The organism is Phytohabitans houttuyneae (assembly GCF_011764425.1).
GTDB lineage: Bacteria > Actinomycetota > Actinomycetes > Mycobacteriales > Micromonosporaceae > Phytohabitans > Phytohabitans houttuyneae.
This window is the reverse complement of sequence record NZ_BLPF01000003.1, coordinates 340,573-396,951: the sequence shown is the minus strand read 5'-3', so window position 1 is coordinate 396,951 and position 56,379 is coordinate 340,573. Positions and strand designations below refer to the sequence as shown.

The window sequence follows — 56,379 nt, the reverse complement described above, 5'->3', positions numbered from 1 at the left end:
ACGCCCGCCTGGTGGCCGGGAAGTTCCTCGTTGTGGGCGTTGGCGTCGGCCTGGGCCTTTTCCCAAGCGTCGCTGCCGGTGCGGCGCGGGCCAAACCATTGGTGCCCGGTCTCGCAGACGGCATTGAAACCGGAGGTGTCGGCGCTGGTTTCGCTGTCCGGCGTCTCGGAATCGGATGTCTGCACATCGTCGGAAAAGGTTGAGTCGGTCATCGCTTTCTCCATTCATTTACGGGACGCAATTGATGGTCAGTGATTGGGTCCGGTCGCCACCCACCAGAAGCAGCAGAGAACGATCAGCAGGAGGAACACGCCACCGACGACGAAGGGCCACTTCGGGATGCGTCGGGGCGGGGGTGGCGGTGGCAGGCGAGGCGGGGGCGGCAGGCGAGGCGGCGGTGGCGGTGGAGGCGGTGGGCGGTGCGGTACGTCGAAGACGATCCGCCCGCTGGACCGCGAGTGTTCCTCCGGGGCCACGTCCGCCGAATAGGCGCGGGCCCACAGCGCGTAGCCCCCGGGCGGCACGCCAAAGGGCACCTGCACGCGCACCAGGAAGGTCGCCGACGTGCCGGCCGGCAGAAGGCGCTGCGGCTCCTGCACGGCGAACCAGGCCCGGTCCGCCCGCTGCCCCGCGACGATCTCCAGGACCACCCGGTCGGCGTTGGGGCCTGGATTGGTCACCGTGAACATCAGTTCCGCCCGGTTGGCGGCGTCGAGCTGGAAGCGTTCCGTGGCGGCCGTCACGACCCAGTCGGTGCTCATCTGCGCACACCCCTCACGCGCTCTCGTAGCGGATGGCGTCGATCCCCGCGTTGCGGCTGTGCGCATCCGGTGACTCGCCGACCGCGGTCATGGTCAGCTCGTGTGGGCCCTCGTCGAGCTCGACCGTTCCCACGCGCACCCAGTCGGTGAAGCCGAGCTGGACGTTCTGGTATCCGTCGAACTCCTCGCCGACCTGCTTTCCGTCGATCGTGAGCAGGACGATGCCGTTGTTCCACGACGTCGACCTGATCGCGGAGATGTTGAACCGGCCGCCGTCCGGCAGGACGAACTCCGCCGTGCCCGAGTGACCCACCTGCCAGGCCTCCAGGTACAGGAAGGTGCCGCCTGTCGCGCTCGGCTCGCCACAGCACGGCTGCCGGTGTTGCAGCCCGATGCCTCCGGGCAGCAGCCGCATGTCCGTGGACTCGATGACGCCCTCGTGCTTGGCGAACATCGGCCAGATCACCGTCCACCCGAGCACGATGACGGCCACCAGCCCCACCGCGGCGACGGCCACGATCGGCAACAGGTGCTGGCGGCGGGGCTGTGGTGGCCTCGGGGGCGCGGCGGGCGGCGGGCCGGGCTGTGGGGCGGGCCGAGCCGCGCCGGCCGGTGCGACGTCGAACAGGATCCAGCCGCTGGTGCGCGAGGTCTCCTCCGGCGGCTGGTTCGCCGAGTAGACCCGCCCCGCGACCGCGTACCGGCCCGGCGGCACCTGGGCGGGCACGCCGATGTTCAGCAGGTACTGCACCGTGCCGCCGGGAGGCACCGGACGCTGCGGGTCGGCGACGCTGAACCACGACGGATCGGCGCCGTCGCCCGCCACCGCGCCGAAGACGGCGACATCGGCGTTCTGGCCGGCGTTTGTGACGTTCACGGTGACCCCGCCGCGGCGGTGCGCGTCGAGCGCGACCCGGCTGGCCGGGGTGACGACCGTCCACTGTGTTGTCATGAGCCCTCCTCCACGGACGGCCGCTCCACGATGAGCTCGCTGGTCGACGCGGCGGGCTTCTCCGCGGCGACGATCCTCATGATCAGCGGTAGCTGGCCGGCGGCGGCCGCGGGTACCCGCACCACGAAGTGGAATGGCCGGTCCGGCGGTTCCTCGATGACGAAGGTCGTGACACCGGTGGCCACCGACAGTGCCATCCGCATGCCTTCGGGCGTGCCGCGCCACCGGGCCAGCATCGCGCCCTCGGCGACGAGGTTGCGCAGCCTGCCGATCGGCATCGGTTCGGCGTCGCCGGGCGCGGACCGCAGGTGGTCGACCGCGACCCAGCGGGCGAGGAAGTCCACGAACCCGTCCCGCGTGCGGTACGGCAGGTACAGCGCGTCGGCCGCGTCGAGCGCCCGCTCGGCCGGCTCGTGCAGCGCCTCCATCACGCCCAGCAACGCGGCGAGCGGGGAGCCCGGGGTGGCCGCGTCCTGGAAGGCGGCCGGCAGCAGCCGTTCAATCGCCTCCCGATGCATCGCGCGTCGTCACCTCGATCCGGTGCTCGCCCGAACACAGCAGCCAGGTGTCCGGGACCGTGACCACGTCGCTGGTCTCCTGTCCGGCCGACGGCGTCCACCGCGCCCCGTCGCCGCTGCGGTACACGCCGCCCGCGCCGCCGACCAGCAACAGCCGGATAGGGCGGCCGGCGCCGCTGCGGTAGAGGCCGGGTGCCGCGCCGCCGGCCTGGGAAGCGGTCCGGGCGGAGGAGGGGGTACCGGAGTCCGGCTCGCCGGGCATGACAGCGATGCTCTCGATCGGCTCGAACCGCGCGCGGTCACGCAGCGGCAGCCCGCAGTTGACCTGTACCGGCTGCCAGACCGACGCCACCTCGGTGGTGTCCATGATCAGCACGCCCCCGCTGTGCGACGCGGCGATCGCGGTCCGGTCGTGGAAGGCGAGCGCGCGGCAGGTACCGCCGATCCACCCGGCCTGCAGCGGCTGCCAGGAGACGTCCGCCTCGAAGAGCCGGGCCCGGAAGCAGCCCGGTCCGGCCTTGCTGGGGTCCGCCTCGCCGACGCCGACCCAGAGCACCGTCGCGGGACCGTCGTACTGCACGGCCAGGGTGCGGGTGTCCAGGTTGGACAGGCCGACGTGCTGGTAGGTACCCGAGCGGCCCTCGCCGACCGACAGGTACGCGCCGCGCTGCGCCTGTGCCGCCAGCGCGACGGCGGGCACGCCGTGTTCGGAGACGAACGACTCCACGGCGTAGAACCCCAGATCGGCGTCGGCCTGGTCGACGAGAATCTGCAGCGGGGTCGCGTCCGATACCAGCGCGACCTCGAAGAGCCCGGCATCGGTGGCCAGCAGCAGGGAGCCGGTGCCGTCCCGGTCGATCCACGCGACGTCGTTGACCCGGGCCTCGAGCTGTGCCTGCAGCTCCCACGCGTCGCCGAGGTCGTCGGAGAGCCACACCCGCGAGCCGCTGGCGGCCTCCGCGCTGGGTCGGGTCACCGCGGCCAGCGCGCCCGGCCGGTGCACGGTGCCGGGTCGCAGCGCGGCGGGCGCGGGCACGATCTGGTGCACCACCTCGCCCGGAAACAGGCGGATCTCCTCCCACCCGCGGGCGGCGTTCGTGGAGCGGAAGAGCCCCTCGCCCGACCCGGCGTAGCAGGTCAGCGGCTGGTAGTTGTCCACCGCCACCGCCCGTACCCGCCCGCCGGGGGCGCTGTCGACGTGGAGCCGCACATCACTGACGTAGCGGACACCGGGCTCGGCGTGCTCAAGCAGGCGGTACACATTGGACACCCGCAGCGGCTCGCCGAAGTTCCATCCGCTGTGGTCGTCGGTCGGCAGCGGGTTCAGGGTCTGGTAGAGGCGCCGGTGGATCCGCTCGCGTACCGCGTCGACGTCCTCCTCCGGGCGGACCACCACGGTCGCGCTGATCGAGACCGCCTTGTACTTGGCCCAGCTGACCCGCACGCTTGTGCCCAGCGCGCGGCGTGACTGCAGGTCGCGCTCGGCGCGCTGCCGCAGGTCCTCCTCCTCGTGCTCGTGCAGCTTCTGCGGCGACAGCCGGTACCCCTCCTCTTTCAGCGCCGGCACGTCCGGGACCAGCACGACCTCGACCTGGCCGGGCTGCGCGAACTCGTACACCTCCGCGCGGGTGAAGGCCCGGGCCCGCCCGACGGCCGTGGTGCCGGCCGTGGCCAGCACCTCGAAGTCGCGTGCGGTCACCGCCCGCTGGCGGGAGAAGAACTCGTACGGCCCGCGCAGCAGCGCGGACTCGATGTCCTCCAGCGGCCGGCCGCCGATGGCAGCCTCCTTGTTGCCCGTGACCTGCACGCCCGGTATCGGCGTGCGCAGCTCCTTCAGGACGTCCGCGGCGACGTTGCCCGCGGGGCCGCCGCCCGTGGGGTACCAGACGCGCACCTCCCGGCCGGCGTCCGGAACCTTGGCGAGCACCACGGGCTTGGAGTCCTCACGCAACGCCGGCGGCCGGTCGGGCCTGGCGTCCACGCCGGGCGGTGGGTCCGGCGCCCCGGCGACCGGGTGCCGTACGTCCAGCGCCGGCGCGAAGGTGATCACCCCGGAGGAGCGGTCGATCAGGTAGTGCTTGGCGTTCGCCGAGGTGGTGGTGAAGGCGCCGACCGGTTGCCAGATCTCGTAGACCTTGCCCCCGTACTCGCGCGCCGCGATGCCGATCTCCACCGAGCCGGCCGTCACCTCCACACCGAGCACCAGGTCCCGCGCGTCGGCGTTGTGCACGATGGGCGGCCGTTCCACGCGCATCACCTGGCCGGGCTGGCCGGTGCCCTTGCCGATCAGCTCCCCTCGACGAGCTCGTAGTGGTGCGCCCGTACCGTCACCTCGGCCGCCCCGGCGGGTATCTGCCCGGCCTCGGTGGTGAACACGACCGGCTCCGGATCGGCGCCGCCCGCCGCGGCGACCCGGGTCCCGGCGGGGATGGCGATCGCGTCGCCGGTCTCTGATCCGGTCCGGCGGAACGTGATCAGCGTCGAAGCCGCCGAGGGCGGGTGCCGGCTCACGCCGAGCATGTTCAGGAACGAGACGTACGCCTTTTCCGGCAGCCGGTTCAGCCGGTAGATCATGACCTCGGTCAGGTAGGCGAACGCCTCCAGCAGCACGATGCCGGGGTCGTGCACCGACAGGTCGGTCCAGCTGCCACCGGACGCCTTGATCTTGTCGCGGGCCGCGGTGAGCAGCGCGGCGAAGTCGCGGTCGTCCAGGTTGGGTACCGGAAGGCTCATGGCACCCGGCCTCCCGCCAGCCGCGGCGCGGCCATCGGGTGCAGGTCGAGGGAGACGGCGATGGTGTCGTTGGCCTGGGTGGCGACGACGCGGTAGTCGAGGCGGATGTGCAGCAGCGACGGGATGTCCGGATCGGCGCCGGCGTCGACGTCGAGGACCTGCACGCGCGGCTCCCACCGGCGAAGCGCCTGGCGTACATAGTGGATGGCCAGGCCGGCGGTGGTCTCGTCGTTCGGCGCGAAGACCAGGCGGTGCAGGTGGGTGCCGTAGTCGGGCCGGTTGATCCGCTCGCCCGGCGACGTGGACAGCAGCAGCAGGATGGCCTGGCGCACCGCGGCGTCCCCCTCGACCAGCGCCAGGCCGCCGCGGGAGGTGACCACCAGCCCGCCCCGCGACGTCACCGACACCACGCGGGTTTCGTCGTCGACGGCGAAGCCGGCGCCGTCGAAGCGGAAGGCCCGGTCCGGCTGGCTCACCGGTCCACCCGCACAAGGCTCTGCACCGGCTGCAGGACCCGGTAGGTGCCGGGCGGCACACCGTCGGTGAGACCGGACAGCGACGACGTGAGCACGCGGCGGCCGCCCACCCGGACGAACAGGCTCGGCCCGGCCAGCGGCGGCATCGTCGACGTGCACGGCTTCGTGTTCGTGCTCACGTTCGGGCAGGCGACGACCGGGCGACCCAGCACGTCGGTCTCCACCAGCACGGGCGCGCCGCTCACCGAGATCCACCGCTCCGCCGCCTGGCTGACGATCCGTCCCATGTGGATGCAGGTGAGCACGGAGCTCTCGCACAGCCACCACATCACAGTCCCCCGTCCTCGGGCACCGGGGCATGGACGAAGTCCACGGTTGCGGCCCGGATCGTGATACCGCGGCCGGGCGCCTGTATGACCAGGTCCCCGGCGGCGTGCAGCCGTACCTCGCCGTCCCCCAGCTCCACCCGGCTGCCCGCCTTGTTGCGCAGGATCAGGCTCTGCTCGGCGTCGTCGACCAGCAGCGACTGGCCGCCCGCGGTACGCATCGACCACCGCCGCACCCGGCCCCCGTCGATGCCCGGGTCGGGTGGCTCGACGGCGCCGTAGAGCCCGCCGAGCACGATGCCGGCGGCCGGCTCGCCGTGCGGCAGCGCCACGAGCACCGTGTCGTCCACATCGGGCAGTGCCACCAGCCCTCGGTCCGGCCCCGCGCCCGGACACAGCACACCGAGCCAGCCGGCGTCGAGGTCGCCCAGCGCGGGCAACCGCACCTTCACCCGCCCGTACCCGTCCGGGTCGTCCACCGCCGTCACCGTGCCGAGGGTCAGCGCCGCGGTCCGCCGCGGGACCGCGGGGCGCGGCGGCCGGGTGCCGAACCGGGTCAGGTAGCCGGTCGCGTCCACGGTGTGCGTCACCTCGGTCAGCACGTACGTGCCGGCCAGCGCCGGCGCGATGCCGGACAGCCGCACCCGCGCCCCCGGCCGCAGCAGCGCGCTCCCGCCGGCCACTCCGGACACGCTGACCGCGGCGGCGGTGCCGGTGTCGAGCTCCACCTGCGCCGCGGCCTGCACCTCGGCGTCGCCCCGCCCGGCACGGTCGACCAGGAGCCGCTCGGCCTCGGTGCCGACGGCGGAAGGATCGGGCCGCAGCTCGATCCGCCGCCCGGTGTGCGCCGTGGTGGCCCGCTGGTCGATCAGCTGGGCCCGCTGCGGATGCCAGCCCAGCGCGCGGACCCGCTCGACCGCACCGTCGAGGTTGGCCTCCACGGCCACCTCCAGCAGCGACACACCCAGCCGCAGCGGTACCGGCTCGCCGTACCCGTCCAGGCCCACCAGGCGCACCCCGTCGCCGTCGGTCACCGGGTGCAGGCCCGCCCGGTTCGCCACGTCGACGAGCAGCTCCAGGTCGTGGCGGTGGTGGTGGACGATGCGCTCCAGCAGCGGCCCGTCCCGCTCGGCCGACACGGCCTTGCCGGTCAGCGCCCGCGCCAGCTTCGCCGCGGTCATCGACTCGAAGACCTGGGTGCGGCGGCGCCTGCGCAGGCGGTACAGCAGGTCGTAGGCGCGCACCCGCAGCGTCGCGGTGCCGTCGGCGGCGTACAGCACCTCGAACGCCGTCACGTCGCCGGCGAACATCGGGTCGGTGTCGGTGTACGCCTGTACCGACAGCGCCGCGCCGAGCTTGAACAGCGCGGTCTCCGCGTCGGCGCCGGACCAGGTGACGTACGACAGCTCGCACTGCGCCGGCTGGGACAGGCGCGCGGTCACCCGCACCTCGGCCAGCCGGCGGGCCGCCTCGGCGGGCAGCGCCCGGCCGTCGACGCGCACCTCCACGCTCGGTACGGCGGCGGTCAGGGCGGTGCCCTCGGTTTGCACGCTCATGACAGCCCCCGCGGCACGACGGGTACCACCGGCGCGCCACCTGGCACGGGCGCGACCGGCGGCGCGGACAGCACGGTGCCGGGCGCCACGTCCAGCGGGTTGGCGATGTTGTTGTGCTCGGCCAGTGCGCGCCACGGCAGCGGGCTGCCGAGCACCTCGTTCGAGATCAGGTCGAAGCGCACGCCCGAGTGGCCCTTGCTCTGCCCCGCACCCGGTGGCGCGGCACCGGGCTTCGCGGCCGCGGCCTTTCCGGTCGCGGACTTTGCGACGCCGCCGCTGTCACCGACGGCGGTCACCGCGCCGCCCGGCGGTACCGACGGCGCCGAGTTCGACGACTGCAGCTCCTCCTCGAAGTCCTGCTTGAGCTGCGCGGCGCTGTCGGCCGTGCGGACCAGCCGCATGCGCAGCCACGAGCGGCGCGGGCTGCCGCCGGGCGTGAAGTCGTCAAACCGCTCGGCCACCGCGACGATCACCCCCGGGACGTTCCACGCCTTGCCCCACACCAGGCGTACCAGCGGCGGCCGCACCGCGCCGTGCTCCTCGGCGGAGTTTTCCGCCAGCATCCACAGCCGGCGGGTCAGGGCGCGCACGTCCTGCGGGCGGGACTGGCCGTCGACAAGCTCGACGTCGAAGAGCAGGTCCAGGCGCAGCTCGGTACGGCCACCGCCGGTGAACAGCAGCGGGTCGTCGGCGAGCCCGACGCCGGTGAGCTGGCCGGCGTGCGAGCCGCGGGCGCGCACCCCGGCCAGCCGCGAGACCTGTACTGTCTCCGGGTTCAGGAGGCAGTCCACGCGTTCGCCGGTCGCGTCGACGAGAAACGACACCCGCTCCACGGTCAGTCACCCCGTTGCTCGGCGGCCAACTCGCGCAGGTGCCGCGCGTCCTCGACCGGCCGTACCGGTGTCCACAGTGGGCTGTCGTCGGGCAGCTCCGGCCACGGGTCGTACCGGCCGGTCGCCTGGTAGGCCGCGTCGGCGGGCACGTAGGACGGGGTCGGCGGTTCCGTGGTCGGGTGCCGGGTCGGCGCGGGCGGGGGTGGTTGCGCTTCGGCCCGCTGCGGCGCCGGTGGGTGCTCCGGGCCCGCCCGGTGCGGGGTCAGGGCCGGCAGGACGCGCGGCTCCGGTTCGCCGGCGGCGCGGTGGTCGAGGTGGCCGGCCGTGCGGTGGTCGGGCTGGCCGGCAGCACGGTGGTCCGGGTCGGGGCGGAGCAGGCGGGGACCCGGGAGGAGCGGGCGTGCGCCCGGCGGCTCGGGCGCATGTTCGAGCGGGCTGGTCATGATCCGAGGCCGCGTGAGCGGATCCGGCGGTGTGAGCAGATCCGGCCGTGCGAGCTGATCCAGCGATGCGGACGGTTCCGGCGACTGAGTGGGCGGCGACTGCGGCCGGGTGGGCCGTCCCCGGTCCGGCTGGGATGCGCTCGCCGCCTCGACGGAGTCGCTTCGCGGCGGGTTGCGGAGGCGGTCGGTCGGCGCGTGATCGGCCCTCCGCGACGTCGCTGTCGACACCGGCGGCGGTGTCACCCGCAGCCTGGGGACGGTCTTCGCCGGATCGGGCGGCAGGGGCATCGCCGGTGCGGGCGGTCCCGGGTCGGCGGCGTGCGGGACCGGCCGGGACCCCGTCGCGTCACCCGGCGCCTCCTCGCCCACACGGCCCGTCCCGGCCGCAGCCGGCACCTCATCGCCCACCGGTCCTGTCCCCGTCGCGACACCTGACGCCTTCTCGCCCACCGGCCCCATCTCGCTCGCGGCGCCCGGCGGCTCATCGCTGACCCGCCACCTCCCGGCCGCGGCAACCGTCGGCTCGTCGCCCACTCGCCCCATCCCGGGGGCGACACCCGGCGTCCCATCCGGCACCGGCGCCGTCCCGGACCGCGACGCCTTCGACGCATCGGCGCGGCCATGCGACTCGGTGGAGACAGGCGACTCGGTGGAGACAGGCGACTCGGTGGGGACAGCCCACTCAGTTGGGACACGCCCATCGGCGGGCACGACGCGCTTCTCCGCGGGAAAGTGCGGCTCGGCGGAGGCATGCGGATCTGTCGGGACGGGCGCCTCCTTAGGGACGCGCGCCTCCGCCGGGACCGCCGCCTCCGAGGAGACGCGAGCATTCGTGGAGACGTGAGGATTCGTGGAGACCTGGGCCGCCGCGGGGACATGTGCGTGGGTTCCCGCGGGAGCGTGCGGCTCCCCCAGGCTCCGGCCCGCCGCGGCTCCCCGGACCGTGGGCGCGGCCCGGCCCGCCGTGTCCTCCGCGCCGGAGTCCCACGGCGGCCGGGCGGCGTAGGGCGGAGGCGGCAGCGAAGCGCCCCGCGCGCGGCTGCGCACCAACCGGAGCCATGCCTCGGGTGGCGCGTCCGGATCGGACGGTGCGGCCACGGCCGGTTCCGGGGCGGCTTGCGGCCCGGCCACCCGCTGCGACAGCCGGGCGAGCCACCGCAGGACCAGCAGCCGCCACGCCGGGTAAGGCCTACGCCCCGCCACCGCTGCCCGGCTCCAGCTCGAGGCCCTCGTAGGCGATGACCAGAGAATGAAGCAGGATCTCGCGGCTCATCGCATCCAGCGACTCGCTGGTCCACCCGCTGGGCCAGGCGTTCATCAGGTTCCAGCGGGTGACCTCGGTCGAGCCGGCCGCGTCCAGCAGCACGATGGACACGTTGCGCCGCGACACCTTGCCGGTCAGTGCGGTCTGCAGCCAGTCCCACGCCTCGGTCGACGAGGTCGCCCCGTACCAGAGGGTCGCCGGCAGGTACGTGGTACGCCCGGGGATCGCCCGCACGATGGAGTTGTCGCCCGCCTCCCGGTACGCGATCGCGTCCACCTTGACCCCCAGCCCGGTGACCCGGGTGAAGTGGCCGTTGGTGATGTTGTTGATCAGCAGCTTGAAGTTGAAGTCCCGGTACGGGTCGACCCACCCGCCGGGTTGCGCCGCGGTATCCGTCATCGCCATCACCCACCCATGACGTCGGTCTGGGCCCCGCCGGCCCACTGGCTGAGCCGGAAGATCACGAACTCCGCCGGCTTGACCACGGCCAGGCCGATCAGCGCTATGACCCGACCCTGGTCCCGCTGGTCCGCGGGGTTGGTCTCCTCATCGCACTTGACGAAGAACGCCTCCTGCGGCGTCCGGCCCATCAGCGCGCCGTCACGCCACACGCTCGTCAGGAACGCGGTGATGTCGCGGCGGATGGACTTCCACAGGGTCAGGTCGTTGGGTTCGAACACCATCCAGCCGGTGCCGAGCTCGATGGACCGGCCGACGGCGTTGAAGAGCCGGCGCACGTTGATGTACCGCCACTCGCTGGCCTCCGCGGCGAGCGTCCTCGCGCCCCAGACCCGGATGCCTTCCGCGGCGAAGTACCGGATGCAGTTGACCCCTGCGGGTTGAGCTTCTCCTGCTCCTGACGGGTGACCCGGTAGGTCACGTCGAGCGCGCCGCGCAGCGGCTCGTTCGCCGGCGCCTTGTGCACGCCCCGCGTCGCGTCGGTGCGGGCCCACGTGCCGGCCATGTGGCCGCTGGGCGGCGCCGTGACGATCTGCCCGCCGAGCGGGTCACGTACCTTGATCCAGGGGAAGTAGAACGTACCCTGGTCGGATTGTCGTGGCCGCAACCCGCCACTCGCCGGCGCCGCCGGTTTGGCCGGTGCCGCGGGCGCCGACGGTGCGGCCTCCCCGGGCGCACCCGCCGCGGCCCCTTCGTCGCCGTCCGCGGGCTTCTCCTTGGCAGCGGCCGCCTTCGCCGGCTTGTCGCCGGGTGCCGGGGTCTCCCCCGCGGTGGCCACCTCGACCAGGCGGTCGATGTTGTCCACATCGGACGGCGGGTCGAGGATCGCCACCGGGAAGGCCAGCCGCTCGCAGTGGCTGAGCAGCGCCTCGTGCGCGGCCGGATCGGTGAACCCGGGCGCGGCCACGATGGCGATCTCGTCGATCGTCTCCAGCACCTGCAGTCCGGTCCGCTTGCGGCCGGTCCCGGTGATCGCGTCGGACTTGCCGATGTTGACCACGTAGCAGCGGCTGCCCCCGTTGTCGAAGAAGCCGTAGACCGCGTTGGCCAGGTGGGTGGTCTCCGGCGGCTTCGGGTTGTTCGCCGGGCCGCAGAAGATGGTCAGGAACTCCGTCCAGCTGTTCACGGCGACCGCCTCGTCGACCCGCGCCGCCCGGTCCGGGGCGTGGCCGATGAAGCCCGCCGTGCTGGTGCCGACCGCGCCGATCGGCCGTGCGCCGCCGGGTACCTCCTCGACGAATACGCCGGGAGCTGCGTAGTTGGGCATCACGACTCCTCGAGATCGCAGTGAATGGTCAACGGCTCGGTGAAGTCAGGCTCGAGCCGCGCGGTCAGTGCGCGGCCGCGCCCCTCCAGCCGCAGCTGGATCCGGCCGTGCCGGGGCACGGCGGCAAGGTGGAACCAACCGTCCGCGTCCGTGTACGCCGCCGCCCGGCCCGCCTCGACGCGCATTCCGGGTATCGGCCGCTCCCCGGGCCGAGCACCCGGCCGTCCAGGGGGCGCATCTCCAGCGACCCGAGGCGCAGCGGGTGCAGCACCAGCGGTGCCCGGACTGGCTGCCGGACCACCTGCGCGGGAACGTCGATGAACAGCGCGGGGCGGGGTTCGACACCCAGTGCCAGCCACATGCGCGGGTCGGGCGGCTCCAGCGCGATCGCCGGCTCGCCCGCGCGCACGGCCGCGACGAGCACGGCGTCGAGCAGGCGCGACGACGCTGTCCCGGACGGGGGTTCGGCGGGGGCGAGCAGGTGGCGGACGCGCAGGGTGTACGGCGCTTCGCCGTCCGCACCGCGGGTGTGCCGCTCCGGCCGCAGCTCCAGCGGCCACAGGCGCAACGCGTCGCCATCCCCGCCGTCCGCGCGGCGGCTCCGGGTGGTGGTGGCTCCGATGAGGACGGCGCCGCCGGTTACGCTCTCGATCCAGGCTGCCAGTTCCGTGGTGGCGGCCTCGGTCGGTCCGGAACGCGGTTCGTCCGTCATGGCCGCGATGGCCCGTTCACCGGCGCGGACCCGGGCGGTATCGCTGTCTGGTAGGTATGCCGGTCCACCATGGCGGCCACCCCCGACTCCCTCGGCAGCAGGCGCGGCGCTCAGTCCGCCTCATTCCGACGGTAGATCAGTCGTTCCCGGCTTTTCCGCCTTTCGCCCGATTTAGCCCTCTGGAGGCTCCGCAGGCGGCATCATGCGGGCCTCGGCCCGGGTTGGAGACGGGGCTAGGGTCCAAGGTGGACGTAGCCGGCCCAGAGCGTGGGGTCGTGCGGGTACCGGCGGCGCAGGGCGCGGGTCGCGGCGTGCAGGGCCAGGGCCGCCGTGTCCGGCGCGAGCGTGTGGCCGTCTCCAGTGCGCATCGCCCGGTACACCTGGGTGGTCATGCGGGCGGCGATGGTGTCACTGACCGCCCACAGCGTCGCGATCACGTGCTGGTAGCCGGCCAGTTGCAGCGCGCCGCCGACGTGGATGGCCTCGTCGGGCAGGCGCAGGCCGCCGCGGGCGGTGTCGCAGGCGGACAGGTAGGCGAACTGTGCCTGCGAAAGGCGCAGCCGGGAGATCTCGACAACGGTGAACGGGTCCTGCGCGTGGTCGTGCAGCAGCAGCCGGCTGCGGCTGGGGTCGGTCAGGTCGTGACTGGCGTGGCAGGCGAAGTGTGCCCACGCGTGCTCGCGCATGGCGGCGCTGACGGCGGCGCGGTCGGCGTCCGGTCCGGTGAGCACCGCGGTCGGGAGCCCGAGGCCGGCCAGGCTGGCCGCCTCCCGGTGGGCGCCGGGAATCGGCGGGAGGCCGGGAGCCTCCGGAAGGGCGACGAGCAGCAGCGAACGCCGCTCGGGCGCGGGCTGCGGGCGCGTGCCGAGGTCGCGCAGCGTGTTCAGGCTCGGCGTGTACGAGGACACGACCCGGTCCAGGACGGACTGTCCCGGTGCGCTGGGCCGGCGGGCGGCGGCGGCGTGGATCGGCAGAAACGTGAGCATCCACGTCGGACACCAGTGGATCCTCGGCCACTCCGCCTTTTCCGGCGGGGTCTCGTGGTGGCCGAGCGCGGCCAGCACCGGCTCGGCGGTGGTGTGCCACAGCCAGTCGAGCGTCTCGGTGACCGTCTCGACGGCGCCGGGCCGGCCGCCGGGCCGGGTCAGGTCGGCGAGGGCCTGGTTGAACGCGGTCACCCGCTCGCGTACCGCGGCGGTGGTCAGCGCCGGCAGCGGTACCACGCGGATGCCGCCGGCGGAGACCAGCAGGGCGTGTGAGCCGACGTCAGCGGGGTTGACGAGAACGGCGGTGCGACCCTCGGCGGGGAGCAGCGCGGCCGCGTCGGGCGGGCGTAGGAACCCCTCGAACCCGGGCTGGGACCGGATCTCGGCGAGCAGGCCGCGCCACTCCACGGCGAGGTCCCGGCGCCGTCGCGGATCGGTCGTGCGTTCGGTCTCCTCCTCGACGCGGTCGAGCCGGCCGGCGAGGTCGGGCCGTTCGGCCCGCAGCCGCAGCCCGTTGCCGCGCGCGTCGAGCTCCTGGTGAAACAGGATGGCGCGGCCGTGCTCCAGCATCGTGACGGCGCGGCGCGGGTCGCCGGCGAGGATCGCGGTCGCGGCCGCCTCGTTGGCCAGGCCGGACCAGAAGGTGAGCTGCCGCTCCCGGTCCGGTCGCCGCAGGGCCCGCCAGGCACCGCGGGCGGCGAGGCCGACACCGGAGGCGTACACGTCCGCGGCGTCGCGCCACCGGCCGGTCCGGACCGCGAGGTCGCCGGCCGCGTACGCCTCCACCACGCGGGACACGGCGGTCTGCTCGGTGTCGGCGATGCCCGCGCGCAGCAGCGTCATCGCCTCGTCGTAGGTGTTGTGGGTACCCGTCACCAGGTGCTGTTCGCGCATCGCGTGCGCAAGCTCGGACCGGGCGGTGCCCACTTCGGACGGGTTGGCCCGCCGCCCGGTCAGCTCGCGCCACCGGTCCCGCGCCAGCGTCGTGGCCCGCTCCAGGTCGTCGCGGTCGCCGGTGGCGCGGTAGCGGCGCAGCAGCGTGGCGCCGAGCTGGGCGCGCAGGTCCCGGTGTACGGCGGACCGCTTGGGCACGGTGGCCAGGCCGTCGTTCAGCAGGGTGACGCACTCGTCGAGAAGCCGCGGGTCGCTGGCCGGCGGGCCGTGGATCGCCGGGTCGGCGTCCGCCATCAGGTAGGTGCAGAGGACCTCGAGGTTGGTCGCCCGTTCCAGCGGGTCGAGGGCGGTGACGCTGTCGAAGACCTCGCGGTACCGGGCCAGCTCCGGTCCCGGCACGAGCATCTCGCCCATCGTGCCGAGCGAGACGGCGATCGTGGCGGACGCCAGGCGGAAGCGGTCGTGGCTCTCCGTTCCCGGTGCGAGGCGTGCGACAGCGCGGTCGAGGGCGGCCCGGGCCGAGGCGGCTCCGCTGAGGTCGCCGAGGTAGATCAGGTGGTGGGCCTCGGTGGCCAGCACCACCGGCTCCAGGTCTTCGCGGTCCGGGTGGTCGTCGGGGAGCAGGTCCATCAGGTCGCGCAGGTCGCGGGAGGTCTCGGCGAACCCGGTGACGCCGCTGCTGCGACTCAGGCGCAGGGTCAGCGCGCGCACGAGGGCGGCGGCCGCCGGCTTCAGGCCCGGGTGGTCGCGGCCGGCGGCGAACACGGCCGGCCGGAGAAGCGCGAGGGCCTCGTGGAGGGCATCGTCGTCGTCGCGGGCGTCGGCGATCTCGGCCAGCGTCCCGCCGAGCACGCCGGTGCGGGCGAGGCGCTCCTCGTGGTCGGGTGGTGTCGCGGCGAGCGCCGCCCGGGCGTGCCGCCGGGTGGGTTCGAGCAACGCGGTGTCGTGTCCGTTGTAGAACGTGTTGAGCAGCACGCGGGCCAGCTCGGCACGCGTGTCCGGCTCGATCGTGTCCAGCTCCGCCGCCAGCGCGAGCGCGTCGCGGGCGAGCACGCCCGCCTGGCCGATCGCCTCGCGCCGCTGGTCCTCGTCCTCCTCGGCGTAGCTGTACAGGTCGGAGGCGCAGGTCACCAGCGTGTGCAGGTCACCCTCGGACCGCTCGCCGGGTTCGGGGAGGCTCGCGTCGGGGTCGAAGACCCGCGCCAGGTTCGGCGGCACCTGGTCCGGGTCGCGCGCGTACACCTGCGCGTATAGCGACAGCGTGTACGGCAGCACGTCGAGGTCGACGCCGCCGTCGAGGTAGAGGTAGCGCTGCCACAGAGCGGTGGCGAGGTCGGCGACGGTGTCCTCCCGCCCCGGGGTGCCCTCCGGGACCATGGCGAGCAGCGTGCCCAGGCGGGACGGGCCGTCGACCGGGAGGTCGCCGCCCTCCAGCCAGCCCAGGCGCACGGTGATCGCGTCCAGCAGCGACAGCACCACGAACGGCCGGTGCGGGTCCCCTTCCGCGGCGCGGCGCACCGCCGGCCGCAGGAGTCGCAGCGCCTCCCGCAGCACCCGCTCGTCGCGGCGGCTCGCGGCCACGCCGGACAGCGCCATGCCGAGTACGCCGACCCGGCGCAGCACCTCCGGATCGTCCCGCGGCGTGCGGTCCAGCGCGCGCCGGGCGTTGGCCACGGCCTGGTCCCAGGCGTCGTCGTCACTGGTGTGCCAGGCCAGCGTCTGGAGGGCTCGGGCCAGCTCCGCCCGGGTGTCCCTGTCGATCTCGTGGCCGGAGCGGGCCAGCGCCATCGCGTACCGGGCCAGGGTCACCGCCGACTCCAGCGCGACCCAGTCCCGCTCGTCCGCCGCGGCGAGGTCGAACAGGTCGTGCACGCAGGTCACCAGCAGGCCCGCGTCCTCCGGGAACGGGCCGGGGCCTATCTCGAACAGGGGCGCGAGCACCGGTGGCACGCCGACGGCGGCGGCGCGGCGCCACAGCCACACCGCCTCGCGCAGGTCGTCCGCGGTGCCCGGTGGGTCCGCGTACAGGTAGCGGGACCAGTAGAAGGAGGCGAGCGTCTCGGCGACGGCCGGGTCCAGCTCCGGCGCGCGGCGGCGGCGTGTGCGGGTCAGGAACGTCCGCAGGTTCTCGACGTCCTCCAGGGTCTCGGCATCGGTCAGCTCGGACGGGTGACGGCGGGCCCGCCGGGCCGTGACGGCCACGAGCCACAGCAGCAGCTTGCGCCACAACCTCCGCCGCATCCCGCGCTCCCGTCAGGGTGTGGCCAGCGCCGCCACGAGCAGCGCGGCGACGATGGCCGCGACGGCGCCGAGGGACAGCTGCCACACCCGCCGCTCGACCCACCGGGCGAGCCGCCGGGCGCGACCGGGCCGCACCGGGCGGGCCGAGCCGACGTACGCCGCGGCGATCGTGCTGATCTCGGCGCCGGTGAGCACCATGACCTGCCAGGACCCGTCCAGCTCGACGGCGGCGTCGGCGCCGGGTGGCCGGATCCGCAGCGGGGCACGCAGGACCAGGTCGCGGCGGCTCGGGTCCGGGTCGGTGGAGTACGCCGCCGAGTACCCCGTGATGGTCGACCCGTCCTTGAGCTGCACGCTCAGGAAGACCCGGACGCCCGGCGCGGCGAGCCGGCTCAACGCGGTGTGCCATCCGGACTCCTGGCCGATCCGCCGTGCCGCGGGCGCGTCCAGCAGGTCGTGCGCGGCGGTCGCGTAGAGCAGGGCGATCACCAGTGCCACCGCGAGCGTGGCGACGCTGAGCAGTGGATGCGCCTCGACGTAGCCGCCGCCCCCGGCGACCAGGCCGCCGATGTCCACAATGGTGCCTGGTGCCACCGCCTCGACCGCCACCAGCGTCGCCGCCGACGCGGCGCTGAAGAGCACGCCGGTCAGCAGCACCCGGTTGATCTCCAGGAAAGTGCTCTCGTCGCGGCGCGGCCTGGTGCGCTGCCACATCAGCTCGAAGGCGGTCCCCGGCGTCACCATCAACAGGAACGTGACGACCGCGGCCGCGGTGGCGGGCACCACGACCGGTCAGGACCCGGCCGGAGGCTGGGCCGGCCCGGGCGGTGGCTGGGACACGGTCCGCACCGGACCGGTGTCGTTGAGGACCACCCCGCGGAACGTCCCCAGGTCGGCGTCGGCGTCGGCGTCCGTCCACTCGTCATCGCCGTCGGCGGCGGCGTCATCGCTCCCGTGCGGGTCCGAAGCCATCTGACCCTTGTACCACAACCGCGCATCGACGGTCATCCGCCGGACTATGGGCGGCCGCGCTGCCGCTCAGCCGCAGCAGCGGCGGTGTGAGGAGGGCAAGTCCGGCGCCGAGCGCGGCGACGGCGAGCATGGCGCCGCGCAGCCCGACCGCGTCGGACCACAGTCCAACGTAGACCGGCCCGGCGAGGAAGCCCAGGTACGAGACGGTGGTGACGATCGAGGTGGCGCGGCCGCGGTGGGACTCCTCGACGCCGCGCGAGACGATGCCGACGAGCGTGGGAAAGAGCACGGCGGTGCCGGCCGCGGCCACCGCGAGGCCCAGGGCCGCGATGAGCAGGGTGGGCGCGGCCGCGATCACGAGCGCGCCCGCCGCCGCGGCCAGGGCACCGGCCAGCAGCACGGTACGGGCACGCGCGGCGCCCAGGCCGCCGACGGCGAACCTGGTGACCGCGACGGTACCCGCGAACACCGCGGGCGCGACGGCGCTGAGCCCGGTGCCGGCGTGCAGTACCTGGTGCGCGAAGACGGCGCTCCAGCTCTGGTGCGCGTTTTCGCTGGCGAACGCGAGCGCGCCCAGCACGCCGACGAGCAGCAGCGGGACGATCCAGCGCCCAGCCGGTGGCGCGTCGCCCTCGCGCCGCTCGGCGGTCCCGCCGGCTGGCAGGGTCTCGCGCACGGCGACGCCGGCGGGCAGGGTCTCGCGCAGCGCGGCACCGGCGGGCAGGGTCTTGCGCAGGGCTCCGGCGGCCAGCAGCGAGACGGCGGCCACGGCGGCGAACGGGAGGGCCAGGGGCAGCGCGGCGGCCGACGCCAGGCCGGTGGCGAGGCTGGCGACGACCACGAGGCTGGAGAAGACGCCGTGGGCGCGGGTGATGACCGGCCGGCCGGCGGCGGCCTCGGCGCGTCCGGCGACCGCGTTCATGGCCACGTCGGCCGCGCCGCTGGTGGCGCCGACGAGCGCGAGCCCGGCGCAGAGGCTGGCCAGGCCGACCGCGGTGAACGCGAGTGCCGCGCCGGCCACGCCGAGGGCGCCGATGGCCGCGGCCGCGACCGTGAGGCCCCAGCGGTCCAGGGCCCGCCCGGCAAGCAGCATCGCGGGCAGGGCGCCGGCGCCGATGAACAGCAGCGCGAATCCGAGCTGGCCGTCGCCGATGCCGGCCTGCTGCTGGACCCGGGGCACGGAGGCGCCCCACACGCCCCAGAAGGAGCCGAAGGCGGCGAACGCCACGTACGCCGAGACGACCATGCGCGTCATGCTGTGTAACGATACACAGACTATGGTGGCATCGTGAAGCGGGTGACCCTGGCGCAGGTGGCCGAGCTGGCCGGGGTGTCGGTGATGACCGCGTCGTACACGTACAACCGGCCCGGCCGGGTCTCCGACCAGGCCCGCTCCAAGGTGCTCGCGGCGGCGGCCCAGCTCGGGTACGCCGGACCCGACGCCAGCGCCCGGTCCCTGCGCCGCGGCAGCACCCGCACGGTCGGCGTCGTGCTCGGCGAGCACCTCAGCTACGCCTTCGACGACCCCGAGGCGGTGTCGTTCATGGCCGGGATCGCCGACGTCTGCGCGGACCGGGGCTTCGGCATGACCATCCTGCCGATCACCGGCGCCGCCGACGACATCCAGCGGATCACCGATGCCGCGGTGGACGGGTTCATCGTCTGGACCACATCGGACGACGACCCGATCCTCCCGGCCATCCAGGCGCTGAAGCGGCCCGCGGTGATCCACGGTGGACCGTCGGTCCGCGGGATGGGCCTGGTGACCATCGACAACCGCGCGGCGGCCGCCGCGGTGGGCGCGGCCGCGTTCAAGGACGCGCGGCGCCCGGCCGTGGTGAGCTTTCCGCTGTCGCGCGACAGGTTCAGCGGCGTGCTGCCCGGCGCCGACCTGCCCGAGCCCCTGTTTCCGGTGACCCGCGAGCGCCTGGCCGGCTACCGGCAGGCGGCCGAGGCCGCGGGCATCGCCTGGCGCGACGTGCCGGTCGCGGTGTGCGCGCACAACGACGCCGCCGAGGCCGAGCGGATGGCCGCGACCCTGCTGACCTCGGCCGACCCGCCCGACGCGATCGCCGCGATGGGCGACCAGCAGGCGGCCGGCGTCATCCGGGCCGCCCGCACGGCCGGCCGCGCCATCCCCGGCGACCTGGCCGTGACCGGCTGGGACGACGCGGCGGTCGCGGCGCAGCTCGGGCTGACCACCGTCGCGCAGTCGCTGCGCGAGCAGGGCGCGGCGTGCGCGCAGGCCGCGCTCGGCGAGAAGCCGCCGTCCCGGACCGCGCCGTGGTCCATCGTGCACCGCACCAGCACCCGCCCCTGACGCCGACCGCGCCGGATCTCCGACCGTGGGCTCGCACGGTCGCGGCCGGTCCCCGTGACGGCGGCAGGACGACCTCCAGCCCGGGCGCGGCAGGCGGGCCAGGCGACGCCCGGGCTGGCCAGACAGGCTCCAGCCAGCCCTGACCAGCGACCCCCGGCCGGGCGCGGCAGGCGGGTCAAAGCGACGGCCCGGCGGGTCAGGCGGGCTGGAGCCGGTCCGCCAGGCGGTGCAGGGTCAGCGCGGCCCGGCGCCGCACGCGCCGGCGCGGCGGGGGTCGGTCGGCGACCGTCGGGGCGCCGGGCAGGGCGGAGTGTGCGGCATCGCTGGACATTCCAAGCGCCAGCCGGGCAAAGGCCACCTCAGGCAACATGATGACGATCTCCTCTCTCGTGCCACCAGCTAAACTCATTATGGTAGTGGCGTACCCGTCGCGCCACCGACAAAACATCTTTCAGCGGTTGGAGGTAGCGGTGCTGACGAGTCGTTGGGGTGGCTGGCTCTGCCTCGACTTCGCAAACATCGTGGAAGCACGCGCGGCGGCGGCGCCCGAAGAGCACCTCCACACCTACGGGGAGCTGCTGTGGTGGGGCGCCGACACCGGCGTCCTGGACGAGGAGCGCGCCGCGCGGCTGGGCGAGCTGGCCGACGCGAAGCCCCGGGCGGCGGCCGCGGCGCTGGACCGCGCCATCCACCTGCGCGAGGGCGTGTTCCGCACCTTTCACCACGCGGCCCGCGCACTGCCGCCGCCGGCGGACGACCTCGCCGCCATCCACGACCGCTACGCCGACGGCATCCGCCACGCCGAGCTGGACTGGACCCGCGAGCCGCCGGCCTGGACCTGGGCCGACGCACACCTCGACCAGCCGGCCTGGGCGGTCGCGGCGTCCGCGGTCGAGCTGGCCACCCACGGCCCCCTGCACCGCGTGAAGACCTGCGCCGCGGAGGAAGGCTGCGCGGGCCTGTTCGTCGACACGACGAAGAACAACAGCCGCCGCTGGTGCGAGATGGAGGGCTGCGGCAACGAGGTCAAGTTTCGCCGCCAGACCGACCGCCGCCGGGCGGCGCGCAGGCGGCAGCCGCCCCGGGCACGCTGAAATACACCGGATCGTTCAGGCGACGCGGTTTCCGTTCTCCAGGTATGCGGTGACGCCACCGGCCACCGCGTCCAGCGCCGCGGCGGCCCGCCGAGCCAGCAGCGGTGAGAGCCGCTGCCGCGCCTCGGGCGGCGTCGACCACGCCCAGCCGCGCAGCTCATCGGCGGGCAGGCGGATCCCCGCGGCATCGGTCGGGTCGAGGAGACCGCCGTCGTAGACGAACATGACCCCCTCGGTCCGGCCGGCGCGCGGCGGCACCCAGTCCACCACCAGCAGCCGGCCGGGCGTGACCGTCAGGTCGAGCTCTTCCTTCAGCTCGCGCACTGCCGCGTCGTACGGCGACTCGTCGGCGTCCACGGCACCACCGGGCAGCTCCCAGTCGTCCTTGTACGCCGGCTCCACCAGCAGGGTCCGGTCGCCGCCGTCGCGGAGCAGGACGGCCGAAGCCATCCGTTTACGCGGCAGCGCGGCGGTGTAGTCCTCCCCCGGCGAGCTCACCAGGGGAGGCTAACCGGCTCAGCTCCGCGACAGCGCCAGGACGAACACGAACCGGCTCAGCTCCGCGACAGCGTCAAGGCGAACACGAACCGCGGCTCAGCTCTGCGACAGCGCCAGCACGAACACGAAGACGAACCAGAGCACGCCCAGCGCGGTGAACGCGATGCCCAGCCAGAAGCCCGCCTTCGCCAGGCCCATGCCTTCCTGGCCGGTGTCGCGGATCTGCCGCTTCGCGATCGCGCCGAACACGATGCCCAGCGGCGAGAAGACGAAGGCGAAGATCAGGGCGAGGACCGCCATCACGTTTGTGCTGCCCACCGTGCCCGCCTGCGAAGCCGGCGGGTTCGCGTGCGTTGCCATGATTCCTCCGGACCATCGACGTTGATGGCCACCCATGTACCCACGATCGGGGAAACACATTCGACCGGTTCCCGCCGGTCGTGCACGATCTTGACTCGTGAAGGGCCTGCTGCGCCGGATGGCGCTCGACGTCACGCCGCTGCGCACCTCGCGGGACTACCGGCTGCTGTTCGCCGCCGGCGGTGTGTCGGGCTTCGGCTCCTTCATCACCTACGTGACCATCCCCTTCCAGGTCTACGCGCTCACCGACGACCCCCTGCTGGTCGGCCTGCTCGGCGTCTGCGAGCTTGTACCGCTGCTGTTCATGGCCTTCGTCGGCGGCGCGCTGGCCGACTACCTCGACCGGCGCGCGCTGGTCCTCGGCGCGGAGGTCGCGTTCACCGCGCTCTGCGGCGTGCTGCTGGTCAACGCGCTGCTGGACAGCCCTCACCTGTGGCTGCTCTACGTGGTCGCCGGGCTCACCGCGGCCATCGACGGCATCCAGCGGCCGGCGATGGAAGGGCTCACCCCGCGGGTGGTCACGCCCGAGCAGATACCGGCGGCCAGCGCGCTCAACGGCCTGCGCATGCAGATCGCCCAACTCGCCGGCCCGGCCATCGCCGGCCTGCTGATCGCCTCGATCGACATGGCCTGGGTGTACGCGGTCGACCTCGCCACGTTCGCGTTCTCGCTGGTCTGCCTCGCTCTGGTCCGGGCCGTGCCACCGCCACCGGACGCCGAGCGCCCCTCGCTGCGGTCGGTGGCCACCGGCCTGCGTTACGCGCGCAGCCGGCCCGAACTGCTCGGCACGTACCTGGTGGACATCAACGCGATGTTCTTCGGGATGCCGCAGGCGCTCTACCCGTTCATGGCCGGCAAGCTGGGCGGCCCGGCGGTGCTCGGCCTGCTCTACGCGGCGCCCGCGGTCGGCTCACTGCTGGCGACGGTGACCTCCGGCTGGACCGGGCGGGTGCACCGGCACGGCCTGATGGTCGTGATCGCCGCCGGCCTGTGGGGCGTGGGCATCATCGGCTTCGGGCTGGCCAACTGGCTGTGGCTGGCCCTGCTCTGCCTGGCCTTCGCCGGCGCCGCCGACATGGTCTCCGGCATCTTCCGGATGACCATCTGGAACCAGACCATCCCCGACCACCTGCGCGGCCGCCTGGCCGGCATCGAGATGATCTCGTGGGCCACCGGGCCGCTGCTCGGCCAGCTCCGCTCCGGCGTGGCCGCCCGCTACATGGGCATCGGCGGCTCGATCATCTCCGGCGGCGTCCTCTGCGTGGTCGGCACGCTCGCGCTGGCCGCCGCGCTGCCCGCCTTCCTGCGCTACGACGGCCGCGACGGGCTCGCCAGGAAGCAGGCGGCAGACGAGGAGTGGGCCGCCCGCGCCGCGTCCAGGACGGGCGCCTGAAAGATCCAGATCAAGCAGGGAGCTGCCGCGACGCCCGTCGTGGTCCGAACCGTTCCTCCCGGGGCCTCACCGTCCGCCGCCGGTCACGGTCGGGGCGCTGGCTCCGCTCGGGGCCGCGCGGCGCCGGCCCCTCACGGATCGTGAACGTTTACCGCCCCTGCAGGGGCAGCCCCGGTCCACGATCACCCGCAAGACCTTGGCGCGCGGAGGTGGCAGCGGAGGTCGGGGATCTCGGCGAGCGCTGGCGAGCCGCCGACCGCAGCGGTCTCCGGCGGGAGCGACGGTCCGCCGCTGACGCGGACCCGGGCAATCATCTGCCGGACGCTCGCGGGAAATGCGGTGGCCATCGGCGCAACGAGCCGGTACCCATGGTGCCGTGGAGTATCGGGGGGCGGGCGTACGCGACATCGAGGCGATCGCGGCGATCCACGCGGAAGGCTGGCGCACCAACTACCGCGGCGCCTACTCGGACGCGTTTCTCGACGAGGAGGTCTTCGACGACCGGCTCGCCGTCTGGACCGCGCGCCTGACAAGGCCGCACCCGCTGCACGAGACCGTCGTCGCCGAGTCGGGCGGCCGGATCGTCGGGTTCGTCCACACGGTCCTCGACCGCGACCCGGTGTGGGGCACCCTGCTGGACAACCTGCATGTGCTGCCGGACGCGCAGCGCCGCGGCGTGGGCACCGGGCTGATGGCCCGCTCGGCGGCGACCGCGCTGGCCCGCGGCTCCCACCAGCGGCTGTACCTCATGGTCCTGCGACAGAACACGGCCGCGCAGGCGTTCTACACCGCGCGCGGGGGTGAGTGCGTCGGCAGTGAGGTCGCCGAGCCGGCCGGTGGCGGCCGCATCGTCGGGCTGCGGTACGCCTGGTCGGACCCGTCCGTGCTGCTACTTCACGGCGCCGCTCGTGATGCCTGAGATGATCCTGCGCTGGGCGACCGCGAAGACGGCGACGAGCGGCAGGCTCATGACGAGGACGTACGCGAAGAGGAGGTGACAGTCGTTGAGGTAGAGGCCGGCGCTGGAGACCCGGAAGAGGTTGAGCGGCAAGGTGTCCAGATCGCGGGCCTGGGTACGGATACGCCGGGCATCGAAGCGGTCATACGGACGCCCGAGCCACGGCATGAACCGCGGATCGGGCTGCCAGCCGACCGCCTCGTCGGGAGTCAAAATCAATCTGGCTCTCAGCTCTGCGCCACCCCGGCAGATGGCTCTGTTCACCTTCCGTTCACGTGCGCCCTCTAGGCCCGCCACCTCGGTACCCCATGGTGGTTTCCCATGACCGAGACACCCACTCCCCAGGGGCACCGGACGGCCTGGATTGTGATGGTGATGTGTGCCGCGATCGCCGCTGTGGCAACGGTTTGCGCCGCGACGGTGACGGCCGTCGCGTCGATCCTGACAGCGGTCTTGACGTGAGGACGCCGTGGTGCCGGCCAGCGTCGCGGCGGGAGTGCGGTCGACTCGCGCACGATCAGGCGGGCGCGGCCAGCGCGGGCTCGGACGGCCCCACGGCGCGACGGCGGCCGGGCAGGCCCGGCCCAGCGCGACGAAGTCCATCCGCACGGTGGTCAGCGCCGCACGCCGACCGCCAGCCCCCGTTGAGCCGCGCCGCCTCCTCGATGCCGCGCAGCGTCGAGGCGTACCGGGTCAAAGACCCGGTGCGGTCGGGCGCGTGTAGCGGTGCTTCACGCCCGGCGGGAAGTGCTCGGGGTCGCCGGCCGGGCGCAGCTCGACCAGCGGCATCTGGAAGGCGGCCGGCACGTAGTTGGCGAACTCGCTGTTCAGGCGCAGCAGCTCGGCGCGGATCGACTCGGCGGCGGCCCGCTGCCGGTCCGGGGTCGCCGCCACGCTCGGCGCGAGCTCGACGACGACCGACAGGTGGCGGTCGCGGTCGGCGTCCTCGACGCTGCTGAGCACGAACTTTCCGGTCACCCAGTCACGGACGCCGGGCCGCTCCAGGCCGACGGTGACGTTTTCCGGGTAGATGTTGGCGCCGAAGAACGAGACGGTGAACAGCGAGCGCCCGAAGACGTACACGAACGGCTGGGCAAGCGGCGGGCGTACCCCTGCGGCGGCCAGCTCGCTGGCGGGGTCGAAGCCGTGGTCGCGGCAGAAGGCGAGCATCCGGTCGTGCGGCACCAGGCCGCCCTCGTCCGCGATGTGGTACCGGACCAGCGGCACCGCGCCGTCGCCGGTGAACAGCAGCGTGCCGCCGTCGGTCTCGAAGTAGCGGGCCGCCGGGTCGTACTGCGCGAGCGTCGGCAGCCGCGACTCGCCGAACAGCTCCCGCCCGGCGTCGGGGTGGTCGGCGAGAAAGCGGCGGATCCGGGCGCTCAGCGGTGTCTCGTTGGCCAGCACGCCGGCGTCGGCGGTGCCGTAGAGGGAGGCGGCGTCCGCGTACGGGCGGTTCATGCCGGCGCGCTCGGCCATCAGGTCGCGCCACTGCTCGCTGAACACCTCGCCGGCCAGCACCAGCTTGATCCGCAGCCGCCGCCAGTCCAGGCCCGCGGCGAGGCCGGCGTCGACCACGTTCTTGACGAACGGCGGGTAGCCCAGCAGCGCCACCTGGTCGTAGTGCGGCCCCAGCTCGGCCACCACGCGCAGGATCTCCTCGACGTTGTTGCCGGGCGTGGCGACGGTGATCGGGTAGCCCTTCGCGGCCAGGTGCCGGCAGCACGCCGCGGTGTACATGCCGCCGACCCAGCTGCCGAGCGCGAAGCAGACGACGGCGAGCGTGCTGCGCCCGTCAGCCTCGAAGCCGTCCCGGAAGACCTGCTCGAAGCGGGCCGCGACGAGCCGCTCGTCCAGCACCGACCTCGGCCACACGGTGGGCCGGCCCGAGGACCCGGAGGAGACCGCCACCATGTCGCAGGCGTCGAGGCGACCGCCGCGGCAGCGCTCCGGCAGCGGGTACCGCTCGTGGTAGTCCGCCTTGGTCATCAGCGGCAGCCGGCCGAAGCTCTCGGCGTCGCGCACCGCCGCCGGGTCGACGCCGCGCGCGGCCAGGAAGGCGCGGTACGCCGGCACGGTCGCGGCCGCCTCGTGGAAGAGCGCGAGCGCCGCCGCGGGGCCGGCGTCCGGGCCGGAGGACGCCGGCGCCTCGTAGAACGCCCGCAGCCCGTCGAGCACCCGCGCCGGCCGTCCCGTGTCCATCACCGCTGCCTCCCGCGACCTCCGGTGCCCGCGCCGCCGGCACCGTCCGTGAGAGGTCAGCCGCCGACGCGCAGCACCTGGACACCGTACGCGGGAAGCTCCACGGTGGTCACCGGCGCGCCGGTGTCGAGCGCGCTGAGGGTGGCGCCGCCCGCGACGTCCGGCGTGATGGCCAGCGGCTCGCCGGCCTGGCTGACAAGCCACACGAACCGGGCGCCGTCGGCCCGGTCGAGAAGGTCGACGAGCACCCGCGGGTCGCCGGCGCGGACGGCCGGGCGGATCCCGGCGTGCTCGGCGAGCGCGGCGTAGAGCCGCCAGGTCTGTTCGGGGTTGACCTGCGGTGTGGCGGCGGCCATCGCCTCGAACGGGTACGTGCTCAGGATCAGCGCGCCCTTGCCGGTGGCGCGCCGCAGCAGCGCGGGCCGGCCCTCGGCGTCTGTGGCGAGCACCTGCGCCTCGACCGGCTCGACCGGCAGGAACGCCCGCTGGTGCGGGTTGCCGCCGGCGGCGAACGTCAGGGTCGTGCCGGCGGCCAGCGAACCGAGGTCACCGCGCATGGTGATCTCGACGGTGTCGGTGGTGATCCGGTCGACGATCCCGTACCGCAGCTTGTGGCGGACGCCGAAGATCGCGTTGAGCCCGGCGTACCAGGGGCCGCGCTGGTTGTCGGTGCCGCCCGGGCAGTACGAGACGTAGACGGTCGCGCCCGCGTGGGCGAGGGCTTCCAGGCGCCGCCAGCCCGGTCCGGTCAGCTGCTTGGCCGAGGGCAGCAGGTAGAGCCGGCAGTCGTCGCCGATCCCCTCGCTCTCGCGCACGATCGCGGCCGGCGTGCCGGCTTCCCGGGCGGTGAGGTACGCCTGCTCGATCGCGGCCAGCGCGGCGGTCTGGTCGCGCTCGTCGGTGAACGGGTGGGCGCTGTCGACGTGCGCCGGCACGACGAGGCCGACCTCGGCGTCCGCGCGCGTGCAGCGGGCGATGTCCACAGTGTCCAGAACGGCGCGGAAGTCGGCCAGCTCGCGCAGGGCGGTCTTCGGCGTGCCGTTGCTGTCGGTCACGCCGAAGTGCAGCTCGAACGGATGGTGCGAGTACGGCGGCTCGTCGAGCAGGTCGTCGAAGTCGGTGTTGTTCCACGCGACCCAGCCGGTCGAGCCGGCCAGCAGCGAGTTGTGCAGGATCTGCCGGTACCAGTGGCCGAGGTTCTCCTCGGAGACGAAGTCGGTGGACGCGCCGAACTCCTCCAGCACGACCGGCTTGCCGGCCACGGCGGCCAGCTCGCACAGGAACGCCGCGCGCAGGTGCTGGCGCACCTCGTCGTCGCCCATCGGGTACACGTGCGGGCCCACCCAGTCGACCAGCGGGCCGAGGTCGCGCAGCCGGTACCCGCTGGCGACGCCGGTCGTCTCGATCGTCCAGGCGCCGTCGCCGATCGACACCGGCTGGTGGGCGCCGCCGGCGCGCAGGCCCTGGATGAGCAGCTGGGCCCAGGTGGTCACCTCGGGCACGGTGCCGGTGCCGCCGTACAGCGGCATCTCGTTTGACAGCAGCCATCCGGCGACGGCCGGGTGGGCGGCGAAGCGCCGGGCCACCTGCTCGGCGAACCACGCCTGCCGGCCGACGAACCACACGTCGCCGTACAGGTCGCGGCCGCCGCGCCAGGCCGGATCCCAGTTCTCGCCGGACATGTGGCCGACGATGAGCGTGGGCACGGTCCGCATGCCGATGGCCTCGTGCCGGTCCAAGAAGTCGGCGAACCGGTCGAGCAGCGCCTCGTCGAGGGTGTCCGGGGTGGGCATGAAGTCGGGCCAGAAGAAGAACGAGCGGGTCATGGTGAGGCCGTGGTCGGCCAGCACCTGCAGTTCCTTCGCCACCGTCTGGGCGTCGTAGCGCGGCCACATGCGCGGCCCGCCGATCCGCGACCAGAAGTTGACCCCGAGCCAGACGCGGTCGGCGGGAGGCATGGCGAAGGGGCGGCGCATTGATGGGCTCCTTGACGGCCGGCGAGGTGCGGACGGGCCGATGACATCACCGAACCGGTTCAGTGTCAACCTCGGTTGCAGCATGGCAACGCTCGCCCAAACGGCTCTTGACGGCCGCGATCCACGATGTTTCAGTGACGTTACTTACCCGGTTCAGTTCCCATCTGGACATGTCGATCAATCGCAGGCCTCAGCATCAAGCTGGAGGAGGGGATATGACAAGCCGGTTGCGGTACCTGGCAGCACTGCTGGCGGTCGGACTGGTGGCGACGTCGTGCACCGGCGAGGACGGGTCGTCCGGCGGCGGCCAGTACCCGCGCAACGAGACCCTCTACACGAGCGGCAACGCCTGGGAGCCGCCCACGAACTGGAACCCCATCGTGCCCGGCATCGCCACCGGCACGCAGGGCCTGGTGTACGAGCCGCTGTTCCTGTTCAACCCCGAGACGCTCAAGCTCGACCCGTGGCTGGCCGAAAAGGGCGAGTGGGCCGCGGACAACAAGACGTACACGATCACGCTGCGCGAAGGCGTGAAGTGGAGCGACGGCAAGGACTTCACCGCCGAGGACGTCAAATACACCACCGAGCTCGGCAAGATCAAGGCCGTGCCGTTCAGCAACCTGTGGAACTACCTGTCCAGTGTGGACGCCGTGGACGCCCGCACGGTGCGCTACACCTTCTCCGACCCGCGCGTGCAGGAGTTCGAAAACTTCCTCTACGACCGGATGATCCTGCCCAAGCACATCTGGCAGTCCCGGTCCGAGCAGGACCTCACCACCCACAAGAACGAGAAGCCGATCGGCACCGGCCCGTACGTGTACCAGACCCACGCCCAGGACCGCATGGTGTGGAAGAAGCGGGACGGCTGGTGGGCCGAGAAGGCGCTCAACCTCGAGGTCAAGCCCACCTACGTGGTCGACATCGTCAACTCCAGCAACGAGGTGGCGCTCGGCCTGCTCACCTCCGGCCGGCTCGACCTGAGCAACAACTTCCTGCCCGGCGTGACCAACCTGGTCAAGGGCGACTTCAAGATCAAGACGTTCTACCCCGAGCCGCCGTACATGCTCTCGGCCAACACGGCGATGCTCATCCCGAACACCAAGAAGGCGCCGCTGAACGACAAGGCGTTCCGCCGCGCGCTCGCCCAGTCGATCGACACCAAGAAGATCGTCGAGGGCGTCTACAGCAACATCGTCAAGGCGGTCAACCCGACCGGGCTGCTGCCGGTGTTCGACCAGTACGTCGACCAAAGCGTGGCCAGCCAGTCCGGCTTCACGTACGACACCAACGCGGCCAAGTCCACGCTGTCCGGCGCGGGCTACCGGGACACCAACGGCGACGGCAAGGTCGAGGCGCCCGGCGGCAAGGCGATCAGCCTCAAGCTCATCGTCCCGTCCGGCTGGACCGACTGGATGGAGGCGGCCCGGGTGATCGCCGAGGGCGCGCAGGCGGCCGGCATCAACGTGACCGCCGAGTTCCCGGACGCGGCGGCGCTGGACGACGCCCGTACCCGCGGCACGTTCGACCTGCTGCTGAACAACTGGACCCAGGTCAGCAACACGCCGTGGACCTACTACAACTACCTGTTCCAGCTGCCGGTGCAGCAGGACCAGTTCAGCGCGAACTTCGAGCGGTACGAGAACCCGCAGGCCTGGAACCTCGTGCAGCAGCTGGCCCGCACGCCGAGCGACGACCCCGCCTACAAGGCGACGATCGGCGAGCTGCAGAAGATCCACCTGACCGAGCTGCCGGCGATTCCCCTCTGGTACAACGGCATGTGGGCCCAGTACAGCGAGTCCGTCTGGACCAACTGGCCCTCCTCGGCACCCGGCGCGCCCAAGCACTTCCCGTGCACCTGGAACGACATCTGGGAGCTGGGCGCGGTCAAGATGCTCACCCAGATCCGGCCCGTCGCGAGCAAGTAGACCGCAGATGGTCAAGTAGACCGCAGATGGTCAAAGTAGACCGCAGATGGTCAAAGTAGACCGCAGATGGTAGAGGAGGGCGCGCGTGGGCCGGTACTTCGCCAGGAAGGTAGCGATCTACCTGCTGACGTTCTACGTGGCGGTGACGATCAACTGGATCATCCCCCGGTTCATGCCGGGGGACCCGGTGCTCCGGATGCTGACCCGCCAGTCAGTGGCCAACCCGGAGGCGGTCGCGCCGATGCGCGAGTACTACAACAACGTGTTCGGCCTGGACGTGCCGCTGTGGCGGCAGTACCTGAACTACTGGGCCGAGCTGTTGCAGGGCAACATGGGCATCAGCGTGTGGCTCTTTCCGGCCCCGGTCACCGAGGTGATCATGGGTGCGGTCCCGTACACGCTCGCCCTCCTCATCCCGTCCATCCTGCTGAGCTGGTACGCCGGCAACAAGGTCGGCGCGCTGGCCGCCCGCCGCAAGTGGCTCGACAACAGCGTCCTGCCCCTGGGGTACGCGCTGACCGCGACGCCGTACATGTGGCTGGCGATCCTGCTGGCCTGGAGCCTGGCGATCGTGGCCGGCATCTTCCCGGTCTCCGGCGGGTACGCCTTCGACCTGGAGCCGTCCTGGTCGCTGACGTTCCTGAACAGCCTGCTCCAGCACTGGTTCCTGCCATTCCTGTCGCTGTTCCTGGTGGCGTTCGGCGGCTGGGCGATCGGCATGCGCAACCTCATCATCTACGAGCTCGAAGCCGACTACGCCAACTACCTGGAGGCCCTGGGCGCCCCGCGCCGGCTGATCCGGCGGTACGCCTTCCGCAACGCGCTGCTCCCCAGCTGACCGGCCTGGCGTTGCAGCTGGGCGTGCTGGTGGCCGGCGCGCTGGTGACCGAGATCGTGTTCGGCTACCCGGGCCTGGGCCGGCTGATCCTGCAGGCCATCCAGAACCAGGACTTCTTCCTGCTGCAGGGCGCGTTCCTGTTCATCGTGATCGGCGTCCTGCTGGCCAACTTCGTCATCGACATCGTCTACGTCCTGGTCGACCCGCGGACCCGGACCGGCATGCAAGGTGGTGCCGCATGACCGACATCAATCCCGAATCCGACGTCGTCGCCGCACCCTCGGTGCCGGTGGCCACCGCGGTCGGCGGCGAGCCGGCCGGCCGCCGCCGGGTCCGCGACGGGCTCCACTTCGCGCTGCGCAACAAGAAGGTCGTCGGCGGGTCCGCGGTCATCCTCGCGTTCCTGGCCGTCGGCCTTGTCGCGCCGCTGTTCTTCGACTACGGGCACGGCGAGTACGTCGGGCCGCCGAGCGCGCCGCCGTCGGCCGACTACTGGTTCGGCACCACGACGTTCGGGCAGAACGTCTTCCTGCAGTTCGCGCACGGGATCCGGTCGACGTTCCTGGTCGGGCTGCTCGGCGGCGCGCTGGCCGCCCTCATCGGCATGACGATCGGCTTCATGGCCGGCTACTTCGGCGGGCTCGTCGACGAGTTCCTCAACATGCTCACCAACATCGTGCTGGTGCTGCCCGCACTCGCCGTGCTGATCATCCTGCACACGTACATCGGGATCACCAGCGTCCCGTCCCAGGCGCTGTTCATCGGCCTGTTCTCCTGGCCGTGGGTGGCCCGGGCGGTACGCGCGCAGACGTTCTCGCTGCGCAACCGCGACTTCGTCGACCTGGCCCGGCTCAGCGGGATGAGCTCGGGCGCGATCATCCGCCGCGAGATCGCGCCGAACATGAGCTCCTACCTGTTCATGACGTTCATCCTGCTCTTCGGCGGCGCGGTACTCTTCGCGGCCACGCTGGACTTCATCGGCCTCGGCCCCACCGGGAGCGTGTCGCTCGGGCTGATGATGAACAACGCCGTGCACTGGAGCGCCCTGCAGCTGGGACTGTGGTGGTGGTTCATCCCGCCCGGGCTCGGGATCACCGTGATCGTGGGCGCGCTGTACATCATGAACGTCGGCCTCGACGAGGTGTTCAACCCGAAGCTGAGGGAGATGTAGATGGCGTTGCGGGTCGACAACCTGCGGGTCCACTACCGGACCCTGCGCGGCGACGTGAAGGCCCTCGACGGCGTGACGTTCACGGTCGCGGACGGCGAGATCATGGGGCTGGCCGGCGAGTCCGGCTGCGGCAAGTCCACATTGGGCAAGAGCCTGATCCGGCTGGACGCCCGCATGCGGCACGTCGACGGAACGGTCACGCTCGACGGCGAGCGGTTGCCGATCGCCGACGACGACGCGATGAACGCGTACCGGTTCGGCAAGGTCTCGCTCATCCCGCAGTACGCGATGAGCGCGCTCAACCCCACCCGCAAGATCGGCAAGATGATCGCCGAGCTGCTGGCCGCGCGCGGGGTCGACTACAAGGCGGTGCGCCCGGAGCTGGAACGCCGCCTCGACCTCGTCGGCCTCTCCCCCGCGGTGCTCGGCAACTATCCGATCGAGCTGTCCGGCGGGATGAAGCAGCGCGCGGTCATGGTGCTGTCCACATTGCTCGATCCGCGGCTGCTCGTGGCGGATGAGGTCACCTCGGCGCTGGACGTGTCGACCCAGCGGGCGGTGGCGCAGACACTCGTGGAGTTCCGCGACCGCGGCTTCGTCAGCAGCATGATCGTGGTCACGCACGACATCTCGCTGGTGTACCAGATCGCCGACACCATCATGGTCATGTACGCCGGGAAGCTGGCCGAGAAGGCGCCCGCCGACACCGTCGTACACGCGCCGCGGCACCCGTACACCCAGATGCTCATCTCGTCCCTGCCCGAGGTCGGCGTCCGGTACGCGGACAACCGGCTGACCGGCATCCCCGGCCGCCCGCCCGGGCTGCTCAACCCACCGGCCGGCTGCCGCTTCCGGGACCGGTGCCCGCTCGCCTTCGACCGGTGCGCGGAGGAGCCGCCGTTCGTCGAGGTCGACAAGGACCACCACGTCGCCTGCTGGAAGGCCCAATGAGCATGCTGACACTGGACCGCGTGTGGAAGTCGTACCGGGTCGGCGCGTTCGGCGGCAGGGAGCTGACCGCGGTGCGCGACGCGAGCTTCGCCGTCCGGCCCGGCGAGCTCGTCTCGCTCATCGGCGAGAGCGGCAGCGGCAAGACCACGATCGGCCGGATGGCGCTGCGCCTGACGCCGGTCTCCAAGGGCGCCATCACCTACGACGGCCAGGACGTGTCCGCGCTCACCGGCCGCGGGCTCGCCGGGTACTACCGGAACGTGCAGGGCGTCTTCCAGGACCCGTTCAGCAGCTACAACCCGATCTTCAAGGCCGACCGGGTGCTGCACACGATCCGGTCCGGCCTCTTCCCGGAGGTGGGCGCCGCCGAGTGGCGCAAGCGGGTCGACGCCGCGCTGGAGTCGGTGCGGCTGGACCCGCGGCAGGTGCTCGACAAGTACCCGCACCAGCTCAGCGGCGGCCAGCTGCAGCGGATGCTGATCGCGCGGGCGCTGCTGCTCGACATCCGGCTGCTCATCGCCGACGAGATCATCAGCATGCTCGACGCCTCCACCCGCATCGACGTGCTCAACCTGCTCGGCGACCTCAAGGCCCGCGGCCTGGGCATCCTGTTCATCACCCACGACCTGTCGCTCGGCCACTACATCAGCGACCGCGCGGTGATCCTGCGCCGCGGAGTGGTCGTCGAGATGGGCCCGACCGGGAAGGTGTTCGGCGAGCCCCTGCACCCATACACCCGGACGCTGCTGTCGTCGGTGCCGCAGCTGCACACCAAGTGGGAGCGCACGCCGGCCGGGCCGGTCGCCGGCGCCGAGCGGTGCGTGTACCACGAACTGCGCCCGGACGAGCCCTGCGAGCCCGGCGGCCCGCCCGCGCTGGCGAGCGCGGACGGCGATCATCTCGTGGGCTGCGCCCGGCTCGACTGACCAGACTGGACAGAACCGTCTGACCGGCCAATATGGGGCGTTGACGTGCGTCGCTACGGTGGCGGCGTGCTCGGAATAGAACCCTCCCGCCTCGGCGTCGACCTTGGCACGACGCACACCGTCGCCGCACTCGCGGTGCAGGGTGCGCGCGTGCAGCAGCTGCTTTTCGATTCCAGCCCGCTGCTCTCCTCCGCGGTGTACGCCGAGGTGGGCCGCCCGCTGATCGCCGGGCGTGACGCGGAGCGGGCGGCGCGCATCGACCCCACCCGCTTCGAGCCCAACCCGAAGCGTCGGATAGACGACGGCAACGTGCTGCTGGGCGACCGGGAGCTGCCGGTCGCCGAGCTGCTGGCCGCGATCCTCCGGCGGGTGGCGGAGGAGGCCGCCCGGGTCGGTGGCGGTTCGCCGGGCTCGACCGTGCTCACCTACCCGGCAAACTGGGCGACCACCCGCCGCGGCGTGCTCGCGGACGCCGCGCAGCGGGCCGGCCTGCGGTCGCTGACCCTGGTGCCGGAGCCGATCGCCGCGGCGGCCTACTTCACCACCGTGCTCGGCCGGCCGGTGCCGCCCGGCGCCGGGCTGGTCGTCTACGACCTGGGCGCCGGCACGTTCGACACCAGCGTGCTGCGCCGCCGCCCCGACCAGGGGTGGGAGGTGCTGGCCAGCGAGGGCGTCGACGTCGGCGGACTCGACCTCGACGCCGAGGTCGTCGCGGTCGTGGGTGAGGCGATGACCGCGCGTGACGCCGCGCAGTGGGCCCGGCTCACCGACTCCGGCGACGAGGGCGTGCGCCGCATGCGGCGCGCGCTGTGGGACGACGCGCGGGCCGCCAAGGAGCAGCTGTCCCGGGCGCCGTCCGCGGCCGTGCACGTGCCGCTGTTCGACACGCACGCGCACGTGACGCGGGAGCAGTTCGAGGCGCGGGCCCGGCCGTGGCTGGCCCGCACGGTGGAGCTGACCGCGGTCGCGGTGGCCCGCGCGGGGCTGGCCCCCGGCCAGATCGCCGGGCTGTTCCTGGTCGGCGGGTCGAGCCGGATCCCGCTGGTCAGCACGATGCTGCACCAGCGCCTCGGCGTGCCGCCGACGGTGATCGAGCAGCCGGAGCTGGTGGTGGCGCTGGGCAGCCTCTCGGCCGTGCCGGGCGGACCGCCGGTCCCGGCGCCGCCGCGCATGTCGCCCGCGCCGGGTTACCCCGCGCCGCCGCCGTCACCGGCGTCGGCGCCCCCGGCCACCCCGATGTCTCCGGCCGCCGCGATGCCGGTGTCGGGCACCCCGGTGTCCGCCAGCCCGGGGTCCGGCAGCCCGATCTCCGCACCGCCCGGCGGTGGCGCGCCCACGTCCGGGCCGCCGATGCCGCTGTGGCCCGACCCGGTCGGGCCGGCGTACAAGCCCGGCACCCCGCGCCGCGGGCGCAGCCGGCTCGGTCTGGGCATCGCCGCCGCGGCGGCGGCCGTGCTGCTGCTCTCGGTCGGCGGCGTCACGACCTACCAGCTGCTGTCCGAGGAGGACCCGACCGGCAACGGCAACCGCGGCAGCTCCAGCGGCAACCCCACGAGCAGCCCCAACAGCCTCACCATCGGGCAGAAGCCGCAGGAAAACACCGACCCTGGTGCCCCCAGCAGACCGCGAAGATCGACAAGACCGTCTGGTACGGCGGCCGCAAGATCACCTTCGGCGAAGCGACCTACAACGCCGCGCAGGACCCGCCGCTGCTGGTCAAGACGGCGATGGAAAACCTGACCAACCGCCCGGTGTACCCCGGCATCGACATGTCCCTCAGCATCGACGGCCAGAGCTTCCAGGGCAGCCCCCAGGGTTCGGAGTCGGTGCCGGCCAACGCCAAGAGCAACGTGACCTTCGGCTTCCGCGTCCAGGACGCGCCGTCGCAGCTGTCCGCCGGGGTGCTGACCGTCGGCGGGGGCGGCGAGCTCAAGGCGGTGGTGCCGTTCAGCGACGGGGCCGGCACTTTCGTCTCGCTGGAGCCCAAGCCGGTGGTGACCAACCAGACCGTGCGGGCCGGCGCGCTGTCGATGACGGTCACGACCTGCGAGATCCGCGCCGACAACGTCAAGGCCGGCCAGCAGGTCAAGGACGGCCAGCGGTTCCTTGCGTGCGTGGCCGACATCAAGTACCACGGCGCCGACGACCGGCCGGGCGGGCAGAACATCGACGACACCAACTTCCGCCTGCGCCTGCCGGACAAGCAGACCGTGGAGGCGCCGACCGACGCCCCCATCGACCTGCTCAACCCCAACGAGGTGGGCAAGGGTCAGTACCTGGTGTTCACGCTGACCTGGCCGGCACCCGGCGAGTACGCCCTGCAGCTGCTCGACCTCGGCTGGCTCAACCACGACGACCCGTCGCCGGCCAGGACCAAGGACATCCCGTTCACCCTCGCGCCCTGACCGGCGACCTCGACCACTACGCGCGGCGGGTGAACGTGGCCTCCCAGTTGACCTCCCACGTCTGCCCGCCGTCCGTGGAAAACGCCTGCTCCCACCGCGGGTGCGGGGTGTCGACTGCGGACCACCGGTAGCGCACCCGGATCGGGGTGCCCTCCCACGTGTCGTCGCACTCGAAGACGCCCACCCCGTCCTCGAACCGGCCGACCACCGGCACGTCCAGCTGCCCGCCGCTGGCGGCCGAAGCCCACCAGATCCGCCAGACCTTCTCGTCCGGGCTGTACAGGCGCAGGGTCAGCCCTTCCATGCCCCGCTCGGGCGCGCGGAGCACGTCGAAGACGCCGTTGCCGTCCAGATACACCTGGCAGTCGAGCGTGGCGTCGAACTCGTACCACTCGTCACTGCCGACAAGTACCTTGCTGAGCCGGCGCTGGCGGCTGTCCCAGCTGCCGATGAGGAAGTCGAAATCGGTGTTCGTCATGCGCGCACGCTAGGCGCACCTACCTGACATCTTGTGTCAGGTCTGCGGGCGGACCCCGGAGAAGACCGCGGTCAGCTGCCGGCGGGAGGCGATGCCGAGCTTCCGGAAGACCTTGCGCAGATGGTAGTCGACGGTGGCGGCGCTGATGAACAGCTGCGCGGCGACCTCGGCGTTGGTGGCGCCGGCCGCCGCGAGCCGGGCGACCGCGTGCTCCTGGGCGGTGAGCGCGGTGGCCGCGCCGGCCGTCCGGCGGTCCAGGCTCTCGCCGGTCGCGGTCAGCTCCTGGGCGGCGCGCGCCGCGAACGCGGTGGCGCCGATCTCGTCGAAACTCGCCAGGGCGATGCGCAGGTGGTCGCGGGCGTCCCGGCGGCGCTTGCGGCGGCGCAGCCACTCGCCGTAGAGCAGGTGGGCCCACGCGTGGTCGGTGCGCGCCGGGGTGCCGGCGAGCGTGGCGACGGCCCGCTGGAAGTGCGGCTCCGCCTCGTCCGCGGGCGCGAGCAGGGCCTGCGACCGGGCCAGCAGTCCGCGTGCCCACGGTGTGCCGCTGGCGTCGGCGCGGGAGGCCAGCGTTCGCAGGGTCGACGCCGCCAGCACGCGATCACCGGAGCGGGCCGCCGCCTCGACGAGGTGCGGAAGCAGGCGCGAGTGCACACCGACGGTGTCGGACTCGACGAGCCGGTGCGCGACCGCGCGGGCCTTGGCGTAGTCACCGTGGCCGAGGGCCAGGACGAGGTGGCCGATGCCGCCGATCGACTCGACCGCGCCGATACCGAGCCAGGTGGCGGCCTGGATCGACCCGTCGAAGATCTCGGGCAGCCCGTCCCGGTCGGCACGCCAGGCCAGCAGCTCCGGGTGCCGGTAGATCGCCCACACCTCGTCGGTCGCGCCCATCGCCGCGCGGATCTCGTGGCCGTCGGCGACGAGGTCCTCGGCGGCGGCCAGGTTGCCCAGGTTTGTCTCGGCCATCGTCGCGCAGTAGAGGGCGCTGTCGAGCTGCCAGAGCGCGCCGGTGCGGCGGGCGACCTCGGACGCCCGCCGGATCACCGCGCGGTGAAGCTCGGCGTCCCACAGCATCATGCTCAGCGTCACCGCCGGCAGGTAGCCACGCAGCACGTCGTCGTCGGCGGTCTCCGGGTCGACGATGTACGCGCAGGCCCGGCGGATATCGGGCACGGCCTGCTCGTACCCGCCCTGCACGAGAGTGCGGTAGGCGCGCAGGATCAGGTCCGGGCCGGTGTCCGGCCCCGCGTCGCCCACCACCTCCTTGATCATCTGGCCGATCTCGCCGGGCGTGGTACCGGCGATGCGGTGCTCGGCGGTGATCGCCCGGTCGATCGCCCTCAGCAGCGCGTCGCGGGCCCGGTCCGGCGCCTGCTGGCCGAACATCTGTGCCGCGCTCACGTGCATCGCCGACGCCTGCGCGAACGAGCCTTCCACGCCGAGCGCGATCAGTGCGCCGGCGCGGACCATGAGGGCTCGCCCGCGCCCCACGGCGTCGCGCGGATCGGCGGTCTCGGCCAGCGTCCGCGCCTGCAGCGGCGCTCCCGCCCGGAAGGCGGCCTCGGCGGCGCCGAGCTGGCGGGCGGCACGGGCCGGCCCGTTCGCGGTGAGCTCGACCGCCCGGGCCAGGAACGCCGCGCGGGCCGCGTAGCCGCCGCGGGCACCGGCCCGGTCCGCCATCTCCTCCAGGGCGGACGCGGCGCTCTCGTCGACGCCGGCGCACGCCTCGGCCAGGTGCCAGGCGCGGCGGTCGCCGTCGCCGGGCCGGATGGTCACGGCGGCGAGTGCGGCGTGCGCGCGTCGGCGCTCGGCGCCCGACGCCGCCCCGTACACGGCGGAGCGGACCAGCGGGTGGCGAAACCGCGTGCGTGCCCGGAGCACCACCAGCCCCGCCTCCTCCGCGGGCCCGCTGGCGTCGGCGCCGATCCCCAGCTCCGTCGCCGCGGCGGCCACGTATCCGAGGTCGCCGGCCGGCTCGGCCGCGGCCAGCAGCAGCCACTGGCGGGCCGGCTCGGGCAACCCGCGCACCTGCCGCTGGTAGTGCTCCTCGAGCCGGCTGCCGACCGGCAGCGGATCGGCCAGCGAACGCGCACCGGCCAGCTGGTCGGCCGACAGTTCCCGCGCCAGGTCGATCAGCGCGAGCGGGTTGCCGCCCGTCGCGGCCACGATGCGCGCCGCGACCCGGGGGTCGATCTGGCCCGCCGCCGACGACCGCAGCAGCTCCAGCGCGTCCGGCTCGTCCAGGCCGCCGATCTCGGCCACGGGCAGGCCGGCCAGCCCGTCGAACTCGCCCCGCGCGGCGAAGACCATGCCGATGCCCTCGGCGTGCAGGCGCCGCCCGACGAACGCCAGCACCTCGACCGACTCGGCGTCCAGCCACTGCGTGTCGTCCACGCAGCACAGCAGCGGCCCGCCCGCGGCCGCCTCGGCCAGCAGCGTCAGTGCCGAGAGCCCGACCAGGAACCGGTCCGGCGGCGGCCCTTCGGCCAGCCCGCACGCCACGCGCAGCGCCCGGTCCTGCGCCTCGGGCAGCTTCCGGACGCCGTCCAGAAACGGGATCAGCAGCCGGTGCAGCGCCGCGTACGGAAAACCGGCCTCCGCCTCGAGGCCGGCCACCCGGACGACCCGCACCCCGGCGGCCCGACCGGCGGCATGCTCCAGCAGGGCGGTCTTGCCGACGCCCGCATCGCCGCGCAGCACCAGCACCCCGCTGATCCCGTCTGCCAGCCCGGCGACGAGCCGGTCCAGCCGTGCGCGCTCAGCGGCCCGACCCGTCAACCCCATCCGCCAGGCCCTTTCCCGCGCACGACCGCACGCACACCGTAGACCGGCGGTCGCGGCCGGCGAAGCGGCCATCCGGTCGAAGGTTTCAGCGGGTCGTCCGGGTCAGGACCTGGTCACACACCACAGTCCATAGTGGACAGTGATACCGGGGTTACCTGCCCGCGCCGTCCCGCCCGGGCCAGGTGCCGAAGCGGACCTCGCCGAGCGTCGCTTCCGCACCGGGAAGCAGCGTGCGCTCACCGACCTCGGCGCCGAAGTAGCGCGCCTGCGGGTCGGTGACCACCTCGCGCGGATCGCCGCGGAAGGCCAGCGCCTCGCGGAAGAACCTGTCCATCCGGAACTGCTCCGGCCCGGCCACCTCGACCATCCCCTTGACCGGGGAGCCCACCGCGGTCCGGCCCACCGCCTGCGCGACCTCGTCGCTCACGATCGGCTGGAACAGCACCGGCGCGAACCGGACGCTGTCCCCCTCGGCGGCCGCATCCGCCATGGCCTTCACAAACTCGAAGAACTGCGTGGCGCGCACGATCGAGTACGGAACCGCCCCGTCCTCGATCAGCTTCTCCTGGGCGGCCTTGGCCCGGAAGTAGCCGCTCTGCTGCAGCCGCTCGGTGCCCACCACCGACAGCGCCACGTGGTGCCCGACACTCGCCGCGGCCTCGGCCGCCAGCAGGTTGCGGGTGGAGGTCGTAAAGAACTCCAGCACCGCCGCGTCCTCGAACGACGGCGAGTTCGACACGTCGACCACCACGTCCGCGCCGGCCAGCGCCTCGGCGAGCCCTTCGCCGGTGAGCGCGTTGACGCCGGTGTTCGGCGCCGCCGCCACCGCCTCGTGGCCGTGCTCACCGAGCCTGGCCACGACCTTCGACCCGATCAGGCCGGTACCGCCGATAACCACAACCTTCATGACAAACCTCCGTGTCCGCCGGGCGTCGGTCGCTCCCGTGTACCAGCGAGGACCGGACAGCCCTCCGGCTTGTGACAGCCCGCGCGAGGTTTTCCCACCCGAAGGCCGGGCAACCGGCGCCAGCCGGTCAGCCCGGCGCGGAGATCGCCGCGAGCTTCGCCGGGTTCACCATCCACAGCACCTGGTCGACGCCCTCGGCGCAGGCGCTGACCGTGAGCACGGCGAGCGTTGTGCCCTCGCGGCTCAGCACGGCGGCAGCCTGCCCGTTCGCGCTGACCCACCGCACCTCCACACCGTCCCAGAACCAGCCGGAGATCGTGGCCAGAAACCGCGACACGCGCGGCACGCCCACCACCGGCCGCCGGGACACCTGGTACGCGCCGTTGCCGTCGGACAGGCTCGTCACGTCGGCGGCCAACAGCCGCTCCAGCGCGCCCAGGTCGCCGGAACGGGCGGCCGCGATGAACGTCCCCAGCAGCTCCTTCTGCGCCTCGGCGCTCGCCGGCGTGCGCCGCTCCCGGGTCACGTGCTTGCGCGCCCGGCTGACCAACTGGCGCACGGCCGGCTCGCTCACCCGCAGGATGTCGGCGATCTGCGCATACGGGTAGTCGAACGCCTCGCGCAGCACATAGGCGGCGCGCTCGTTGGGGGTGAGCCGTTCCATCAGCAGCAGCGTGGCGAAGGCCAGCGCCTCGCCGCGCTCGGCGCCCAGGTACGGGTCGGCGCTGGTGTCGACCGGCTCGGGCAGCCACGGCCCGATGTACGTCTCGCGCCGCACCCGCGCCGACTGCAGCGCGTTGATGGCCAGCCGGGTGGTGGTGGTCGCCAGGAACGCGCCGGGGTTGACCACCGCGCCGCGGTCGGTCCCCTGCCAGCGCAGCCAGACCTCCTGCACGAGGTCTTCGGCCTCGGCGGCGCTGCTCAGCATGCGGTAGGCGATCCCGAACAGGCGCGGCCGCAGGCTCGTGAAGAGGGCCGCCGCCTCGTCGAGGTCGCCCATGGTCCCGGGCTCACCACTCACCAGCCCATCCTCGCCCGGATGGCTTCGCCGGCCCGCGCCGCCCCTACCCCGGCGGCAGGGCCGGGCGGGTGTCGAGCAGCGTCGCGGCCAGCGCCCGGGCCGGCGGGTCGAGCGCCACGTCCAGGTCGCGAAACACCTTCTGGGCGCGGACGGCCGGCCAGTCCGGCGGCAGGTGCCGCACCGGCAGGCGCGGGTCGCGGCGGATCGCCCGCAGCCACTCGGCCACCAGTGACAGCCGGGCGGCGATCGGGTCGGCGGGCGGCCGACCGCCGTCGCCCCAGCGGGACAGGAACTCCTCGTACCGGGCGGCGAGCCCGTCCAGGTCGTACGCGTCGCGCACCATGCGGTCGACGTCGGTGAGCTCGTCGGCCCGGCACCGGAAGACCCGCACCTGCGCCTCGGCGTCGAGGCCGCCGACGATGTCGCCGACCTCGACGTGGCCGGGCGCGATCCAGAGGCCGCCCTGCAGCGGGCCGAAGCCGGCCCACGCCAGCTGCGAGCGGAGGCCGTGCCGCTCGCGGTGCCACGCGTCGGGCAGCGAGAAGCAGAGCAGCGTCCAGGTGCCGTCCCACCGGTCGTTGACCGCGCCCACCTTCCAGACGCGGTGCTGCCCGTCGTGCAGCAGGGCGACCGACCTCGGGGTGAGCCCGAAGTACATGCGGCGGCCGTCGCGCTGGCGGCGCAGCAGGCCGCGGTTGACCATGCGGGTCAGCGTCGAACGAGCGGCGTGTTCGGAGACGCCGAGCCGGCCCAGCACGTCGATGATGCTGCCGGAGAAGACGCAGACGCCCCGGTCCAGCACGTAGTCGCCGAACAGCATCAGCAGCAGCGACTGAGGGCTGGGCACCGGGCGGCCTCCTCACGGCAACGTAACGACTCAGATGATATTAGGCACATCGTTGACGGCCGCCGCAAGAACGCCTAACTTCAATGTCGAAGCGCAGGCCGAAACAAGATGGCAACACACATCGGCGGTGCGAGTCGGCCGCCCCCACGGCCCGCGCACTCGTAGTACTGGGAGGTACTCGTGCGCAGATACATGCCGCTTCTCGCCACACTCACCCTCGCCACCACCCTCGCCACCGCCTGCGGCGACGACTCCGGCTCCGCCGGCGGTGACGGGCCGATCCGGGTCGGGCAGATCGTCTCGCTCACCGGCAACTACTCCGCGCTCGGCACGGAAAACAAGAAGTCCGTCGAGCTGGCGGTCGAGCGGATCAACGGCGCCGGCGGCGTGCTCGGCCGCAAGATAGAGCTGACCGTGCTGGACGACAAGAGCCAGCCGGACCAGTCCGTACTCGCCTTCAACCAGCTCAAGGAGCGCTCCGACGCGATCATCGGGTCGCCGTTCTCCAACTCGGCGCTGGCGACCATCCCCCTCGTCGACCGCGAGCAGATCCCCTACCTGTCGCTCACCCCGGCCGACGAGCAGGTCAACCCGGTCCATCCGTACGTGTTCGTGGTGCCCGCGACCTCAGCCACGTACGCCGAGCGGATGCTGCAGTACTACAAGGCGACCGGCATCACGAAGGTCGCCGTCGCCTACGACACCCGCAGCTCGTACGCCGTCGCCGGCTTCAAGGGCATGCGGGACAAGGCCGGCGGCTACGGCGTAAACCTGGTCGCCACCGAGGAGTTCCAGACCACGGCCACCGAGTTCGGCGCGGTCTACGCCCACGTGCGCACGTCCGGGGCGCAGGCACTGACCGTGTGGGCCACCGGCCCGCCCGCGGTCGCGTTCACCAAGGGGTACGCGACGGCCGGCCTCGACATCCCGCTCATGCTGACCGGAGCGCAGGCCAGCAAGCTGTTCCTCGACCCCGCCGGCGCGGCCGCCGAAGGCGTCACCGTCTCCAGCTCGATCGGCGTCGTCGGCCCCCACCTGCCGGCGGGCAAGCAGCGGGAGGCGGTCGACGAGCTGACCACCGCGTTCACCCAGAAGTACGGCTACGCGCCGCCGCAGTTCGCGCAGGACGGGTACAGCGCGGTCAAGCTGCTCGTCGCGGCGGTCGAGGCGGCCGGCGGCACCGAGCGCACCGAGGTACGCGCCGCACTGGAAGGGCTGCGGCTGCTCACCCCCAACGGCACCTACGCCTACTCGGCCACCGACCACAGTGGACTCAAGCCGGACTTCATCTCCATCAACACGGTCACCGGCGGCGCGTTCGTGCCGACCGAGTGGGCCAAGTCCCAGCTCGCCTCGCTCACCGGTGGCTGAGTCGATGGCGCCTCTGCTGGCCGTGCGCGGGCTCAGCCGCTCCTTCGGCGGCGTGTACGCCGTGCGCGACGTCGACCTCGACGTCGCGCCCGGCCAGCTCCGTGGCCTCATCGGCCCCAACGGGGCGGGCAAGTCCACGGTGTTCAACCTCGTCGGCGGCCAGCTGCCCCCGCACGCCGGTACCGTCACGCTGGACGGGCAGCGGATCGACCGGCTGGCCCCGCACCGCCGCGCCGCCCTCGGCGTCGGCGTGGTCTTCCAGGCCGCGCGGGTCTTCCACGGCATGACCGCCCTGGAAAACGTGATGGTCGGCGCCCACGCGACCACCCGGTCCGGCCTGGTCGCCGCCGCGCTGCGGGCGCCCTCCCACCGCCGGGAGGAGCGCGAGATCCGCGACCGGGCGGCCGAGTGCCTGGAGCGGGTCGGCCTCGAAGACTGGGCGGACCGGCCCGCCGAGACGCTCCCGCTGGGGCAGCAGCGCGCGCTGCAGCTGGCCCGCGCGCTGTGCGGCCGGCCCAGGCTGCTCCTGCTCGACGAGCCCGCCTCCGGCCTGCGCGCCGGTGAGCGGCAGGCCCTCGCCACCCTCCTCGACGCGCTGCGCGCCGGTGGCCTCGCGATGATCCTGGTCGAGCACGACATGGCCTTCGTCGCCCGGCTCGCCGACCGGGTCACCGTGCTGCACCTGGGCCGGGTCCTCGCCGAGGGCACCGCCGCCCAGGTCCGCGCGGATCCCGCGGTCGTCTCGGCGTACCTGGGCGAGGAGGCCGCCGCGTGAGCCTGCTCCAGGTCGACGACCTCGTCGTGCGCTACGGCGCCGCGACCGCGCTCGACGGCGTCACCCTCGCCGTCGAGGCGGCCGAGCTGGTGGCGCTGATCGGACCCAACGGCGCCGGAAAGTCCACATTGGTCAACACCCTCTCCGGCATCGTCCGGCCGGCGAGCGGCACCGTCCACATCGGAGGGCAGCTGGCCCACGTGCCGGAAGGGCGGGAGATGTTCGCCGACCTGACCGTCGACGACAACCTGCGGCTGGGCGGCTGGCGCAACGGGCGGCGCGGTCGGGACACCGGCCACGTCTACGAGGTGTTCCCCGAACTGGCCCCGCTGCGCCGCCAGCGCGCTGGGCGGCTCTCCGGCGGCCAGCAGCAGATGGTCGCCGTCGGCCGGGCGCTGATGGCCCGCCCGGACCTGCTCGCGGTCGACGAGCTCTCCCTCGGTCTGGCACCGATGGTCGTCGCCAGCCTCGTCCGGCACCTGCGCGAGCTCAACCGCGAGCGCGGGCTGGCCGTGCTGCTCATCGAGCAGAACGCGCGGATGGCGCTGGAGCTGTGCACCCGGGCGTACGTGCTGGAGGCCGGCCGGGTGGTCGCCGAAGGCCCGGCAGCCCAGCTCGCGGCGGACAGCCGGGTCGCCGCCGCCTACCTGGGCGGACCGGTGGAGGCGGCACGGTGAGCCAGCTGCTGGAGTACCTGCTCACCGGCGCCGGCATCGGCGCGGGCTTCGCGCTGGTCGGCAGCGGCCTCGTGGTCATCTACCGGGTCACCCGCGTGGTCAACTTCGCGCAGGGCGCGTTCGCGGTCATCGCCGCCATGCTCACCTCGACACTGCTCGCGAGCGGGCTGCCGCACGGTGCCGCGGAGCTTGTCGCCGTCGCCGCGGCGGCCGCGGTCGGCCTCGTCGTCGGCGTGATCGCCATCGGCAAGCCGGGCACCAGCCCCCGCGCGGCGCTCATCGTGACGCTCGGGCTCGGCGTGTTCGCGTACGCCGTCGAGGTCCTGATCTGGGGCGACCAGCCCCGGTCCTTTCCCGGCCTGGCCGGCTCGACGCACGTCGCCGGCGCCCGGGTGCCCACCCACTACCTGCTCGTCATCGGCGTGACCCTGCCGGTCTTCGCCCTCCTCGCCGCCTTCTTCGCCCGCACCGACCTGGGCAAGGCGCTGTCCGCCTGCGCGTCCAACCGGTACGCCGCGCGGGTCGTCGGCATCGACGTGACCCGGATGGGGCTGCTGTCGTTCGGGCTCGGCGGCGCGCTGGGCGGCCTCGCCGGAGTGCTCGTCACGCCGGTACAGCAGGTCACGTTCGACAGCGACGTCACCCTGATCGTCAACGGCTTCGCCGCCGCCGTCCTCGGCGGACTGACACGCCCCGCCGTCACGCTCGCCGGCGGGCTGCTGCTCGGCGTCGCGCAGACGGTGATCGCCGGCTACGGCGGCGGCGCGTACCAGCTGGAGCTGGCACTCGGCCTGATGCTCGCGGTCATGGTGGTCCAGGCCGCGCGGACCCCGACCTCACAGCAGGAGGCGATGCCGGGATGAGACGCCACCTGCCGGTCGCCGCGGCGGTCGCGCTCGTGCTGGCCCTGCCGCCGCTGCTGTCCAGCAGCCACCTCGCGGTCTTCACGCTGCTCGGCCTCGCCGCGACCGTCACCGTCGGCCTGTCGCTGCTGATGGGGTACGCCGGGCAGGTCTCGCTCGGCCAGGCGTCGTTCTACGCGATCGGGGCGTACACCGCCGGCCTGCTGTCCGTGCACGGCGCGCCCACCCTCGCCGGCCTCGCGGCGGCCCCGGTCGTGGCGGCGCTGTCCGCCACCGTCGTGGGGGTCTCCCTGCTGCGGCTGCGCGGTCACCACCTCGCGTTCGCCACCCTCGCCACGCAGCTGATCCTGCTGTCGCTGCTGGCCCGCGGCGAGTGGGCCGGGGGCGCGATCGGCCTGCAGGGCATCCCCCGGCTCTCGATCGGCGGATACGAGCTCGCCGGCGACCTCGGCTACGCGTACCTCGCCTGGGCCGCACTCGGCCTGGCCGTGCTGGTCACCGCCAACGTGATGGCCTCGCGGCCCGGGCGCGGCCTGCGGGCACTCGCCACCAGCGAGGTCGCCGCGGCGGCCAGCGGCGTGCCGGTGGGGCGCTACCGCCTCGCCGTGTTCGCCCTCTCCGCGGCGTTCGCCGGGCTCGCCGGCGGCGTCTACGCCTTCTACCTCGGCTATCTGGCCCCCGGCTCGTTCCCGATCCTGCTGTCGATCGAGTACGTGGTGATGGCCGTCGTCGGCGGCATGGGCACCGTCTGGGGCGCGGTCGCCGGCGCCACCGCGATCATGCTGCTCGTCCAGCTGCTCACCACGATCGGCACCCAGCCCGGCATGCCCAGCTACGCGCCGAGCGTGCTCTCGTACGCGGTCTACGCGGTCGTGCTCGTGCTCGTCGTGCTGTTCCTGCCACGCGGGATCGTGCCGGCCGCCCGGGACGCCCGCATCCGCCTCCGCAGATAACAGCATCCTCGGAAAGGAGCAACGCATGGTGGACCTCACCGGCCGGGTGGCCGTCGTCACGGGCGCGGGACGCGGGCTCGGCCTGGCGTACGCGACCGCGCTCGCCGCCGCCGGGGCCCGCGTGGTGGTCAACGACGCCGACCCGGCGGCGGCCGCCGCGGCGGTCAAGCAGATCGAGGCCGACGGGGGTACCGCGGTCGCCGAGCCGGGCGCGGTCGGCCCCACCGAGACCGCCGAACGCCTCGTCGAACGGGCCGTCGCCACCTTCGGCCACCTCGACGTGCTGGTGACCAACGCCGGGATCCTGCGCGACCGCATGCTGTGGAAGATGTCCGACGATGACTTCGACGAGGTCGTCGCCGTCCACCTGCGCGGCACGTTCACCTGCGTGCGGGCGGCGGTGCGGCGGATGCGCGAGCAGGGGCAGGGCGGCCGGATCATCGCCGTGGGCTCCCCCGCCGGCCAGCGCGGCAACCTCGGCCAGACCAACTACTCCGGCGCGAAGGCGGGCATCGTCGGCATGGTGCGCACCTGGGCCCTCGAATGCGCCCGCGCCGGGATCACCGTCAACGCGGTCATCCCCGTCGCGGCGACCGCGATGACCGCGACGATCCCCGCCTTCGCGCCGCACGTCGAGGCGTGGCAGGCGGACGGCACACCGCTGCCCGGCTGGCTGCGCACCGGCGAAGGCTTCGGCACGCCGGACGACGCGGCGGGGCTCGTGGCCTTCCTCGCCTCGGCCGAGGCGGGCGAGATCACCGGTCAGGCGATCGGCATCGGTGGCGACCGCCTCACGCTCTGGTCCCACCCCGAGGAGGTGGCCACCGCCATCCGCGAGGGCGGCTGGGACGCCGCCACCATCGCGGCCGTCTGGTCCACCGCGCTGGGCCACCGGGACACCCGCCCGTGAACCTCGGCGCGCTCGTCGCCATCGACGTGCACGTACACGCCGAGCTCGGCAAGGACGGCCACCAGTCGCTGCCGGCCGAGCTGATGGCCGCGTCGGCCCGGTACTTCCGCGGCGACCACCCGCGCACCCCCACCGTGGCGGACATCGCGGCGTACTACCGCGAGCGCCGGATGGCCGCCGTCGTCTTCACCGTCGACGCGCGGACCGCCACCGGGCACCCGCCGATACCCAGCGACGAGGTCGCCGAGGCCTGCGCGGCCAACGCCGACGTGCTCATCCCGTTCGCCAGCGTGGACCCGTGGCGCGGCGCCGACGCCCTGCTCCAGGTGCGGGCGCTGCTGGACGGGTACGGCGTGCGCGGCTTCAAGTTCCACCCCAGCCTGCAGGCGTTCCACCCCGACGACCGGATGTGCTACCCGCTGTACGAGGCGATCGAGGCCGCCGGCGCCGTCGCTCTCTTCCACAGTGGACAGACCGGCATCGGTGCGGGCGTGCGGGGCGGGGGTGGCATCCGGCTCAAGTACGCCAATCCCCTCGCCCTCGACGACGTGGCCGCCGACTTTCCCGACCTGCGGATCGTCATCGCGCACCCGTCGTTTCCGTGGCAGGACGAGGCGCTCGCGGTGGCCACCCACAAGCCGCTGGTGCACATCGACCTGTCCGGCTGGTCGCCGAAGTACTTCCCGCCGCAGCTCGTGCGCTACGCCAACACGCTGCTGTCGGACAAGGTGCTCTTCGGCTCCGACTTTCCGCTCATCACGCCGGACCGGTGGCTGGCCGACTTCGAAAAGCTGGACATCCGGCCCGAGGTGCGGCCCAAAATACTCAAGCAGAACGCCGCACGCCTCCTCGGCCTGGAAGGCAACGATGCGTAACCAGGGAGTCGGCTCCTGGGCCGCCCGACGCGCCCGCATGTCACCGGAGCGCGTCGCGGTCGTCCACGACGGCCGGGAGTACACGTACCGCGAGGTGGCCGAGCGGACCGCCCGCCTGGCCCACGTGCTGGCCGCGCGCGGGATCGGCCGCGGCGACCGCGTCGCCTACCTCGGGCCCAACCACCCCACACTCCTGGAGATGCTGCTCGCGACCGGCGTGCTGGGCGCCGCGTTCGTCCCGCTGAACACCCGCCTCGCCGCGCCCGAACTGGCGTACATCCTGCGCGACAGCGGCGCCGCCGCACTGATCTGGTCACCCCGGCTGGCCGGCGTGGTGGAGGAGCTGAAGGCCACCGTGCCCTACGAGCTGTCCCTCGACGGCTACGAGGCGGCACTGTCCACGGTGGAGCCCGAGCCGCTCGACCTGCCCGTCGCGCCGGACGAGACCTGCATGCTCATGTACACCTCGGGCACCACCGGCCGCCCCAAGGGTGTGATGCTCACCCACGCCAACGTCACCTGGAACACGGTCAACCTCCTCGTCGACGTCGACATCACCAGCACCGAGGTGACGCTGGTCAGCGCGCCGATGTTTCACGTCGCCGCGCTCAACCAGACCGTGCTGCCGACGTTCTGCAAGGGCGGTACCGCCATCCTGGTGTCCGCCTTCGACCCGGACGCGACGCTGGAGCTGATCGAGCGGCACCGGGTGACGTTCCTGTTCGGTGTACCGGCGATGTTCCAGGCCATCGCGCGGTCGCCGCGGTGGGCGGAGGCCGACCTGTCCTCGGTCCGCTCCGCGATCTGCGGCGGCGCGCCGGTGCCCGAGCCGCTCATCGCGACGTACCGGCAGCGCGGCGTGACGTTCATGCAGGGTTACGGCCTGACCGAGTCCGCGCCCGGCGCCACGTTCCTGCGGGCCGGCGACAGCCCGGCCAAGGCCGGCTCGGCCGGCACCCCGTCCTTCTTCACCGACGTGCGGCTGGCCGCGCCGGACGGCGGGCCGGTGGCGCCGCACGAGCCCGGCGAGGTGCAGATCCAGGGCCCCAACGTGATGGCCGGCTACTGGGGGCAGCCGGCCGAGACGGCCGCGGCGCTGACCGGCGACGGGTGGCTGCGCACCGGCGACGTCGCGGTCGCCGACGACGAGGGATACCTGTACATCCGCGACCGGATCAAGGACCTGATCATCTCGGGCGGCGAAAACATCTACCCGGCCGAGGTCGAGGACGTGATCTACCAGCATCCGGCCGTCGCCGAGTGCGCCGTGATCGGCGTGCCGGACGAGCGGTGGGGCGAGGTCGGCCGGGCTGTCGTCGTGCTCCGCGCCGGCGCGCGGCTCGACCCGGCGCAGCTGCTCGCCTTCCTCGACGGCAAGATAGCCCGCTACAAGATCCCGAAGAGCGTGGTGCTCGCCGAAGGGCTGCCCCGGACCGCGTCCGGCAAGGTCCTCAAGCAGGAGCTGCGCGCCCGCCACCAACCCTAGGAGGAGCCCGGATGCGCACCGTCCACGGCCTCGAAGAGCTCACTTCCCTCGCCGGCACCACGCTCGGGCCCGGCGACTGGTGGGAGATCACCCAGGACCGGATCGACCGCTTCGCCGACGCCACCGACGACCACCAGTGGATCCACGTCGACCCGGAGCGCGCCAGTGGCGGCCCGTTCGGCGGGACGATCGCGCATGGCTACCTGACCGTGTCGCTGCTGGTCCCGATGTGGAGCGAGCTGCTGCGGATCGACGGGATCGGCATGGGCGTCAACTACGGGCTCAACAAGGTCCGCTTTCCCGCACCGCTCCCGGTCGGCTCGAAGATCCGGCTGCACGCCCGCGTCGAGTCGGTCCGCGTGGCCGCCGCCGGCGCCGTCGACCTCACCGTCGCGATGACGGTGGAACGCGAGGGCGGCGACAAGCCGGTCGCGGCCGCCGAGGTGATTTACCGCTACGTCCCCTGAGCCCCGTGTCCATGTGCGGCGCCTCATGACCGGCTACCGGTTGGGTGTCGACTTTGGAACCACCACGACCGTACACCTGGCGCGCGCCAACCCGGCCGGGGTCGAGCCCAATCCCAAGCGGCGCGTCGTCGACGGCGCCGTCCTGCTGGCCGGCGCGGACGTGCCGGTGACGGACCTGATCGCGACGGGTGGCCGCGGACGCCCGGCGGGTTCGAGGCGCCGCTGGTGGCGTTCCAGACGCTGAAGCCGGCGGCCACGCGTGTGCCGTCGCGGCTGAAGGCGCGGGTCGCCGCGGCCGTGGCGTCCGGACAGGGCCTCACCAACCCCAGGTGCCGCGGGAGCAACGGTCCGGACCACCGCGGGCGTCGCGGTAGCCCGAATCATGGAGTCACTCCCGGAGCGTGGCCAGGCGGCGGGCGCCCTCCAGCAGCTCGGCCCCGTCGGCGGGCGCGGCGAACGTCAGGCGCAGGTACGGCGCGGGCGGCTCGGCGGCGAAGAACCGGTTGCCGCTGTCCACCGTCACCCCGGCGCGGCGGGCCTGGTCGGCGACGACTGTGACGTCGGTGCCGGCGGGCAGTTGCAGCCACAGGTGGAGCCCGCCGGTCGGCATGCTCGTGACCGTCCAGTCTGGACGGTCGCGGACGAGCGCGGCGGCCAGGGCGCCGGCCCGCTCGCGCAGGTCCAGCGAGAGCTGGCGCAGGTGCCGCTCCCAGGCGGGTGCGCTGACCAGCTCGACGGCGGCCTCCTGCAGCGGGCGGGTGACGAAGAAGTCGTCCACCGCGCGGACAGCGCGCATCCGCTCCATCACCGGGCCGCGCGCGACGATCGCGCCGATCCGCAGGCTGGGCGCGGCGGGCTTGGTCAGTGACGTGACGTACACGACCGTGCCGTCGGGGTCGTCGGCGGCCAGCGGGCGAGGTGGCCGCGTGCCGTGGCCAAGCAGCCGGGCGAAGTCGTCCTCCACCAGGAACGCCCCGGCGGCCCGCGCGACCTGCCGCACCTGGTCGCGGCGACGCGGCGCGAGCACCACGCCGGTGGGGTTGTGGTGGGTGGGCTGGCAGTAGAGCACGCGCGCACCGGTCATCGCGAACGCGTCGGCCAGCAGGTCGGGCCGGATGCCCTCGGCGTCCATCGGCACCGGCACCGGACGCAGGCCGGCGGCGCGCGCCGCGGTGAGCGCGCCCGGGTACGTCGGCGACTCGACGAGGATCGGGCTGCCCGGCCCCGCGATCGCCCGGAACGCGACCGACAGCGCGCCCTGCCCGCCGCCGGTGACGAGCACGTCGTCCGCCGTCGCTCCCCCGCCGACGAGCGCGGCGAAGACGGAGCGCAGGGCCGGCAGGCCGCTTGCCGGTGCGCGGTCCCAGGCGTCCGGGCGGCGGGCGGCGCGGGCCAGCGCCGCGCTCAGTGCGCGGACCGGCTGCAGCGAACGATTCGGGTACCCACCGTCGAGGCGCACGGTCCCCTCCGGCGGCGGCGGCGGGTCGGCGAGGTGCCGGGTGTCCACCGAACGGTCGGCCAGCGCCACCGTCTGCCACGCGGTGTCGGCGACCACGAGGCCGCGCGCGGAGCGGGGCGCCACGTACGTCCCGCTGCCGGGCCGGGTCACCACCGCTCCCTCGGCGGCGAGCGCGGCGATGGCCCGGGAAACGGTCACCGGGCTGACCCGGTAGCGCTCGACCAGCTCGCGGCTGCTCGGCAGGCGGTCGCCGGGAGCCATGCCGGTGAGCAGGTCACGCAGGCTCGTGACCAGCGCCTGAGAAGTGCTACTCTCTGACATGAGACCACAGGATAGCGCTATCGCGCTCGGCGATGCACCGCTACCGCTCGACATCGACGCCCTGCGGGCCGACACACCCGGCGCGGACCAGGTCATCCATTTCAACAACTCCGGCTGCGGCCTGCTCGCCCGGCCGGTGCTCGACACGATGGTCGACCACCTGACGCTGGAGGCGAGCATCGGCGGCTACGAGGCGTCGGCGGCGCGGGCGGCCTCGGTCCGCGAGTTCTACCAGCAGCTCGCCGCGCTCATCAACACCTCACCGGACAACATCGCCTTCGCCGGCAGCAGCACCCACGCGTACGCGACCGCGCTGTCGTCGATCCCGTTCGAGCCCGGCGACGTCATCCTCACCACCCGCGACGACTTCATCTCCAACCAGATCGCGTTCCTGTCGCTGCGCAAGCGCTTCGGCGTGCGCGTCGTGCACGCACCGGACCTGCCCGGCGGCGGCGTCGACGTGGCGGCGATGGCCGGCCTGATGCGGCGGCACCGCCCGCGGCTCGTCGCCGCCACCCACGTGCCCACCAACTCCGGGCTGGTACAGCCGATCGCCGAGATCGGCCGGCACTGCCGCGAGCTCGACCTGCTGTACATCGTGGACGCCTGCCAGTCCGTCGGCCAGCTGCCGCTGGACGTGGCCGAGATCGGCGCGGACTTCCTGGCGGCCACGTGCCGCAAGTTCCTGCGCGGCCCGCGCGGCTCCGGCTTCCTCTACGTCTCCGACCGGGTGCTGAGCGGGGAGTACGAGCCGCTGTTCATCGACATGCACGGCGCCCGCTGGACCGCGCCGGAGCAGTACGAGCCGGTGGACACCGCGGCGCGCTTCGAGGAGTGGGAGTTCCCGTACGCGACCGTGCTCGGCTGCGCGGCCGCCACCCGGTACGCCCGCGGGGTCGGCATCGACGCCATCGCCGCGCGCAGCCCCGCGCTCGGCGCCCGCCTGCGGGATGGCCTGGCCGCGATCCCTGGTGTACGCGTGCTGGACCGCGGGCCGCAGCTGTGTGCGGTGGTCACGTTCGCGATCGACAACTGGCTGCCCCAGCCGTTCAAGGCCGCGATGGACGCCCGCCGCGTCAACTCGGCGCTCAGCTTCCGCGAGTTCGCCCAGTTCGACTTCGGCGACAAGGACGTCGACTGGGCGCTGCGCCTGTCGCCGCACTACTACAACACCGAGTCCGAAGTGGACACTGTGGTGGCGGCGGTCGGGGAGCTGAGCCGCTTCCACCCGGCGGCCCGCTGACGACGCACGGCCACCGTGGCGGTCGGGCCTGGTGGGAGACCGTCGGACAGCCAGGTGCGGCGCGCACGGATTGACGGTCGTACGGGCAGCCCTACCGGCGGGACGCCGGCTGGCGAGGAGTGCGCGCCGCCGGCCGGATGGGAGAGGCTTTCATCGATCGGTCGCAGTGGCGCTATCGACGGGGGAAGCATGTCGCGGTTCAAGATCGCACGGTCAGCCGGCGCGCGGTGCTCGGCGGTGCCGCCGCCGGGGTGGCCGGGGCCGGGCTGGCACCGGCCTGGGCGGCGAACGCCGCTGGACGGCCGCCGCGCGGATCCATCCCATCAACCAGGAGCCGGTGGACGCCGTCGCGTCCCGGCTGGAGCGCTCGCTCGTCGCGCTGCGCCGGGACATCCACGCGCATCCGGAGGCCGCGGGCCAGGAGCGCCGCACCGCGGGCGTCGTCGCGCGGCGGCTCCGCGCGGCCGGCCTCGACGTCACCACCGGCGTCGGCGGGCACGGCGTCGTGGCGGTGCTCACCGACCGGCGCCGGCCGCGCCGGACCGTGGCCTACCGCGCGGATATGGACGCGGTACCGCCGGACGCCCAGCAGGGTGGCGGCGACCAGCCGGCCCACCTGTGCGGCCACGACATCCACACCACCGTGGGCGTCGGGGTGGCGGAGGTGCTGGCCCGAGGACCGGTACCGCGAGGTCCGCGCCGGCATCCACCGCCTCGCGGCAACCGTCGACGCGGCGTCGGTCGCGTTCCCGAACGCGCCTTTCCCCGCGATGATCTGCCCGGAGCCGCAGGGCCTGGCGCTGGAGCGGCACCTGCGGCGGGCGGTCGGCCGCGACCGGGTCGCGAGGCTGCAAGCGGCGATCCCCTTCAACGGTGGGGACTTCGCACTCTTCCTCGACCGGGTGCCGGGCACGTTCTCGTTTCTCGGCGTCCGCCGGCCGGGCGGCACGATCGAGAGCGGCTACCCGCACCTGGGCACGTTCGACCCGGACGAGCGGCGACGGTCACGGGGTCCGGGCGATGCCGGCTGGCTGGCCAGCTCCGCCGCCGGGTGACGGCTCGCGCCACCCGGCGGCGGTGTCCTGCCTTACTGGAAGGTGATCTGGTCGATGGTGATGGTGGAGCTGCCGCCGTACCAGAAGCCCATCGCCAGCTGAGACGGCGAGTTGCGACTGATCCCGTTCGCCACCAACGGAATCCGGATGTCCTGATAGCCGGTGGTGATCACCGGACGGCCACCACCATCCACAGTGAAGTCACCGAACACCTTCGTCACCCCACCCAGCCCGAGGTTGAAGTGGGCCTGCTCTCCCCCGGCCGCACCCTTAACCCGCACCACCAGATAGGTGTAGCCGCTCAGATCCACCCCCACGTCAGAGCCGAACCAACCACAGTTGTTGTACCGCAAACTCAACGCCCCACCGGTCACCACACCCGAGCCGCCACCGTCCAGGAAGCAGTTGCCACCGGTCCACTTCCCCAGGTCATTCTGTGAAGCCGACGGATACGCCGGGGTGCCGTCGAAGTTGTCCAGCACCAGTCCGGTCGTCACCGCGTTGGTCGTGACCGTGACGGTGTTGCTGGCCGCCGACCGGTTCCCCGCCGCGTCCCGCGCCCGCACCGTATAGCCATAACTGGTCGACGCGCTGAGACCGATGTCGGTAAACGACGTCCCACTCGGACTGCCCACCAACGTCGACCCGCGGAACACCTCATAGCCCGTCACACCAACGTTGTCCGAAGCAGCCGTCCACGACAACGACACCGTCGAATCAGTCTTCCCCGACGACGACAGCACCGGCGCCGACGGCGCCGTGCAGTCCCCGGAACAACCACTCGTCGTCGCCGACACCGCAGCCGACGAACCGGACACGTTACCCGCGGCATCCACCGCACGCACCGCGTACTGATACGACTGACCCGGCGAACGACCCAAGTCCGTGAACGACGTACCAGACGGCGAACCCGCAAGCACACCGTCACGCCACACCTGATAACCCGTCACACCAACGTTGTCCGAAGACGCCGACCACGACAACGACACACTCGTGTTCGTCACCCCCGACACCACAAGACCCGACGGCACCGACGGGGCGACACAGTCGCCGGTGCAAGAGCCGACGGTGACCGCGTTGGACAGCACGTTGTAGCCCTTGGCCGCGTCCCAGGTGCCGGTGTTGGCGAGCCGGATCGAGTACTCGGGACGGGACTGCAGGCCTGTGCTGGGGTCGGGCAGCCAGAGCGCCAGCTTGTACGTGCCGGCCGCGGCGCCGCCCGGCAGCGTGACGCTCGTGCTGATCGTGCTCGGGCCGGCGAGCCACGCGCGGGGGTCGACCGCGGGCAGCGGCAGGTTGTAGCGGTGGCCGGCGTTCTCGAGCACCAGGTACACGGGTCGGTTCTTGATCAGCCCGGACCACCCGTCGTTGTGCAGGTGTGCGGTGAGGCTGAGGCCGCCGCCGGGGCTGACCGTGGTCGGGAAGGTGGCGTCGAGCAGCCGTAGCCGGTACCCGAGCTTGCGCTTGATGCGCACGAAGC

Annotated in this window: 56 protein-coding genes and 1 pseudogene (2 of these 57 cut by a window edge); 24 read left to right on the top strand and 33 right to left on the bottom strand. The window is 73.2% G+C overall.

What is annotated here, in order from left to right; translation table 11 throughout:
• From Phou_RS36825 to Phou_RS36750, 19 genes are all read right to left on the bottom strand, one after another.
• Positions 1-212, bottom strand: the 5' portion of a protein-coding gene (locus Phou_RS36825; protein ID WP_173065959.1) for a hypothetical protein. The gene continues 10 nt to the left of window position 1, outside the view; 212 of the gene's 222 nt are visible here — the first part of the coding sequence; it begins with the start codon at positions 210-212; the stop codon falls past the left edge of the window.
• Positions 213-248: 36 nt separating this feature from the next.
• Positions 249-761: a COG1470 family protein gene (locus tag Phou_RS36820; protein ID WP_173065956.1), complete on the bottom strand. Its 513-nt coding sequence runs from the start codon at positions 759-761 to the stop codon at positions 249-251.
• Positions 762-774: 13 nt separating this feature from the next.
• Positions 775-1,713: a hypothetical protein gene (locus Phou_RS36815; protein WP_173065953.1), complete on the bottom strand. Its 939-nt coding sequence runs from the start codon at positions 1,711-1,713 to the stop codon at positions 775-777.
• Positions 1,710-2,231 carry a phage tail protein gene (locus tag Phou_RS36810; protein ID WP_173065950.1) on the bottom strand — a complete coding sequence of 174 codons (522 nt, stop codon included), beginning with the start codon at positions 2,229-2,231 and terminating at the stop codon, positions 1,710-1,712. Before Phou_RS36810 ends, Phou_RS36815 begins: the two co-directional genes overlap by 4 nt.
• Positions 2,212-4,479, bottom strand: a complete 2,268-nt coding sequence (locus Phou_RS36805; protein ID WP_246274145.1) for a baseplate J/gp47 family protein — start codon at positions 4,477-4,479, stop codon at positions 2,212-2,214. Before Phou_RS36805 ends, Phou_RS36810 begins: the two co-directional genes overlap by 20 nt.
• Before the next feature lie 38 nt (positions 4,480-4,517).
• A complete protein-coding gene (locus Phou_RS53595) occupies positions 4,518-4,964 on the bottom strand; it encodes a baseplate J/gp47 family protein (RefSeq protein WP_246274144.1) in 447 nt (148 codons plus the stop codon).
• Entirely contained in the window at positions 4,961-5,440 is a 480-nt protein-coding gene (locus Phou_RS53590) for a GPW/gp25 family protein (RefSeq protein WP_246274143.1), read from the bottom strand. The genes Phou_RS53595 and Phou_RS53590 overlap by 4 nt, the downstream gene beginning before the upstream one ends.
• Entirely contained in the window at positions 5,437-5,727 is a 291-nt protein-coding gene (locus Phou_RS53585) for a hypothetical protein (protein ID WP_246274142.1), read from the bottom strand. The genes Phou_RS53590 and Phou_RS53585 overlap by 4 nt, the downstream gene beginning before the upstream one ends.
• Before the next feature lie 41 nt (positions 5,728-5,768).
• Positions 5,769-7,322, bottom strand: a complete 1,554-nt coding sequence (locus Phou_RS36795) for a phage baseplate assembly protein V (RefSeq protein ID WP_173065944.1) — start codon at positions 7,320-7,322, stop codon at positions 5,769-5,771.
• On the bottom strand, positions 7,319-8,155 hold the full coding sequence (locus tag Phou_RS36790; RefSeq protein WP_173065941.1) for a CIS tube protein: 837 nt from the start codon (positions 8,153-8,155) through the stop codon (positions 7,319-7,321). The genes Phou_RS36795 and Phou_RS36790 overlap by 4 nt, the downstream gene beginning before the upstream one ends.
• Before the next feature lie 2 nt (positions 8,156-8,157).
• Positions 8,158-8,598: a hypothetical protein gene (locus Phou_RS36785; RefSeq protein WP_173065937.1), complete on the bottom strand. Its 441-nt coding sequence runs from the start codon at positions 8,596-8,598 to the stop codon at positions 8,158-8,160.
• A 1,189-nt stretch (positions 8,599-9,787) separates the two neighbouring features.
• The gene (locus tag Phou_RS36780) at positions 9,788-10,261 is read right to left on the bottom strand and encodes a phage tail protein (protein WP_173065934.1); all 474 of its coding nucleotides are present in this window, start codon (positions 10,259-10,261) and stop codon (positions 9,788-9,790) included.
• 5 nt (positions 10,262-10,266) lie between these two features.
• Positions 10,267-10,599, bottom strand: a complete 333-nt coding sequence (locus tag Phou_RS53580) for a phage tail sheath C-terminal domain-containing protein (protein WP_246274141.1) — start codon at positions 10,597-10,599, stop codon at positions 10,267-10,269.
• Positions 10,521-11,588 (bottom strand): phage tail sheath subtilisin-like domain-containing protein, encoded by a 1,068-nt coding sequence (locus Phou_RS36775; protein ID WP_246274140.1) that lies wholly within the window; start codon positions 11,586-11,588, stop codon positions 10,521-10,523. The genes Phou_RS53580 and Phou_RS36775 overlap by 79 nt, the downstream gene beginning before the upstream one ends.
• A 64-nt stretch (positions 11,589-11,652) precedes the next feature.
• The gene (locus Phou_RS36770; RefSeq protein ID WP_173065931.1) at positions 11,653-12,300 is read right to left on the bottom strand and encodes a hypothetical protein; all 648 of its coding nucleotides are present in this window, start codon (positions 12,298-12,300) and stop codon (positions 11,653-11,655) included.
• Between the two features lie 233 nt (positions 12,301-12,533).
• Positions 12,534-16,421 carry a CHAT domain-containing protein gene (locus tag Phou_RS36765; protein WP_173065928.1) on the bottom strand — a complete coding sequence of 1,296 codons (3,888 nt, stop codon included), beginning with the start codon at positions 16,419-16,421 and terminating at the stop codon, positions 12,534-12,536.
• Positions 16,422-16,433: 12 nt separating this feature from the next.
• The gene (locus Phou_RS36760; protein WP_173065925.1) at positions 16,434-17,207 is read right to left on the bottom strand and encodes a DUF6338 family protein; all 774 of its coding nucleotides are present in this window, start codon (positions 17,205-17,207) and stop codon (positions 16,434-16,436) included.
• Between the two features lie 6 nt (positions 17,208-17,213).
• On the bottom strand, positions 17,214-17,393 hold the full coding sequence (locus tag Phou_RS36755; RefSeq protein WP_173065922.1) for a hypothetical protein: 180 nt from the start codon (positions 17,391-17,393) through the stop codon (positions 17,214-17,216).
• Positions 17,365-18,648 (bottom strand): MFS transporter, encoded by a 1,284-nt coding sequence (locus tag Phou_RS36750; RefSeq protein WP_173065920.1) that lies wholly within the window; start codon positions 18,646-18,648, stop codon positions 17,365-17,367. The genes Phou_RS36755 and Phou_RS36750 overlap by 29 nt, the downstream gene beginning before the upstream one ends.
• Before the next feature lie 33 nt (positions 18,649-18,681).
• Here Phou_RS36750 and Phou_RS36745 point away from each other — a divergent pair, with 33 nt between their 5' ends.
• Positions 18,682-19,713 carry a substrate-binding domain-containing protein gene (locus Phou_RS36745; RefSeq protein ID WP_218579440.1) on the top strand — a complete coding sequence of 344 codons (1,032 nt, stop codon included), beginning with the start codon at positions 18,682-18,684 and terminating at the stop codon, positions 19,711-19,713.
• Positions 19,714-19,909: 196 nt separating this feature from the next.
• Here Phou_RS36745 and Phou_RS36740 read toward each other — a convergent pair whose 3' ends face one another.
• Positions 19,910-20,083 carry a hypothetical protein gene (locus Phou_RS36740; RefSeq protein WP_173065917.1) on the bottom strand — a complete coding sequence of 58 codons (174 nt, stop codon included), beginning with the start codon at positions 20,081-20,083 and terminating at the stop codon, positions 19,910-19,912.
• A gap of 100 nt (positions 20,084-20,183) precedes the next feature.
• On the opposite strand from Phou_RS36740, the gene Phou_RS50725 reads away from it, so the two are divergent.
• Positions 20,184-20,807, top strand: coding sequence for a CGNR zinc finger domain-containing protein (locus tag Phou_RS50725; RefSeq protein WP_178134998.1), 624 nt, complete (start codon positions 20,184-20,186; stop codon positions 20,805-20,807).
• Positions 20,808-20,822: 15 nt separating this feature from the next.
• Here Phou_RS50725 and Phou_RS36730 read toward each other — a convergent pair whose 3' ends face one another.
• A complete protein-coding gene (locus Phou_RS36730; RefSeq protein WP_308784719.1) occupies positions 20,823-21,305 on the bottom strand; it encodes an NUDIX domain-containing protein in 483 nt (160 codons plus the stop codon).
• A 96-nt stretch (positions 21,306-21,401) separates the two neighbouring features.
• A complete protein-coding gene (locus Phou_RS36725) occupies positions 21,402-21,665 on the bottom strand; it encodes a DUF4190 domain-containing protein (protein WP_218579439.1) in 264 nt (87 codons plus the stop codon).
• Positions 21,666-21,762: 97 nt separating this feature from the next.
• Between Phou_RS36725 and Phou_RS36720 the strand changes: the two genes are divergently transcribed.
• Positions 21,763-23,058, top strand: a complete 1,296-nt coding sequence (locus Phou_RS36720) for an MFS transporter (RefSeq protein ID WP_308784718.1) — start codon at positions 21,763-21,765, stop codon at positions 23,056-23,058.
• Between the two features lie 376 nt (positions 23,059-23,434).
• Positions 23,435-23,977: a GNAT family N-acetyltransferase gene (locus Phou_RS36715; protein ID WP_218579438.1), complete on the top strand. Its 543-nt coding sequence runs from the start codon at positions 23,435-23,437 to the stop codon at positions 23,975-23,977.
• Here Phou_RS36715 and Phou_RS53575 read toward each other — a convergent pair.
• Positions 23,948-24,280 carry an ABC transporter permease family protein gene (locus tag Phou_RS53575; RefSeq protein WP_246274139.1) on the bottom strand — a complete coding sequence of 111 codons (333 nt, stop codon included), beginning with the start codon at positions 24,278-24,280 and terminating at the stop codon, positions 23,948-23,950. The two genes, Phou_RS36715 and Phou_RS53575, sit on opposite strands and share 30 nt — an antisense overlap.
• A gap of 57 nt (positions 24,281-24,337) precedes the next feature.
• Here Phou_RS53575 and Phou_RS36705 point away from each other — a divergent pair, with 57 nt between their 5' ends.
• Positions 24,338-24,478, top strand: coding sequence for a hypothetical protein (locus Phou_RS36705; protein WP_173065908.1), 141 nt, complete (start codon positions 24,338-24,340; stop codon positions 24,476-24,478).
• Between the two features lie 231 nt (positions 24,479-24,709).
• On the opposite strand, the gene Phou_RS36700 is transcribed toward Phou_RS36705, so the two are convergent.
• Both Phou_RS36700 and Phou_RS36695 read right to left on the bottom strand, forming a co-directional pair.
• The gene (locus Phou_RS36700) at positions 24,710-26,215 is read right to left on the bottom strand and encodes a phenylacetate--CoA ligase family protein (RefSeq protein ID WP_173065905.1); all 1,506 of its coding nucleotides are present in this window, start codon (positions 26,213-26,215) and stop codon (positions 24,710-24,712) included.
• Positions 26,216-26,271: 56 nt separating this feature from the next.
• Positions 26,272-28,191 carry a cellulase family glycosylhydrolase gene (locus Phou_RS36695; protein WP_173065902.1) on the bottom strand — a complete coding sequence of 640 codons (1,920 nt, stop codon included), beginning with the start codon at positions 28,189-28,191 and terminating at the stop codon, positions 26,272-26,274.
• Between the two features lie 215 nt (positions 28,192-28,406).
• Between Phou_RS36695 and Phou_RS36690 the strand changes: the two genes are divergently transcribed.
• From Phou_RS36690 to Phou_RS36660, 7 genes and pseudogenes are all read left to right on the top strand, one after another.
• On the top strand, positions 28,407-30,116 hold the full coding sequence (locus Phou_RS36690) for an ABC transporter substrate-binding protein (protein ID WP_173065900.1): 1,710 nt from the start codon (positions 28,407-28,409) through the stop codon (positions 30,114-30,116).
• Positions 30,117-30,288: 172 nt separating this feature from the next.
• Positions 30,289-31,196, top strand: a pseudogene (locus Phou_RS53570) (ABC transporter permease).
• Positions 31,193-32,125: an ABC transporter permease gene (locus Phou_RS36680; protein WP_173065897.1), complete on the top strand. Its 933-nt coding sequence runs from the start codon at positions 31,193-31,195 to the stop codon at positions 32,123-32,125. Before Phou_RS53570 ends, Phou_RS36680 begins: the two are co-directional and overlap by 4 nt.
• Complete coding sequence (locus Phou_RS36675; RefSeq protein WP_173065894.1) at positions 32,126-33,076, top strand: ABC transporter ATP-binding protein; 951 nt, start codon at positions 32,126-32,128, stop codon at positions 33,074-33,076.
• Positions 33,073-34,002, top strand: coding sequence for an ABC transporter ATP-binding protein (locus tag Phou_RS36670; protein ID WP_218579436.1), 930 nt, complete (start codon positions 33,073-33,075; stop codon positions 34,000-34,002). Before Phou_RS36675 ends, Phou_RS36670 begins: the two co-directional genes overlap by 4 nt.
• A gap of 66 nt (positions 34,003-34,068) precedes the next feature.
• Positions 34,069-35,742, top strand: coding sequence for an Hsp70 family protein (locus tag Phou_RS36665; protein WP_173065891.1), 1,674 nt, complete (start codon positions 34,069-34,071; stop codon positions 35,740-35,742).
• The gene (locus Phou_RS36660; RefSeq protein ID WP_173065888.1) at positions 35,730-36,407 is read left to right on the top strand and encodes a DUF4352 domain-containing protein; all 678 of its coding nucleotides are present in this window, start codon (positions 35,730-35,732) and stop codon (positions 36,405-36,407) included. Before Phou_RS36665 ends, Phou_RS36660 begins: the two co-directional genes overlap by 13 nt.
• A 16-nt stretch (positions 36,408-36,423) precedes the next feature.
• Here the strand turns inward: Phou_RS36660 and Phou_RS36655 are convergent, their stop codons facing one another.
• From Phou_RS36655 to Phou_RS36635, 5 genes are all read right to left on the bottom strand, one after another.
• The gene (locus Phou_RS36655; RefSeq protein WP_173065885.1) at positions 36,424-36,885 is read right to left on the bottom strand and encodes a hypothetical protein; all 462 of its coding nucleotides are present in this window, start codon (positions 36,883-36,885) and stop codon (positions 36,424-36,426) included.
• A gap of 36 nt (positions 36,886-36,921) precedes the next feature.
• Entirely contained in the window at positions 36,922-39,669 is a 2,748-nt protein-coding gene (locus tag Phou_RS36650; protein WP_173065881.1) for a helix-turn-helix transcriptional regulator, read from the bottom strand.
• Positions 39,670-39,820: 151 nt separating this feature from the next.
• Positions 39,821-40,576, bottom strand: coding sequence for an SDR family oxidoreductase (locus Phou_RS36645; RefSeq protein WP_173065877.1), 756 nt, complete (start codon positions 40,574-40,576; stop codon positions 39,821-39,823).
• A 127-nt stretch (positions 40,577-40,703) separates the two neighbouring features.
• Positions 40,704-41,597, bottom strand: coding sequence for an RNA polymerase sigma-70 factor (locus tag Phou_RS36640; RefSeq protein WP_246274136.1), 894 nt, complete (start codon positions 41,595-41,597; stop codon positions 40,704-40,706).
• 43 nt (positions 41,598-41,640) lie between these two features.
• Positions 41,641-42,444, bottom strand: coding sequence for a PaaX family transcriptional regulator (locus Phou_RS36635; protein WP_246274135.1), 804 nt, complete (start codon positions 42,442-42,444; stop codon positions 41,641-41,643).
• A gap of 180 nt (positions 42,445-42,624) precedes the next feature.
• On the opposite strand from Phou_RS36635, the gene Phou_RS36630 reads away from it, so the two are divergent.
• From Phou_RS36630 to Phou_RS36585, 10 genes are read left to right on the top strand one after another with little or no spacing between them, the layout of a single operon-like run.
• Positions 42,625-43,815: an ABC transporter substrate-binding protein gene (locus Phou_RS36630; RefSeq protein WP_246274134.1), complete on the top strand. Its 1,191-nt coding sequence runs from the start codon at positions 42,625-42,627 to the stop codon at positions 43,813-43,815.
• 4 nt (positions 43,816-43,819) lie between these two features.
• Positions 43,820-44,590: an ABC transporter ATP-binding protein gene (locus tag Phou_RS36625; RefSeq protein ID WP_173065873.1), complete on the top strand. Its 771-nt coding sequence runs from the start codon at positions 43,820-43,822 to the stop codon at positions 44,588-44,590.
• Positions 44,587-45,267 carry an ABC transporter ATP-binding protein gene (locus Phou_RS36620; protein ID WP_218579435.1) on the top strand — a complete coding sequence of 227 codons (681 nt, stop codon included), beginning with the start codon at positions 44,587-44,589 and terminating at the stop codon, positions 45,265-45,267. The genes Phou_RS36625 and Phou_RS36620 overlap by 4 nt, the downstream gene beginning before the upstream one ends.
• On the top strand, positions 45,264-46,130 hold the full coding sequence (locus Phou_RS36615; RefSeq protein ID WP_173065870.1) for a branched-chain amino acid ABC transporter permease: 867 nt from the start codon (positions 45,264-45,266) through the stop codon (positions 46,128-46,130). Before Phou_RS36620 ends, Phou_RS36615 begins: the two co-directional genes overlap by 4 nt.
• Entirely contained in the window at positions 46,127-47,083 is a 957-nt protein-coding gene (locus tag Phou_RS36610; protein ID WP_173065867.1) for a branched-chain amino acid ABC transporter permease, read from the top strand. The genes Phou_RS36615 and Phou_RS36610 overlap by 4 nt, the downstream gene beginning before the upstream one ends.
• A gap of 25 nt (positions 47,084-47,108) precedes the next feature.
• Complete coding sequence (locus Phou_RS36605) at positions 47,109-47,993, top strand: SDR family NAD(P)-dependent oxidoreductase (protein WP_425571217.1); 885 nt, start codon at positions 47,109-47,111, stop codon at positions 47,991-47,993.
• Positions 47,990-48,868 carry an amidohydrolase family protein gene (locus Phou_RS36600; protein WP_173065864.1) on the top strand — a complete coding sequence of 293 codons (879 nt, stop codon included), beginning with the start codon at positions 47,990-47,992 and terminating at the stop codon, positions 48,866-48,868. The genes Phou_RS36605 and Phou_RS36600 overlap by 4 nt, the downstream gene beginning before the upstream one ends.
• Positions 48,861-50,354, top strand: coding sequence for an acyl-CoA synthetase (locus tag Phou_RS36595; RefSeq protein ID WP_173065861.1), 1,494 nt, complete (start codon positions 48,861-48,863; stop codon positions 50,352-50,354). The genes Phou_RS36600 and Phou_RS36595 overlap by 8 nt, the downstream gene beginning before the upstream one ends.
• Positions 50,355-50,365: 11 nt before the next feature.
• Positions 50,366-50,821: a MaoC family dehydratase gene (locus Phou_RS36590; protein ID WP_173065859.1), complete on the top strand. Its 456-nt coding sequence runs from the start codon at positions 50,366-50,368 to the stop codon at positions 50,819-50,821.
• 13 nt (positions 50,822-50,834) lie between these two features.
• Positions 50,835-51,065: a hypothetical protein gene (locus Phou_RS36585; protein ID WP_173065856.1), complete on the top strand. Its 231-nt coding sequence runs from the start codon at positions 50,835-50,837 to the stop codon at positions 51,063-51,065.
• Positions 51,066-51,209: 144 nt separating this feature from the next.
• On the opposite strand, the gene Phou_RS36580 is transcribed toward Phou_RS36585, so the two are convergent.
• Positions 51,210-52,601: an aminotransferase-like domain-containing protein gene (locus Phou_RS36580; RefSeq protein WP_173065853.1), complete on the bottom strand. Its 1,392-nt coding sequence runs from the start codon at positions 52,599-52,601 to the stop codon at positions 51,210-51,212.
• On the opposite strand from Phou_RS36580, the gene Phou_RS36575 reads away from it, so the two are divergent.
• On the top strand, positions 52,600-53,844 hold the full coding sequence (locus Phou_RS36575) for an aminotransferase class V-fold PLP-dependent enzyme (RefSeq protein WP_173065850.1): 1,245 nt from the start codon (positions 52,600-52,602) through the stop codon (positions 53,842-53,844). The two genes, Phou_RS36580 and Phou_RS36575, sit on opposite strands and share 2 nt — an antisense overlap.
• Before the next feature lie 199 nt (positions 53,845-54,043).
• Here the strand turns inward: Phou_RS36575 and Phou_RS51595 are convergent, their stop codons facing one another.
• A complete protein-coding gene (locus Phou_RS51595; RefSeq protein ID WP_218579434.1) occupies positions 54,044-54,472 on the bottom strand; it encodes a hypothetical protein in 429 nt (142 codons plus the stop codon).
• Between Phou_RS51595 and Phou_RS51590 the strand changes: the two genes are divergently transcribed.
• Positions 54,438-54,899 carry a zinc-binding metallopeptidase family protein gene (locus Phou_RS51590; RefSeq protein ID WP_218579433.1) on the top strand — a complete coding sequence of 154 codons (462 nt, stop codon included), beginning with the start codon at positions 54,438-54,440 and terminating at the stop codon, positions 54,897-54,899. The two genes, Phou_RS51595 and Phou_RS51590, sit on opposite strands and share 35 nt — an antisense overlap.
• A gap of 32 nt (positions 54,900-54,931) precedes the next feature.
• Here the strand turns inward: Phou_RS51590 and Phou_RS36565 are convergent, their stop codons facing one another.
• Positions 54,932-56,379, bottom strand: the 3' portion of a protein-coding gene (locus tag Phou_RS36565) for a DUF4832 domain-containing protein (RefSeq protein WP_173065847.1). 1,060 nt of this gene lie beyond the right edge of the window; only the last 1,448 of its 2,508 coding nucleotides appear in the window; the start codon falls outside the window, past its right edge — the gene reads right to left on this strand; the stop codon is at positions 54,932-54,934.

What these genes read in the sequence shown, in the direction of transcription:
- Phou_RS36820 (WP_173065956.1), bottom strand. Translation starts at nt 761, where the DNA reads ATGAGCACCGACTGGGTCGTGACGGCCGCCACGGAACGCTTCCAGCTC.
- Phou_RS36815 (WP_173065953.1), bottom strand. Translation starts at nt 1,713, where the DNA reads ATGACAACACAGTGGACGGTCGTCACCCCGGCCAGCCGGGTCGCGCTC.
- Phou_RS36810 (WP_173065950.1), bottom strand. Translation starts at nt 2,231, where the DNA reads ATGCATCGGGAGGCGATTGAACGGCTGCTGCCGGCCGCCTTCCAGGAC.
- Phou_RS53595 (WP_246274144.1), bottom strand. Translation starts at nt 4,964, where the DNA reads ATGAGCCTTCCGGTACCCAACCTGGACGACCGCGACTTCGCCGCGCTG.
- Phou_RS53585 (WP_246274142.1), bottom strand. Translation starts at nt 5,727, where the DNA reads ATGGGACGGATCGTCAGCCAGGCGGCGGAGCGGTGGATCTCGGTGAGC.
- Phou_RS36795 (WP_173065944.1), bottom strand. Translation starts at nt 7,322, where the DNA reads ATGAGCGTGCAAACCGAGGGCACCGCCCTGACCGCCGCCGTACCGAGC.
- Phou_RS36785 (WP_173065937.1), bottom strand. Translation starts at nt 8,598, where the DNA reads ATGACCAGCCCGCTCGAACATGCGCCCGAGCCGCCGGGCGCACGCCCG.
- Phou_RS36780 (WP_173065934.1), bottom strand. Translation starts at nt 10,261, where the DNA reads ATGACGGATACCGCGGCGCAACCCGGCGGGTGGGTCGACCCGTACCGG.
- Phou_RS36775 (WP_246274140.1), bottom strand. Translation starts at nt 11,588, where the DNA reads ATGCCCAACTACGCAGCTCCCGGCGTATTCGTCGAGGAGGTACCCGGC.
- Phou_RS36770 (WP_173065931.1), bottom strand. Translation starts at nt 12,300, where the DNA reads ATGACGGACGAACCGCGTTCCGGACCGACCGAGGCCGCCACCACGGAA.
- Phou_RS36765 (WP_173065928.1), bottom strand. Translation starts at nt 16,421, where the DNA reads ATGCGGCGGAGGTTGTGGCGCAAGCTGCTGCTGTGGCTCGTGGCCGTC.
- Phou_RS36755 (WP_173065922.1), bottom strand. Translation starts at nt 17,393, where the DNA reads ATGGCTTCGGACCCGCACGGGAGCGATGACGCCGCCGCCGACGGCGAT.
- Phou_RS36750 (WP_173065920.1), bottom strand. Translation starts at nt 18,648, where the DNA reads ATGACGCGCATGGTCGTCTCGGCGTACGTGGCGTTCGCCGCCTTCGGC.
- Phou_RS36740 (WP_173065917.1), bottom strand. Translation starts at nt 20,083, where the DNA reads ATGTTGCCTGAGGTGGCCTTTGCCCGGCTGGCGCTTGGAATGTCCAGC.
- Phou_RS36725 (WP_218579439.1), bottom strand. Translation starts at nt 21,665, where the DNA reads ATGGCAACGCACGCGAACCCGCCGGCTTCGCAGGCGGGCACGGTGGGC.
- Phou_RS36705 (WP_173065908.1), top strand. Translation starts at nt 24,338, where the DNA reads ATGACCGAGACACCCACTCCCCAGGGGCACCGGACGGCCTGGATTGTG.
- Phou_RS36700 (WP_173065905.1), bottom strand. Translation starts at nt 26,215, where the DNA reads ATGGACACGGGACGGCCGGCGCGGGTGCTCGACGGGCTGCGGGCGTTC.
- Phou_RS36695 (WP_173065902.1), bottom strand. Translation starts at nt 28,191, where the DNA reads ATGCGCCGCCCCTTCGCCATGCCTCCCGCCGACCGCGTCTGGCTCGGG.
- Phou_RS36690 (WP_173065900.1), top strand. Translation starts at nt 28,407, where the DNA reads ATGACAAGCCGGTTGCGGTACCTGGCAGCACTGCTGGCGGTCGGACTG.
- Phou_RS36680 (WP_173065897.1), top strand. Translation starts at nt 31,193, where the DNA reads ATGACCGACATCAATCCCGAATCCGACGTCGTCGCCGCACCCTCGGTG.
- Phou_RS36675 (WP_173065894.1), top strand. Translation starts at nt 32,126, where the DNA reads ATGGCGTTGCGGGTCGACAACCTGCGGGTCCACTACCGGACCCTGCGC.
- Phou_RS36670 (WP_218579436.1), top strand. Translation starts at nt 33,073, where the DNA reads ATGAGCATGCTGACACTGGACCGCGTGTGGAAGTCGTACCGGGTCGGC.
- Phou_RS36660 (WP_173065888.1), top strand. Translation starts at nt 35,730, where the DNA reads ATGGAAAACCTGACCAACCGCCCGGTGTACCCCGGCATCGACATGTCC.
- Phou_RS36655 (WP_173065885.1), bottom strand. Translation starts at nt 36,885, where the DNA reads ATGACGAACACCGATTTCGACTTCCTCATCGGCAGCTGGGACAGCCGC.
- Phou_RS36650 (WP_173065881.1), bottom strand. Translation starts at nt 39,669, where the DNA reads ATGGGGTTGACGGGTCGGGCCGCTGAGCGCGCACGGCTGGACCGGCTC.
- Phou_RS36645 (WP_173065877.1), bottom strand. Translation starts at nt 40,576, where the DNA reads ATGAAGGTTGTGGTTATCGGCGGTACCGGCCTGATCGGGTCGAAGGTC.
- Phou_RS36625 (WP_173065873.1), top strand. Translation starts at nt 43,820, where the DNA reads ATGGCGCCTCTGCTGGCCGTGCGCGGGCTCAGCCGCTCCTTCGGCGGC.
- Phou_RS36610 (WP_173065867.1), top strand. Translation starts at nt 46,127, where the DNA reads ATGAGACGCCACCTGCCGGTCGCCGCGGCGGTCGCGCTCGTGCTGGCC.
- Phou_RS36605 (WP_425571217.1), top strand. Translation starts at nt 47,109, where the DNA reads ATGGTGGACCTCACCGGCCGGGTGGCCGTCGTCACGGGCGCGGGACGC.
- Phou_RS36595 (WP_173065861.1), top strand. Translation starts at nt 48,861, where the DNA reads ATGCGTAACCAGGGAGTCGGCTCCTGGGCCGCCCGACGCGCCCGCATG.
- Phou_RS36590 (WP_173065859.1), top strand. Translation starts at nt 50,366, where the DNA reads ATGCGCACCGTCCACGGCCTCGAAGAGCTCACTTCCCTCGCCGGCACC.
- Phou_RS36575 (WP_173065850.1), top strand. Translation starts at nt 52,600, where the DNA reads ATGAGACCACAGGATAGCGCTATCGCGCTCGGCGATGCACCGCTACCG.
- Phou_RS36580 (WP_173065853.1), bottom strand. Translation starts at nt 52,601, where the DNA reads ATGTCAGAGAGTAGCACTTCTCAGGCGCTGGTCACGAGCCTGCGTGAC.